A 55,271-nucleotide genomic window follows, 5' to 3' on the forward strand; every position below is an offset into this window, starting at 1 on the left:
CGACAGCGCCGGCACCGGCGAGCCTGCCTCGGAGGCCTTGGCCACGATGCGCCTGAGCGACGGATGCGCCTCCTTCATCATGGCGATGAAGGCCGGCGCCATCAGGAGGTTGGTCGAAGCGCCACCTGACCCGAAAGCCTCGGCCATCGTGTCCAGCATCTGCGAGCGGATGATGCAGCCGGCGCGCCAGATCTTGGCGATGGTCGGCATCGGCAGATCCCAGTTGAACTCCTTCGAGGCGCCGCTCATCACCGCAAAACCTTGCGCATAGGCGGCGATCTTGCCGGCGAAGAGCGCCAGTTCGAGATACTTCAGCAAGGTCGCCTTGTCGCCGGCGATCTTTTCGACGCCTATACTGCCATAGGCCTTTTCCGCCGCCTGCCGTTCGTCCTTGATCGAGGACAGCACGCGCGCCGCCACCGCCGCCTCGATTGCCGTCGCCGGAATGCCGAGCTGTTGCGCCTCGATGACCGACCACTTGCCGGTACCCTTCTGGCCGGCGCGGTCGAGGATTATGTCGACCACCGGCTTGCCGGTCTTGGGATCGTCGGCGGCAAGAACCTTGGCGGTGATTTCGATCAGGTATGAGTTGAGCCGGCCCTTGTTCCAGTCTTCGAAGACCTTGCCGATCTCCTTCGGCCCCATGCCGAGACCGTCGCGCAGGATGCCGTAGATCTCGGCGATCATCTGCATGTCGGCATATTCGATGCCGTTATGGATCGTCTTGACGAAATGGCCGGCGCCGTCGGTGCCGAGCCAGGCGGCGCAGGGTTCGTCCTTGAACTTGGCGGAGATCGCCGTCAGCACCTTCTCGACAAGCTGCCAGGACTCCTCCGTGCCGCCGACCATGATCGACGGCCCGTGACGCGCGCCCTCCTCGCCGCCCGACACGCCCATGCCGATGAAGGTCAGGCCGGAGCCCGAAAGGTCTGAGAAGCGCCGCATCGTGTCGCGGAAATTGGCGTTGCCGGCATCGATGACGATGTCGTTGTCGGAGAGCACCCCGCGCAGTGCCGCGATCTGTTCGTCGACCGGCTTGCCGGCCAGAACCATGATGATGATCGGCCTGGGCGGCCGGATCGCCGCGGCAAGTTCTTCCAGGCTGTAGCAGGGGACGATCCTGTCCTTCAGCACCCCTGCGCCCTCGACAAAGGCATCGGTGCGCGATGGGGTGCGGTTGAAGACGGCGATGCGGTGTCCGTGCTCGGCGATGTTGAGCGCCAGATTGGAGCCCATCGTGCCAAGGCCGATCAGGCCGATTTCGGCTTTTTCCATCGTTTCTTCCCTGCTTTCGGATCGTTTGTTGAAGGCCGCGTTTTGCAAAGGATGATTGACGGGCCTTCGCGACGGCGTCAACCGCCTCGCCGAATTGTGTCGGTCGGGCCTAGTCGGACCGGATGTCGACCGGTGCCTCGATCTTCACCAGCTCGAAGTCTGAAACGAGAATATCGAGCCTGGCGTTCCAGCGACCAGACAGTGGAATGACGAGATTGTCGACGCGCCAGGTACCGTCGCCGGGTTTCGTCGCCGGCCGCTTGATCGGCTCAATGCCGGAATCCGGCTTCGACAGCACCAGCGTCACCGCCTTGGCATCGAGCGGCCCGAAATCGCCGGTCATGATGACCATCGAGGCGGCCACCTGCCCCGCATGGCCGGGTGTGATACTGAGATCGGCCATCGCCTTCAGCGTATGGATGTGGACCGACACCGGCTGTGCGGCGGCGATCGCCAGCGCGCGCGGCGGTGGCGTGAAGCGCCAGCCGGCGGCGACGCCGAAGATGGCGAGCACGATCAGCGTCTCGATGCCGATCGAGCGCACCAGCCGCCGCTGCACCTCCGTGTCGCCCGCTTCGGCCGGCGCGGTCAGCGTCCAGCGGTTCACCGAGGCGAGCGTGAGGAGGAATAGCAGCAGGGCCAGTTTCAACAACAGCAAACGGCCATAGGGGGTGTTGACCAATGCGGCCGGTGCCTGCACCTGGATAATTGCAAGCACGATGCCGCTTGCGGCGAGCACGGCAACGACGGGCAGAATGGCGCGCGAAAACCGGCGCAGGAAAACCTTCGCCTCGGCCGGCTGGTAGCGCAACGCGAGGCCTAGCGGTGCCAGCGCGCCGGTCCAGAAGGCGATCGCAGCGCCGTGCAGGAACACCAGCGGCCGCGTCAGCCACTGCGGCTCGGCGGCACTTGCATGGCCGCTTGCCGCAAGCGCTGCACCGACACCGATGAGTCCGGCGAGCGCAAGCAGCTTGCGAGGAGCGCGCGGTCCGACGAGCGACAGCATTGCAAGCCCAAGCGCGATCAGGGCGACAAGCACCGTCCAGCAGAAGCTCGTATCGAGCGCTGTCCGCCAGACGATCGGTGCGGCGAATCGGTCAAGCGGCGCGCCGAGCGCGTCCAGCCCCAGCAAGCCGAGCGAAGCCGGCGCGGCGGCCAATCCGCAGAGCAGAGCGCCGATGACGAAGCGCCGGCCGCATCGCCGGTCCTCGGCGAGCCAGGCGAGCGAGAAGGCGCCGCCGACGCCGAGAAAGAGGCCGGCATAGAGAAGGAGCTTGGCCGTCCAGATCGCTCCCCGCAGCGACCAGTCGACGGCTTCGCCCGCCTCTGGCGCCGCACTCGGCGCCCCGATTGAAAACAGCGCCGAGCCGCCGACCGGATGGCCATCCTCCGAGATCACCCGCCAGCTCAGCACATGCGTGCCGGATTTGAGCGTCTTGGGATTGTCGATCTCGAGGGTCTGGCCGTTGAGGCGGAAGGAGGTCAGCGCGAGCCGTGTGCCGTCCGGCCGCACCAGGGTGAGGACCAGTGGCGAGACCGGCTCGCTGAAGGTCAGCGAGAACCGGGCGGGGCTCTGCATCAGCACCGTGCCGTCGGCCGGATCGGTCGCCACCAGCGCTGCGTGCGCGAAGGCGCGACATGGCAGCACCAGCAGCGCCATCAGCACGAAAGCCGCAACCAGGCCGCTGGTGACTGGCCTGATGCGGATGCCGCTCGGGCTGGCTGGGAAGGTTGCTGCGTTCATGCGGTCTTTCGAGAAGCGATGGCGCGCCCGAACCGGACGCGCCATCAAGAGATCATTTCTTCGGCAGCAATTTGATGCCGGGCGCCGGATTTTCCAGTGCGTCCGCATCCTGGCCTGCCGACGGAATTTCGATCCAACGATCGGCGGCGTCGCCGCATTCCTGAACGACCGGGAAATAGAGCATCTGACCGGCCGGCAGATCCGCTGCCAGGGAAGCGCGGAACACGAACTCGTCATAGAAGTCGTCGGGCAGGTTGCCGCCGCTCCAGTCGATTTCCTTGACGCCGGTGGTCAGCGTCTCGCCATAGAGCTGATACGATTTCTCGTACCGGCCTTTCTTGGTCTGCAGCGTCCAGCCGGGTTTCGGCATCGGCTTCACCGAAATGACGCCTTCCGGGATCTGCACCCGCACCGCGGTCGTCGCCTTGCCCTCGCAGCCGTGCGGCACGCGCAGGACGGCCTTGTAGGTCGAGCCGACGGCCGCCTCCTGGGTTTCGAGCGTAATGTGGGCGAGCGCGGCGTTGGTCCCGAGCGCGAGAAGCGCGCCCACCGCCAAAAGATATGTCTTCATGAAAGTCCCTCTGAATTCGAAATGGTCACTCGGCGTGATCGTCCGTGCCGCCCATTTCGCCCATGCCTTCGACAGCGAACTCGACGCTGACGCTGCCGGCCTTCTCGAAGGTCAATGTTGCGGGGAATTTCTCGCCCAGCTTGGGCTGCCGCTTCAGGCCGACGAACATCAGGTGATAGCCGCCGGGCTTCAGCTCGACCTTGCCGCCCGCGGGAATTTCCAGCCCGCCATTGACGGGCCGCATGGTCATGACGCCGTCCTTGACGCCCATGTCATGCACCCCGGCCGTGTCCGAAATGTCAGATGAAATCGACAGCAGCCTGTCCGGCGAACTGCCCTTGTTGGTCACGGTGAAATAGCCGCCGGCCACCTTGGCGCCGGGCGGTGTCGCGCGCGACCACGGGTGCCCGATCTCCAGGTCGCCGACCTTGAATTCATGCGCCAGGGCGCCGGGAACGCATGCAAACAGGAGAAGGAGGCCGAGTAAGGCGAGACTGAAGTATTGGAAGCCGCGCGGAAGCGGGCCGCGATGAGCGTGCGCGCGCGTTGCAGGAAGAAGATTGGACATGGTTGCTCCATGGGTATGAGATCGCACCGTCATCCGGTCGCGAGCAGTCTGATCTTGGATGAATGGGCCCGCGAAAGGTTTCGCGGGTTTTCGTCAGACCGTTGCCGGTGGCGCGCGCGGATTGGCGGGCGAACGGTCTCGGGCGAAATCGAGATGCCGGAAAGCCAGGGGCGGGTAAGCAACTGCTTCGAAGGCAGAGAGCCCCGCAAGCGCGCCGCTGTCCGGCGGCGGCAGATGGGCGGGCGAAACCATGCTGCAGCCAAGCGAGCAGCAGGCCGGCATGTGCTGCTGATGCGGATCGCCGCCGGGAAACTTAACCGCCCCGTCATGCGTGCAGATGACGTTGCCGAACGCGTCGAGCTGCGAAGGCGCGCCGAAGGCGAAGGCGCCGAGCGCCGACTGGAACAACAGCAGCAGCGCCGCAACGAACGCGGCCGGCATGCTCCATCGTCTCAGCCGGATATCCAAAGACTTACCTCTTTCCAGCAATTCAACTGACCCTAGCATGGGGCGGGCAGCCGGAAAATCGGCAAAGCCAGGCTGCGGCAACGCGGCGCGATGCGCCTCATTAGAGCAATTCCAGGAAAAGTGTGAAACGGTTTTCCGTCCGGAATTGCGCCAAAACAAAGAGATAGAGCGGTTCGCCGTTTCCGTGAAACGGTGAAACGCTCTAGGCGGGCTGGACCGATCGCCCTTCGGGAATGGAGCTCAGCAGCGTCTGGCGTGCCGACTTCAGATGCTTGCGGCAGGCGGCGTCCACCTTGCCCGGATCGCGCGATTTCAACGCCGCGATATAGGCCAGATGCTCCTGGACCGCGACCTCGTTGCGCTGGCGCTCCTGCGCCTTGTTCCACTGGTAGTGGTAGTGGAAGATCATCGCGATCACATCGTAGAAATCGACGATGAAGCGGTTGTGCGAGGCGCGGTGGATCAGCCGGTGGAAGCGCTCGTCGAGCTCGGAGAATTCGTTGAATCGCGTGGCGATCTCGCTGGCAAGCTGGCGGTGCTCGACCTCGAGCCGGTCGAGATCGGCCCAGACCGCGCTCTCCTCCGGCAGTGCGGCGAAGGCGGCGGCCGAGCGCAGCTCGAACATCTCACGGATCTCGGTCAGCTCCAGCGCGAAGGCCCGCGTGAAGCCTTTCAGCACCCAGTGGCTGTTACGCCGCTTCTCGATCAGGCCGAAGCGCGAGAAGCGGATCAGGAATTCGCGCACGCTGGTGGTGCCGACGCCGATCTCGCGCGCCAGCTCGAGCTCGTTGATCTGCATGCCCGCTTCGGCGCCCTCGGCAAGCAGCCGGCGCATGAAGGAGCGCTCGATGATCTCGGCCAGCGAGTCGGTCTCTTCCTCGGGGAAGAAGTCTTCCGGTTTCGGCGCCCGCAGCACCGTCTTGTTGCGCTTGTTCCAGGTGATCAGTCCGGTCTCTTCCATGCGCGAAAGGATGCTGCGCACCGTCGTGCGGCTGACGCCGAGCAGCGTTCCAAGCTCGGGCTCCGACGGCAGGCTCCTGGTTTCGTCGAGCAGCCGCAGTCCGCGGTTGAAGGCGTCCTTGTAGACGTTGTTGCTCTTCGACATGCCCCGTATCCCCCAACGCTTGCGGCCACCGGCCGGAAGCGCGATATGATCGGTGTTCCTAGCGCAAGCCGCCGAAATGCGGAACGAATTTCGCCGGCTTTGCCAAACGGGCAGCCGTCCACCCAAAGGGTGCGCGGCGTGCGCGATGAAAAAACAATTGACGCAAAAATGTTTTTTCACGATAAAAGACATTATCCTCAAATGGGCGCATGTCAATCCGCCCGCACTCCCAGGTTTACCCAGGACAGCCGCCCGTGAACGCCGCAAACACCATCCTTCTTTCCCCCGCCGACAATGTCGCGGTCGCCAATGGCCGCATCGAGATCGGCGCGGCGCTGCCCGGAGGCGCGGTCGCGGCTGTCGCGATCGACCCTGGGCACAAGGTGGCGATCAAGCCGATCGCGGCCGGCGAGGCGGTGGTGAAATACGCGCAGGCGATCGGCGGCGCCACTCAAGCCATCGCGCCGGGCGAACACGTCCATTCGCACAATCTGGTCTTCGAGAGCGGACGCCTGCCGGTCGTACCGCCGAGCGAGGCCGAGCATGCCAACGAGGCCGACCGCAAGCGCACCTTCATGGGTTACCGACGCGCCGACGGTCGCGCGGGAACGCGCAACTTCATCGGCATCATCGCCAGCGTCAACTGCTCGTCCACCGTCTGCCATGCGATCGCCGACGAGGCCAATCGCACGCTTTTGCCGAAATATCCCGGCATCGACGGCTTCGTGCCGATCGTCCACGGCCAGGGCTGCGGCATGAGCGCCACCGGCGACGGCATGATGGTTCTGCACCGCACGCTCGCCGGCTATGCGCGCCACCCAAATTTCGGCGGCGTGCTGATGGTGGGGCTCGGCTGCGAGGTCAACCAGCTTACCCTCTACGGTCAGAAAGGCGTGGCCGCCGGAAAACGCCACTTCAACATCCAGGAGGCCGGCGGCTCGCGTAAATCGGTCAAGAAGGCGATGGGCGTGCTGGCCGAGATCGCTGAGGAAGTAGGCCGTCTGAAGCGCGAACCGATCCCGGTCAGCGAGATCGTCGTCGGCTTGCAATGCGGCGGCTCCGACGGCATGTCCGGCATCACCGCCAACCCGGCGCTTGGCGCGGCGGTCGATATTCTCGCCGGCTGCGGCGGCATCGGCATCCTGTCGGAGACCACCGAGATCTACGGCGCCGAGCACCTGCTTGCCTACCGCGCCGCCTCGCCCGAGATCGCCGCCAAGCTCGACAGCTACGTGAAATGGTGGGAGGACCATACCGCCAAGCACGGCGCCTCGATCGACAACAATCCCTCGCCCGGCAATAAGCGCGGCGGCCTGACCACCATCCTGGAAAAGTCGCTGGGTGCCGTCGCCAAGGGCGGCCAGACGCCGCTCAACGGCGTCTTCGGCTATGCCGAGAAGGTGAGCGGCAGCGGCCTGGTGTTCATGGACACGCCCGGCTACGACCCGGTCTCGGCCACCGGCCAGGTCGCCGGCGGCGCCAATGTCATCGTCTTCACCACCGGCCGCGGCTCCTGCTTCGGCTGCCGGCCGACGCCGTCGATCAAGGTCGCCACCAACTCGACCATGTATCACCAGATGGAAGAGGACATGGACGTCAATTGCGGCGTGATCGCTTCCGGCGAGAAGACGATCGCCGGCATGGGCCGCGAGATCTTCGAGCTGATCATCGAGACGGCGTCCGGCCGCAAGACCAAGAGCGAGGCGTTCGGCTACGGCGACAACGAGTTCGTGCCCTGGCACCTCGGCGCGACGCTCTGACTATTTCAAGACGACCGCCGGTCGGACGGCAAAGGGGAGGCTTTGATGAACAAACGCCGGATCGGCACGACTGCGCTCGAAGTGACCGAAATCAGCTTCGGCGGCGCCGCCATCGGCGGCCTTTATCGCGCCTGTCCGCGCGAGCCCGCAATGGAGACGCTGCAGACCGCCTGGGACAGCGGGCTGCGCTACTTCGACACCGCGCCCTTCTATGGCTTCGGCCTGTCGGAGCGGCGCACAGGCGACTTCCTGCGTGAGAAGCCGCGCTCGTCCTACGTGCTCTCGACCAAGGTCGGCCGCCTGTTCCGGCCGGTGCCGGAGGATCAGGTTCCCGATCACTCCTATGTCGATCCGCTGCCTTTCGCGCTCGACTACGACTATTCCTATGACGGCATCATGCGCTCGGTGGATTTTTCCTACGCGCGGCTCGGCCTCAACAAGATCGACATCCTGTTCGTCCACGACATCGGCGTCTACACGCATGGCGTCGAGAAGACGAAGCTGCATTTCCGCCAGCTGATGGATGGCGGGCTGAAGGCGCTGGAGGAGCTGAAATCGTCCGGCACGATCTCGGCCTACGGCCTCGGCGTCAATGAGGTCCAGATCTGCCTCGACGTGCTCCGCCGCGCGCCGCTCGACTGCATCCTGCTCGCCAGCCGTTATACGTTGTTCGACCGCAGCGCCGAGCCCGAACTGCTGCCGCTCTGCCGCGAAAGGCAGACATCGCTGATTATCGGTGGCGTCTTCAACTCCGGCATATTGGCGACGGGCCCGGTGCACGGCGCGCATTTCGATTATCTGCCGGCGAGCAAGGACATTCTCGACCGGGTCGGCGCGATGGAAAAGATTGCGGCGGAAGGCGGCTACCCGCTGGCCGCGGCGGCATTCCAGTTTCCGCTGCATGAACCGGTCGTCGCCTCGGTGCTGACCGGCACGGCCAAGCCGGCCAATCTGACACGCAACCTCGAACTGCTCGACATCGAGGTGCCAGCGACCGAATTCGCCAGATACGATCCTTACACCATCGTCCAGCAGCTCGGCTGAGAAGCCAGCGAGTTGGCCTGCAGCTATGGGGGCAGGATCGCGCAAGGGAATGAATATTCCATATTGACTCTTGTATGGAACTTATGTTCCATATCGGAAGAGGAGGAACGGAAGCATCCAATGCTGCCGGACAGGCAACCGGCGGAACCGACCATGCCTTACCCGGCATCACGCAAACGGCACCAAACACCGCTTGCATCGGCCCGGACGATGCACTATCAAAAAGCGGCAAATGTTTTTTATTGATAAAGTTCTGTTTGGCCCGCGCCTATCCAGATGGAGCTTCCGAACCTTCACCGGGCGACTTAGGGAGGAACCTAATGAAATTCGTGACCAGCCTTCTCAACCGCCGCGCTTTCGTGGCTCTCGCCGCCGCCTCGATGCTTGCCGGCGCGATGCATTCTGCACCCGCCTCGGCGGCCGACGTGACCATCCCGATCATCGTCAAGGATACCACCTCCTTCTATTGGCAGATCGTTCTGGCCGGCGCCCGCAAGGCCGGCAAGGACCTCGGCGTTAACGTGCCGGAGCTCGGCGCCCAGGCCGAAACCGACGTCAACGGCCAGATCTCGATCCTCGAAAACGCCGTTGCCGGCAATCCGGCCGCGGTCGTGATCGCGCCTACCGAGGCCAAGGCGCTCGGCAAGCCGATCGACGAGGCGGCGACCAAGGTCAAGGTCATCGGCATCGACTCCAGCGCCGAATCCAAGGCCTTCACCTCCTTCCTGACCACCGACAACGTCCAGGGTGGCCGCGTCGCGGCTGACGGTCTCGCCGCAGCGATCGCCGCCGCCAATGGCGGCAAGGTCGAAGGCAAGGTCGCGCTGATCACCGCGCTCCCCGGCGCCGGCTCGCTCGAGCAGCGCGCGCAAGGGTTCAAGGAACAGCTCAAGGCCAAATATCCCGGCCTCGAGCTCGTCGCCGACAAATATGCCGACGGCCAGGCCACGACCGGCCTCAACATCGCGACCGACCTGATCACCGCCAATCCCGACCTCAAGGGCATCTTCGCCTCGAACCTGATCATGGCGCAGGGCGTCGGCCAGGCGATCGCCGAGAATAACCTTGCCGGCAAGGTTGGGCTGATCGGCTTCGACAGCGACGAGAAGCTGATCAAGTTCTTGAACGACGGCGTCATCTCCGGCCTCGTCGTCCAGGATCCGTACCGGATGGGTTACGACGGCATCAAGACCGCTTTAGCCGCCTCGAAGGGCGAGAAGGTCGAGGCCAATGTCGACACCGGCGCCAATCTCGTCACCAAGGACAACATGAAGGATCCGAAGATCGACGCGCTGCTCAACCCGAAGCTGAACTGAGCGGCATCGCGCCAATCGTTTCCGGGGCCTCGACGCCCCGGAAACATTGCCGCGGACGGTTTGGAAATCCGCCGGCATGCCACGGAGCAATTCCAGGAAAAGTGCGAAGCGGTTTTCTGTCCGGAATTGCGTGAACAAACTCCTAAAGCGGGTCGGCATTTCATTAGAAGCTGAACCGCTTTAGGGTTCGTCTCCTAGGTGCGCGAAAGACGCATCGCTGCGTACCCAACGGTTGAGATCAATCTGGGAGGATTGTCATGACGTCGACAGCGCAGGAACTGCACCCCGCACCCACGCTGGAGCCCGGCAGGACGATCCTCGAACTCAACGGCCTCGAAAAGCGCTATCCCGGTACGTATGCGCTGAAGCCGGTCAACCTCGCCTTCAAGGCAGCCGAGATCCACGCCATCGTCGGCGAGAACGGCGCCGGCAAGTCGACGCTCATCAAGTTGCTCACCGGCGTCATGCCGCGCACCTCCGGCGAGGTCATCTGGGAAGGCAAGGCGGAAGCGCTCGCCACCCCGCATGAGGCGATGGCGCTCGGCATCAATGCCGTCCACCAGGAGGTGGTGCTATGCCGCCACCTCACCGTCGCCGCCAACATGTTCCTCGGCGAGGAGAATTCGCGCTTCGGCCTGTTGCAACAGCGCGCGATGGTCAAGGAAGCGCAGAAGATCATCGACGGCCTCGGCTTCGACCTGCCGGCGCATGTCATGCTCGGCGACCTCACCATCGGCCAGCAGCAGCTGATCGCCGCTGCGCGTGCCACCGTGCGCGGCACGAAATTCCTGATCTTCGACGAACCGACCGCCTATCTCACCCGCAAGGAAGCCGACCAGCTGTTCAAGCTGATCCGAAGGCTGAAGGGCGAGGGCGTCACCATCATCTATATCAGCCATCGAATGGAGGAAGTGTTCGAGCTCGCCGACCGCGTCTCGGTGCTGCGTGACGGCACGCTCGTCGGCACCCGCACCATCGCCGAGACAAACGAGCCCGAGTTGGTCAAGTTGATGATCAACCGCTCGATCGAGCAGATCTACCACAAGGAGCATTTCACGCCGGGAGCGACGATTGTCGAGACACGGAACCTCTCCGGCAAGGGATTCGAGAACGTCTCGGTGACCGTCCGCGCGGGCGAGATCGTCGGCCTCTACGGCCTGATCGGCGCCGGCCGCAGCGAGTTCGTGACCACGCTTTATGGCCGTCACAGGAAGTCGGCCGGACAGATCCTGTGGCAAGGCAAGGAGGTGCAAGTCCACTCCGAGCATGACGCGATCCGGCTCGGCATGGCATTGGCGCCGGAAAGCCGCCGCGACCAGGGGCTTTGCCTCAACCTGCCGGTCGGGCTTAACCTCAACCTGCCGATCTACAAGCGCATCTCGAGCAATATGCTGATCTCAGGCGCAAAGGAGAAGGCCGAGGCTGATCGCCAGATCGCCGACCTCAGGATCAAGACGCCGACTCGTAGCGCACTCGCCTCCAGCCTGTCGGGCGGCAACCAGCAGAAGATCGTCATCGGCAAGTGGCTGGCGCATGGCGCCAAGCTGTTCATCTTCGACGAACCGACGGTCGGCGTCGATGTCGGCACCAAGGCCGAGATCTACCGCCTGTTCTCGACGCTTCTGTCCAAGGGCGCCGGCATCATCCTGATCTCGTCCTATCTGCCTGAGGTCTATGAGCTCGCCGACACGTTGCATGTGTTCCGGCGCGGCAAGCTGGTGGCCACGCATGGCTTCCGGACCGCCGATCACGAGGACATTCTCTCTCAGGCGCTCGCCGAGAAACAAGACAAGCAGGGAGGACAGACATGAGCACCGAGGCCATTGCCGTCGAGAAACCGAAACGCAACTACAATGCCCTGTTCGGGCTGACGCTGCTGGCCCTGCTGGTTCTGTTGTGGGTCATCCTGTCGGTGGCGACGTCGAGCTTCGCCTCGGCCAACAACATCTCGAACCTGCTGCGTCAGGGCTCGATGATCGCCATCCTCGCGGTCGGCCAGACCTTCGTGATCATCACCGGCGGCATCGATCTCTCGGTCGGCGCTGTGGTCGGCTTCTCCACAGTTACCACGGCGATGCTGATCAATGCTGGAGTGCCCGTCTTTGCCGCCATCCTCATCACCTTGCTGGTTGGCGTCGCCATCGGCCTGTTCCATGGTTTTGGCATCGTCAAAATGGGCCTACCACCCTTCATCATCACGTTGGCGACGCTGACCTCGTTGCGCGGCATCGGCCTGTTGATGACCAACGGCAATTCGATCTCGATCAACAATGACGCCTTCCAGGAATTCTCGCGCAACTCCTTCGTCGGTGTCCCCAATCTGTTCTGGATGGTGATCCTGGTCGGCATTCCCGCCTATATCTTCCTGCATCACAGCCGCTGGGGCCGCTATCTGTTCTCGGTCGGCTCCAATGCTGAGGCCTCGCGCCTGTCCGGCGTCAACGTCCAGCGCACCATCTACATGGCCTATACGCTGTCCGGCCTCTGCGCGGCCTTCGTCGGCGTGCTGCTGGCCTCGCGCATCGGCATCGGCAATCCGACGCAGGCCGAAGGCTGGGAACTCCAGGCGATCGCCTCCTCGGTGATCGGCGGCACCTCGCTGTTCGGCGCCGTCGGCTCGGTGCATGGGCCGCTGCTTGGCGCCTTCATTCTGGCCACCATCAACAACGGCGCCAACCTGCTCAACGTCAACGCCTTCTGGCAGCGCATCATCACCGGCGTGCTGATCATCGTCATCGTCTATTTCGACGGCCTGCGCCGTCGCGGCAAATAATCGTCCCTGAAATGATGCGCCGGCCTGATCGACCGATGGGCCGGCGCTCCTTTGAATACTGGATCAGCACATGAAAGCCGTCGTCTGCCGCTCGCCCGGCGACCTTGTCCTCGAAGAACGCGCCGAGCCCGGCGCGCCGCCGCCCGGCTGGGCGCGGGTCGCCGTCAGCCATGTCGGTATCTGCGGCACCGACTACCACATCTTCGAGGGCAAGCACCCGTTCCTCGCCTACCCACGCATCATGGGGCATGAGGTGTCGGGCACGGTCGACGAGAAGGGTGAAGGCGTTGGACTCGCGATCGGTGAGGCAGTGATCATCAATCCTTATCTTGCCTGCGGCAAATGCATCGCCTGCCGGCACGGCAAGCCGAATTGCTGCGTCAGCATCGAAGTGCTGGGCGTGCATCGCGACGGCGCCATGTGCGACGAGATCCTGGTGCCGGCGCAAAACCTTTATCCGGCAAACGGCCTTTCGCTGGCCGATGCGGCCGCGGTCGAATTCCTGGCGATCGGCGCGCACGCCGTGCGGCGCTCGCTTGCCGCGCCCGGCCAGCGCACGCTGGTCATCGGCGCCGGCCCGATCGGCCTCGGCACGGCGCTGTTCGCCCGCATCGCCGGGCTCGACGTCAGCCTGCTCGACATGAGCACCGAACGGCTCGACTTCGCCGAGAGCGAGCTCGGATTTGCCGCGCTCGACGGCTCGAAAACGCCGGCGGCCGACCTGGTGCGGCAGGCGACCGGCGGCGAAGGCTTCGACATCGTGTTCGACGCCACCGGCAACACGAAGTCGGTGCAATCGGCCTTCGCCCATGTCGCGCATGGCGGCACGCTGGTTTTGGTCAGCGTCGTCAAGGACGACATCACTTTCTCCGACCCCGAGTTCCACAAGCGCGAGATGACGCTTGTCGGCAGCCGCAATGCGCTCCGTGCCGATTTCGACCACGTCGCCGCCTCGATCCGCAACGGCGCCGTGCCGCTGGCCAAGCTCGTCACCCATCGCACCTCGCTTGCCGGCACGCCGCGCGATCTGGCCAGATGGGCGCATGAGAAATCCGGCCTGATCAAGGCGGTTATCGAGGTCGGATGAACGCCGTCAGTCGTTTGCCGAGAGCCTGAGTTCCACCCGTTCCGCGGGAAAGCGCGACTCGGCGAATTGGATCGGCTGGCCGTCGAGCGTGACGTTGACGGCGACCGTGACCAGCACGATGGCGCCCGGCTGCAATTCGAGATCGGCGAGATCGTCGGCGTCGGCGTGGCGCGCGGACAGCACTGTCGATTGCCTCAGATAATCGTTGATGCCGAAGCGCTTGAGCGAGGCGGTGATCGATCCCGTCTCCGCCATCGCGACCTCGATACCGGCGAAACGTTTTGCATCGAACCATGTCGTCGCCCGCGACACCGGATGCCCGTCGGCCTCGCCGCGCGTTTCCAGACAGATCACGGCCGATCCCCTGGCAATGCCGAGCGCCTCGGCGATGCGGCGGTTGGCTGGCTCCGTCGATGACGACAGCAGCGCGATGTGGCGCTCGGTCGTCTGCCCTTGCAGCCCGGTCGAAAACCGCGTGCGCGCGCCGATCGGATAGGAGAGACGCTTGCGCGACAGCACGAAGGTGCCGCGCCCCTGCTCGGCCTTGAGTACGCCTTCCTGCACCAGGGCGGCAATGGCGCTGCGCACCGTATGGCGGTTGACGCCGTAGCGTTCCGCTAGCGCCATTTCCGGCGGCAGCGCCGCATTCTCGGCGAAATCGCCGCTCGCGATCCCCTGCAGGATCCTGTCGGCGATCTGCCGCCACAGCGACACGCCATTGCGTCTTTCGATGCTGCCCGCCAGTCCCGTCATTTCCCCGCCCCCAACGTCTTCCTCCTAGCTTTTGCGCCTCTTGTCATCCGCCCGTCATGGACTCCCGTTAGGTGATGAGTATAATTTGTATAGTTGTCTATATCAATAGACAAATTTCCAAGGAGCGATGCGATGCGAGGACAGGAAGCGCGCGAGCAAGCCGGGCGAAAGGCCTTGATGGCAACGCTGGCGCACGCGGCGCCCGAAGAGATCGCGCGTCTGTGGGACGGCTCCGGCCTGCCTTCCGAGGCGGAGCTTTTGCGCGGTCCGGAAACCGGATTGGTGACCGTGCGCGGGCGGATCGGCGGTGGCGGCGCGCCCTTCAATGTCGGCGAGGCGACCGTCACTCGCGCCACGGTGCGGCTGCCCTCCGGACAGGTCGGCCATTCCTATGCGCTCGGTCGCGACAAGAACAAGGCCAGACTCGCGGCAATCGCCGACGCGCTTTGGCAGGACCCGGCCCACCGCGAGGCGGTCGAGACCAAGCTCGTCGCGCCGTTGCGGACAGCGCTCGAAGAGGCGCGCGAGAAGCGGCGCGTCGAGACGGCGGCCACGAAAGTGGATTTCTTCACCATGGTGCGCGGAGAGGACTGATGGATATCGCCACGCAATCGATCGAAGGCGGCTTCGCCGAACCGGTTTTCAATGCGCAAACCGTGTTCCGCGCCATCATGGACGCCATGGCGCGTCCCGGCAGCGTCCAGGCCCTGCCGTCGCTCGCCCATCCGCCGGCGCCGCTGTCGGCGACCGCCGGCGCCGTGGCGCTGGCGCTCTGCGACAACGACACGCCGATCTGGCTCGACCCGCGGCTGCAGGCCGAAGCGCCCGTAAAGGCCTGGCTCGGTTTTCACACCGGCGCGCCCTTGGCCAACACGCCCGCCGACGCGCATTTCGCGATCGTCGCCAATCCAGCGGAGATGGCGGCGCTCGACGGTTTTGCGCAAGGCACGCAGGAATATCCCGACCGCTCGACGACGCTGATCCTTTTGGTCGACGATCTCGCCTCCGGTCCGTCGCTCCTGCTCGAAGGCCCTGGCATCGAGAAGACCGCGACGATCGCGCCGAGAGCCATGCCGCGCCATTTCGTCGAACAGTGGAAGCAGAACAACCATCGTTTCCCGCGCGGCGTCGACATCATCCTGGCGGCGTCCGGCAGCCTCGCCTGCCTGCCGCGCACCACCCGCATCAAGACGATGGAGGCATGACATGTATGTCGCGGTGAAAGGCGGCGAAGCCGCAATTGCCAACGCCCATCGCCTGCTTGCCGATCGCCGGCGCGGCGACCGCTCGGTACCGGTGCTGCGCCTCGACCAGATCGTCGAGCAGCTGGCGCTCGGCGTCGACCGCGTGATGAGCGAAGGCTCGCTCTACGACCGCGAGCTGGCCGCGCTTGCCGTCGTCCAGGCGCGCGGCGACATGATCGAGGCGATCTTCCTTGTGCGCGCCTACCGCACCACGCTGCCGCGCTTCGGCTATACCAATCCGGTCGACACCGGCGCCATGCAGGTCGAGCGGCGCGTGTCGGCCACCTACAAGGACCTGCCCGGCGGCCAGGTGCTAGGGCCGACTTTCGACTACACCCACCGGCTGCTCGATCCGGAGCTCGCCGCCGGCGCCGAGGTCGAAGCACCCGCTCAGCGTCCTGCCGAAGCCGAGGCCATGCCGCGCGTTTCTTCGATCCTTGCCCATGAAGGCCTGATCGAAGCCGACAGCGACATGCCGCTTGACCATATCCCCGGCGACATCACCCGCGAGCCGCTGCAGTTTCCGATGGCGCGCGACATCCGCCTGCAGGCGCTGTCGCGCGGCGACGAAGGGTTTCTGCTGGCGCTCGGCTATTCGACGCAGCGCGGCTATGCCCGCAACCATCCCTTCGTCGGCGAGGTCCGCATCGGCGAGGTCGAGCTGGAGTTCGACGTGCCGGAGCTGCCCTTCGCCGCGCCGCTCGGCTCCATCCGCGTCACCGAGTGCCAGATGGTCAACCAGTTCAAGGGCTCGGCCAAGGCACCGCCGCAATTCACCCGCGGCTATGGTCTGGTCTTCGGCCAGAGCGAGCGCAAGGCGATGGCCATGGCGCTGTGCGACCGGGCGCTGCGCGCTACCGAGCTTGGCGAGGATGTGATTGCCGTGGCGCAGGACGAGGAGTTCGTCATCTCGCATTCCGACAATGTGCAGGCCACCGGCTTCGTCGAGCACCTGAAGCTGCCGCACTATGTCGACTTTCAGGCCGAGATCGACCTGGTCCGCCGCATGCGCGCCGAATTCGAAGCACGCGAAAACGAAGACAAGGCCGAAGAAAAGAGGGAGGCCGCGGAATGAGCTTAGAAGCCACCCACATGACCACCGCCATCGGCGGAATGGCCACTACCCTCACCGCCACCCCACGTCATGCCGCCGCCCAAGGATTCGATAGACCCCTCCCTCGGTTTGGGCAGGACCATGCGGCGAAAAACAAAAACTGCTGCGCCCGCGAAGGCCAACAGCAGAATTCCAAGATGCACCCATCCGGTGGAGGTCATTTGGCCCTACTCCAGCGTCCTGGACGTCAAATCGATAGCACAAAGCGGATGTGATCGCCATGACCGACATCGCCACCTACAACTTCGCCTATCTCGATGAGCAGACAAAGCGGATGATCCGCGGCGCCATTCTGAAGGGCATCGCCATTCCCGGCTACCAGGTGCCCTTCGCCTCGCGCGAGATGCCGATGCCCTATGGCTGGGGCACCGGCGGCGTGCAGGTCACCGCTTCGATCATCGGTCCCGATGATGTGCTGAAAGTCATCGACCAGGGCGCCGACGACACCACCAACGCCGTCTCGATCCGCGCCTTCTTCAAAAAGGTCGCCAAGGTCGCCGTCACCACCGAGACGGCGGCGGCAACGATCATCCAGACCCGCCACCGTATCCCGGAGCATCCGCTCGACGCGGGACAGGTGTTGGTCTTCCAGGTGCCGATCCCCGATCCGCTGCGCTTCCTCGAGCCGCGCGAGACGGAAACGCGAAAAATGCATGCGCTGGAGGAATACGGCCTCATGCATGTGAAGCTCTACGAGGACATCGCCAGGCACGGCCGCATCGCCACCACCTACGCCTATCCGGTCAAGGTCGAGGGCCGCTATGTGATGGACCCCTCGCCGACGCCGAAATTCGACAATCCGAAGATGCATCGTTCGCCGGCATTGCAGCTTTTCGGCGCCGGCCGCGAGAAGCGCATCTATGCGGTCCCGCCCTTCACCGATGTCGTCAGCCTCGATTTCGAGGACCATCCGTTCGAGGTGCAGACCTTCGACCAGCCATGCGCGCTCTGCGCCGCCGAGAATGTCTATCTCGACGAGGTCATCCTCGACGACCATGGTGGCCACATGTTCGTCTGCTCCGACACCGACCATTGCGAGAAGCGGCGCGCGGATGGCCATCGCGGCCATCTTGCGCCTGAAACCCATCTTGCCCTGGAAAGAACGGAGCCGGCGCAATGACCGACCAACCGCTGCTGCGCGTCTCGGCGCTTTCCAAATTCTACGGCTCGCGCGTCGGCTGCGAGAATGTCACGTTCGACCTGTGGCCAGGCGAGGTGCTGGCGGTCGTCGGCGAATCCGGCTCCGGCAAGACGACGCTGCTGAACTGCCTGTCGACCAGGCTTCTGCCGTCCTCCGGCACCGCAAGCTACCGCATGCGCGACAGCCAGTGGCGCGAGCTCTACCGCATGAGCGAGGCCGAGCGCCGCTTCCTGATGCGCACCGACTGGGGCTTTGTCCACCAAAACCCGGCGGATGGCCTGCGCATGACGGTGTCGGCCGGCGCCAATGTCGGCGAGCGACTGATGGCGGTGGGCGACCGCCACTACGGCAAGATCCGCGCCACGGCGGTCGACTGGCTGTCGCGCGTCGAGATCGACGATGACCGCATCGACGACGAGCCGCGCGCCTTCTCCGGCGGCATGCGCCAGCGCCTGCAGATCGCCCGCAACCTGGTGACCGGGCCGCGGCTGGTGTTCATGGACGAGCCGACCGGCGGCCTCGACGTTTCGGTGCAGGCGCGCCTGCTGGACCTGTTGCGCGGCCTGGTCACCGATCTCGGCCTCGCCGCAATCGTCGTCACTCACGACCTCGCCGTGGCGCGGCTTTTGTCACAGCGCATGATGGTGATGAAGGACGGCCGCGTCGTCGAAAGCGGCCTCACCGACCGCGTGCTCGACGACCCGCGCGCGCCTTACACGCAACTTCTTGTGTCCTCCATCTTGCAGGTGTGAACATGGCTACGCCGCTTGTCGTTTCCGATGTCGCGAAAAGCTTCACCATGCATCTGCGCGACGGCGTCACGCTGCCGGTAGTGGCGGGCGTCTCCTTCTCGATCCGCGCCGGCGAATGCGCGGTGCTCGGCGGCCCGTCGGGCGCGGGAAAAAGCTCGATCCTGAAAATGCTCTACGGCAACTATGCCGTCGACCAAGGCCAGATCATCGTCCAGCATGGTGGCGGGCTGATCGACCTCGCTTCCGCCAGCCCGCGCACCGTGCTCTCCGTGCGCCGCCACACCATCGGCTATGTCAGCCAGTTCCTGCGCACTGTGCCGCGGGTTTCCGCGCTTGACGTCGTCGCAGAACCGCTGGTCGAGCGCGGCGAGGACAGAGAGGCCGCGCGGGAGAACGCACGCACCTTGCTTGCGCAGCTCAACCTGCCGGAAAAGCTCTGGGCCTTGCCGCCTGCAACCTTCTCCGGCGGCGAGCAGCAGCGCGTCAACATCGCGCGCGGCTTCATCACCGAGCATCCGATCCTTTTGCTCGACGAGCCGACCGCTTCGCTCGACGCCAGGAACCGCGACGTCGTGGTCGAGCTCATCGCCGCCAAGAAAGCAGCAGGCGTTGCTCTCCTCGGTATCTTCCACGACCAGGATGTACGCGACGCGGTGGCCGACCGCGTCATCGACGTCACCGCCTTCGCCGCAGGCAGGATCGCCGCATGACGAGGAAGCTTTCTGAGGCGCCGCTGGTTCATCCGACTGCACAGGTCGAGAATTCGACGCTCGGCCGCTGGACCGAGATCGCCGAACGCAGCCGCGTCTCGGAAAGCGAGCTCGGCGACTATTCCTACATGATGCAGGACTGCGCCGTCTGGTGCGCGACCATTCGCAAGTTCTCCAACATCGCGGCAAGCGTGCGCATCAACGCTACCAACCACCCGACCTGGCGGCCGACGCTGCACCACTTCACATATCGCGCCTCGGACTATTGGGACGATGCAGAGCATGAGAGCGAGTTCTTCGCCCAGCGCCGCGCCAGGCGCGTCACCATCGGCCACGATACCTGGCTCGGCCACGGCTCGACCATCCTGCCCGGCGTGACCGTCGGCGACGGCGCGGCGGTCGGCGCCGGTGCCGTGGTCTCCAAGGATGTCGCGCCCTATACGATCGTCGCGGGCGTCCCTGCGAAACCGATCCGCGAGCGCTTCGACCGCCGCACCGCCGAGCGCTACCAGGCGCTCGCCTGGTGGGACTGGGACCATGCAAGGCTGCGCGCCGCGCTCGACGATTTTCGCGAGCTCTCGGCCGAAGCTTTCCTGGAGAAATATGGCGGCTAGAGCAATTCCAGGAAAAGTGCGTAGCGGTTTTCCGTCCGGAATTGCGTGAAAACAAAGAGATAGAGCGGTTCGGCGTTTCCGTGAAACGGTGAACCGCTCTAGTCGGCCGGCGTGTTTTCGCATGTGTCAGGAACATGCGCATGTGCTAAAGTAAGAACATGGTTGAGGGGTTCATGCAGCCCTTGCGAAAAGACGTACCGGCCCCGCCGACAGCCGCCGTGGAGCCGGGAATTGTGACTGCTTTTGCAATTCTGGTCTTTCTCAGCAGTATCCTTGCCGCTATCCGGTTCTGATCCGCTTCAATCTCGCTCGAGAGCCCCGACCGTGCCGACCATTCGTCCAGCCACTCCGGCCGATGCAGATGCGATCTGGTCCATCCTTGAACCTGTCCTGCGCGCCGGCGAAACCTATGCGCTGCCCCGCGACTGGAACCGCGACCAGGCGCTGGGCTACTGGTTTTCCGTTGGGCACGACGTGTTCGTGGCGGAGGAGGCCGGCGATGTGATTGGGTGCTACTATCTCCACGCCAACCAGCGCGGCGGCGGCGCGCATGTCGCCAATTGCGGCTACGTCACGTCGGCGGCTTCGAGCGGTCGAGGAATCGCCACCGCGATGTGCGAGCATTCCTTGCAACGGGCCGCCGATCTTGGCTTTCGAGCCATGCAGTTCAACTTCGTCATCAGCAGCAACGAGCGGGCGGTGAAGCTGTGGCGTCGGCTGGGCTTCGACATCGTCGGCACCATTCCACAAGCATTCGACCATCCGCGGCTGGGCTATGTCGACGCTTTCGTGATGCACCGCATGCTGTAGAGGTGTGCAGGTTCATACCCTTGACACAGGACTCGGACAGGACGCGATCTCCGCCCGAAGCAATTCCAGGAAAAGTGCGTCATGGTTTTCCGTCCGGAATTGCGAACCAACAATTTGAGATCGCCCATGCTCGCCACAGTCAGACCCTCGCTCGCCTCCTTCTTCGAAGGCACCAATCCGGCGCCGCCGGTGCATCTCGGCACGCGCTACGAGACATCGGGCAACTTCCTCCTCGAGCCCGGCAACACGGTGGTCAGCCACCTCGTCCAGGGCTCGCCTTCCGAAGCCGCCGTCATCGAGGTGCGCGAGCGCATTCGCGCCATGCCCGATGCTGATCGCCTCGCTTTCACGCCGATCTCCAGCCTGCACATGACCCTGTTCCAGGGCATCATCGAATATCGCCGCAGGCTCCCCTACTGGCCGGCCGATGTACCGCTCGACACCAGCATCGACGACATGACCCGCCTCTATCTCGAGCGCCTGCAGAGCTTCGAAGGCAACGGCGCCTTCAGGATCAGGACCATCGGCATCACGCCGAACGGCCTGACAGTTGCCGGCGCCACGGACGAGGACCGGCTTGTCCTCAAAGCCTGGCGCGATGCGCTGTCGGTGCCGTTCGGCTACCGCCATCCTGACCACGACATGTATGTCTTCCATATCACTTTCGCCTACCAGATCCGCCGCCTCGCCGACGATCGCGCAGCCGCCTGGCAGGACCTGTTCGACGATTGCCTGTCGTTCCTTGATCGCGAGGCTCCGGTGATCGAATTGCGCCCGCCGGCCTTCTGCAGCTTCAAGGACATGAAGCATTTCGAGGAATTGCTTGTGCTGGGGTGACCCTATGCACGTCGCCCAAAAGCTTGCCGTCGGGCCTGACCTGCGGGTGCGCGCGGTTTTGGGACAACGACATGCATAAATAGGGACGGCCTGTGGGACGTAACAAAACTGACATCAATCCGACACCCCAGCTTCATGGGGCTGCGCTAGCGAAGGTTAACGGACCTTCGAAACCGCGACGTACCGGAGTCTTGCCATGTCAGCATCATCGGCCACGCTGGAAATCCGCGGCGTAACCCGACGATTTGGCAAGAACACCGCTGTCAGCGACATCAACATCTCGATTCCGCAGGGTCAGATGGTCGGCATCATCGGCCGCTCCGGCGCCGGCAAGTCGACGTTGCTGCGTATGATCAACCGTCTCATCGATCCCAGCCAGGGGTCGATTTTTTTTGACGGCGCCGAGGTTTCCCGCCTGCAGGGCTCGCCGCTGCGCCGCTGGCAGCGCGACTGCGCCATGATCTTCCAGCAGTTCAACCTGGTGCCGCGCCTCGACGTGCTGACCAACGTGCTGCTCGGCCGCCTCAACCACCGCTCCACGCTTTCCAACCTGCTCGGTATGTTCTCGCGCACCGAATGTGCCGAGGCGGTCGCCGCGCTCGAGCGCCTCGACATCGCCCGCACCGCGCTGCAGCCGGCCGGCACGCTGTCCGGCGGCCAGCAGCAGCGCGTGGCGATCGCGCGCGCCATGATGCAGCAGCCGAAAGTGCTTTTGGCCGACGAGCCGATCGCCTCGCTCGACCCGCTCAACGCCAAGGTGGTGATGGATTCGCTGCGCGACATCAATCTGCGCGAAGGCATCACCGTCGTCACCAACCTGCACACGCTGGACACCGCCCGCGCCTATTGCAACCGCATCATCGGCATGGCCGCCGGCAAGGTCGTCTTCGACGGCGCGCCCGAGGATCTCGACCGCGACGCCGTGCGCACCGTCTATGGCGCCGACGCCAACGGCGTCGAGATCTCCGAGGCCATCACGTCGACCAGCGTCAGCATCAAGCCGAAGCTCACCGCATCCGCCGGACCGCTCGAACCGGCCTTCCCTGGCTACTGAGTCCACCGCCCGGGCTGAAGCTGCTCCGGGCAAATCGTGGATTTCAGCAAAGAGCAACCCGGATCGCCCGCCCGCGTCAAAGGCAAGACTTAAAAATTCGAACGCCACCGGCGCGTAGCCGGAGCAACAGGAGAGAGATCAATGTTCAGGAAAATGGTTTTTGGCGCCGTATCGCTGCTCGCCATGGCGGCAAGTGCTGCTCACGCTGCCGACATCAAGGAATTCCGCGTCGGCATCCTCGGCGGCGAGAATGAAACCGACCGCCTGCGCAACTATCAGTGCCTTGCCGACCACCTGAAGGCCGAATTCGGCTTCGAGAAGGTGTCGCTGTTCCCGGCCGCCGACTATGACGGCGTCATCCAGGGCCTGCTCGGCGGCACGCTCGACTTCGCCGAGCTCGGCGCGTCCGGTTACGCCAGCGTCTATCTCAAGGACCCGAACGCCGTCACCCCGATCCTCACCACCAAGCAGACCGACGGCTCGACCGGCTACTATTCGATCGGCCTGGCGCTGAAGACTTCCGGCATCACCGACATCAAGTCGGCCAAGGGCAAGAAGCTCGGCTATGCCGACCCGGATTCGACCTCGGGCTATCTGATCCCGCTGACCCAGATTCCGAAGGACACCGGCGCCTCCAACGAGACCTACTTCGCCTCGACCCAGTTCAACGGCGGCCATGAGAACAACATCCTCGCCGTCCGCGATGGCAAGGTCGACGTGGCGGTGGACGATTCCTCCGGCATCGGCGATTTCAAGAACGGCTACACCTCCGGCACCTTCCACAAGGAAGTCGCCAAGGGCGCCGTCGACCCGAACGACTTCGTCGAAGTCTGGCGCTCCGGCCTGATCCCGAACGGCCCGCTGGTCGTCCGCACCGCGCTCGGCTCCGAGATGACCGCCAAGCTCACCGACTTCTTCACGGCGTTGCCGACCAAGGACAAGCCCTGCTTCGAAGGCGTCGAAGGCGGCGACTTCACCGGCTACGTCCCGGTGAAGCCGGACTTCTACAACGTCATCGTCGAAGCCCGCAAAGCCGCGATCGGCGGCTGACGGCATCAGGAAAAGAGGGCGGCGCTGCAAAACGCCGCCCTTTTTGCATTCACCGATCATGACCCTTTCGACGACGATCCATTCCGAAGCGACAAGGCAGCAGGCCGACGCCTGGCGGCGCCAGACCTCGCTTCGCCGCTTCTATACCGCGCTCGGGGTCGGCCTGCTGCTGGTCGCCATGGTCGCGACCATGTGGTTTGCCGACGAAGCCAATGCCGGCCATTTCTTCGAGCGGCTGCCGCATATCCTCGACTTCCTGAGCTGGCTTATCCCGAAGGACTGGAACGACGTCTGGCGGGCGCTGTTCGATATCGCCTCGCCGCATGACAAGGGCACGCAGGAATTCAACTTCCCGCTTGGCCGCGTTTACATCTGGGGCGGCTTCTACATCCCCGAATATTTCGAGCTGATGCTGACCACCGTCAACGTTGCGCTGGTCTCGACCTTCATCGGCTTCGTCTTTGCCGTTCCTTTCTCCTTCATCGCCGCGCGCAACCTGACGCCGAGCCCGATCCTGCGGCTCATCGTCAAGCGCTTCATGGAATTGCTGCGCGCCTTCCCCGAGATCGTGATTGCCGGCCTGTTTGCGGCAATCGTCTCGATCGGCCCGGTCGCGGCCATCATTGCGATTGGCCTGCATTCGATCGGCGCGCTGGGCAAGCTGTTCTACGAGATCAATGAGAACATCGATATGCGCCCCGAGGAAGGCCTGCGGGCGGTTGGCGCCAACTGGATCGAGCGCGTGCGCTTCGCCGACCTGCCGCAGGTGCTGCCCAACTTCATGTCCTATACGCTGCTCAGAATCGAGATCAACGTGCGCATCTCGACCATCATGGGCGCGGTCGGCGGCGGCGGCATCGGCGAGGAGCTGAAGCTGGCCATCTCACGCGGCTTCGGTGCCAAGACGCTGGCGCTGGTGCTGCTGCTCTTCGTCACCATCTTCCTCGTCGACCAGTTCTCCGCCTGGCTGCGCCGCAAGCTCGTCGGCGAGCAGGCCTTTCTGATGAGCGCTTAGACCATGATCCCGAAAAGTGGACGCCGGTTTTTGGAGAAGATCATGGTCCAAGGAAAAGAAAAGCCATGGCTATGACCGTCGACGAAATCAGCGCGATCGAGGACCGCCACCCGCAGATATTCAAGCGGCCGGCCTTCAAGCGCTTCTGGCCGCTGCTCCTGATCGCCGGCACGGCGCTCTATCTCGCCTACGCCCTGTGGTTCTTCAGCCTGCCGCAGGTGCTCAAGGAATCGCACTGGGAGCGCCTGCCGCTCTTCCTGTCGCAATGGATCAGCTACGACCTGCAGCCGGAATTCCGCCTCGACCAGCCTCAGATCACGCCGAAATATCCGCGCTTCTCAGCGCTCGGCGAAAACCCAAATCCGGACTGGGTGATCAGGAATCCCGACGGCACTTTCACCGTGCAGATCGACGGCGGGGCCAAATCCGTCACCTTCGACAAGACAAAGGCGACGATCTCAGCCAACGGCCAGATCGTGCCGGTCTCTCTGACCGGCGGCAAGCCCGAGGTGACGGGACCGGTGCCGGACTGGGTGACGGTGCATGACGACGAGGTCGTCGCCAAGATGGGCTTCGCCGGCGAAGTGCGGGTCACCGTCGATCGCGTCAAGGTGCGCAAGCGCTTCCTGGGCTGGGCGAATTTCGTCTTCGACACGCGCTCGCCGTTCTTCGGCAAGTCGGCAGGCGCGGTGTTCTCGCTGATCGTCTCCGGACCGGAGCTCAAGCCGGGCACGTCGAACCTTGCCTTGGCCGCCGACAACATCTGGAACAATGCCCAATGGCAGCATGGCGACGTCTGGACGAAACTGCTGCAGACCATCGTCATGGCGTTCCTCGGCACGCTGCTTGGCGGCATCGTCGCCTTCCCCCTCGCCTTCTTCGCCGCCCGCAACATCACGCCAAGCGGGCTGCTCAGCCAGGTGCTGAAGCGCTTCTTCGACTTCATGCGCTCGGTCGACATGCTGATCTGGGCGCTGTTTTTCACCCGCGCCTTCGGCCCCGGCCCGCTCGCCGGCAGCGCCGCGATTTTCTTCACCGAGATCGGCACGCTCGGCAAAACCTATTCCGAGGCGCTGGAGAACATCGACGACAAGCCGCGCGAAGGCGTGCTCTCGACCGGCGCCAACGGCCTGCTGGTGCAGCGCTACGGCGTGCTGCCGGAAGTGGTGCCGATCTTCATCAGCCAGACACTCTACCAGTGGGAATCGAACACCCGCGGCGCCACCATCATCGGCGCGGTCGGCGCCGGCGGCATCGGCCTGAAACTATGGGAAGCCATGCGCACCAACTCGAACTGGGCCAACGTCTTCTACATGGTGCTGCTGACGCTTTTCGTCGTCTTCGTCTTCGACAACATCTCGAACTTCCTGCGCCGCCGGCTCAGCCGCACGCTGCATGATTACAACCGGCTCCAGGCTGCGCAGGGTTAGGCCCTCATTGCAGAATCTCGGGAGAGGTCGGCGGGACAGCGCCCCCCTCTGCCCTGCCGGGCATCTCCCCCACTTGGGGGGAGATCAGCCATCACCAGGGCTTTCGCCAATCTCCTACGTTGCAGAATTGAGCGGAGCGCCGAAGCCGCCAATCTCCCCCCTCGTGGGGGAGATGTCCGGCAGGACAGAGGGGGGCGCGAAGGAACGCCGACGTAGATCTTTTCTGCATGAAGTTGTTGGCTAGCAATCGAACGCGCGATCGGTGACCTAAGCCACCTTCCTCCACCCATCCCTGATATGCCTATACCCCTCCCGATACACCGCCTCCGGGCTCTCGGCAAAGTCGCGCCACACCTTGGTCGCCGCCGCCAGATCCTTCAGCGAGCGGCCGAAGGACTCGATGGTCAGCCAGTCGTCGTAGCCGCTCTTGCGGATGGCGACAAAAGTCTCCTTCCACGGAATGTTGCCGCGCCCCGGCACGCCGCGGTCGTTCTCCGAAATGTGGATGTGGACGACATTTTTGCGGTTGCGCGTATAGGCGCCGATCGGGTCGGCCTCCTCGATATTGGCGTGGAAGGTGTCGTACATCGCTTTGATATGCTGCCGGTCGATCGCGTCGATATGCTCCGACAGGTCATCCATCGTGTTGACCAGATAGCATTCGAAGCGATTGAGCGCCTCGAGCCCGATGGTCACGCCCTTCCTGCCGGCATGGTCGCCGATGGCGCGCTGCGAGGCGACCGAGCGCTTCTTCTCGGCCGCCGTCGGCCCGCTGCCGGAGAAGGCGCCGAGCGTGGAATGCAGCGGCCCGCTCAGCCTGGTCGCACCGAGGGCCGCGCTGCAATCGATCGCCCATTTCATGTAGTCGATGCCGGCCTTGCGCGTCGCGGCATCGGGCGAGATCAGGTTCATCGCCGGATCGCCCATGGCCGAGACCGCGGTGCGTTCCAGCCCGATGCGGTCGAGCATTTCGCCGAGCTTTTTATAGTCGTCCGGCTCGCCCGCGAAGACCGGTATCTCCACGCCGTCGAAGCCGGTCGCCTTGATGTCCCCGAGCAGCGCCTCATGCTTCTTCGAGACGCTGGTCGTCCACAAGAACATGCACATGCCGATTTTCATCGACACCCCTCCCCCGCTCGACGGCCGGCCTATTGCTCCCTGCCGGCTCCGCCGGCTCCCCCCTCATCCGGCCGCTTCGCGGCCACCTTCTCCCCGAGGCGAGAAGAGGTTGGCGCCGGCGATCTCCTCTCCCCTCGGGGAGAGGTCGGATTGCCCCGAATTGCCCTTTGCAATTCGGCTGGCAATCCGGGTGAGGGGCGCCTCTAGCCGAGCACCCTAAAGCTTCGTCCACGCCCCATTCTTCTTCGACGACTTCACGCAGGCCTCGATGAAGGCCATGCCTTCGACGCCGTCCGCGATCGTCGGGAAAATCACATCCTTAGCCGGCTTGCCGCCCTTCTTGCGCGCCGCCCGGATCGCCCGCGCTGCCTCCTGGTAGATGTTGGCAAAGCCTTCGAGATAGCCTTCCGGATGGCCCGACGGCACGCGCGTCACACGCGCCGCGACCGCCATGGCGCCGGCGCCAGCGCGGGTGAGCAACTGCTTCGGCTGACCGAACGGTGTGTACCAAAGATAGTTCGGGTCGGCCTGCACCCATTCCAGCCCGCCCTTCGAGCCGTAGATGCGCAGCTTCAGCCCGTTCTCGTGGCCGGGCGCCACCTGGCTCGCCCAGATCATTCCCTTGGCCGGATGCTTGTTGCCGACCGGCTTGAAGCGCAGCATGACGTTGACATTGTCGTCGAGCTGGCGGCCCGGCACGAAGGCGTCGAGGTCGGCCGAAAGCGCATCGAGCTCCAGCCCCGAGACGAAGCGGGCGAGGTTGTAGGCATGCGTGCCGATGTCGCCCAGCGCGCCGCCGGCGCCGGCCTGCTTGGGGTCGGAGCGCCAGGAAGCCTGCTTCTGGCCGGTGGCGGCAAGGTCCTCGGTCAGCCAGTCCTGCGGATATTCCGACTGCACGATGCGGATGTCGCCGAGCTGGCCCTTGGCCACCATCTCGCGCGCCTGGCGGATCATCGGATAGGCGGTGTAGTTATGCGTCAGCACGAACACCTTGCCGGTCTTCTCGACCAGTGCGGCAAGCTTCTTCGCCTCGGCCAGCGAAGTCGCCAGCGGCTTGTCGCAGATGACGTGGATGCCCGCCTCCAGGAAGGCTTTTGCCGCAGGCACATGCACGTTGTTAGGGGTCACGATCGCCACCGCTTCGATGCCGTCCGGGCGCTTGGCTTCGGCCTTGGCCATCTCGGCATAGGAGCCGTAGCTGCGCGACGGATCGAGCCCGAGTTCTTCGGCCGAAGCCTTTGCCCGTTCTGGATTTGACGACAGCGCGCCGGCCACCAGAACGAAATCATTGTCCATGCGCGCCGCGATCCGGTGCACCGCGCCGATGAAGGCGCCCTGGCCGCCGCCGACCATGCCGTAGCGGATCGGGCCGCCTCCCGTTTCCGACTTCGATGCGCCGACCATGCTTTCGTTCTCCCTCGTGTTGGTTACCTCCCCTTTGAAGGGGGGTCGATCCGCGCAGCGGATCGGGTGGGGTCGCCGGGCGTGGAACCCGGCAGAACCGACCCCTTCGGCCCCCTCCCTCAAGGGAGAGGGAAAGTGCTAAATCCCCATCATCGCCCGCAGCAGCTTCTTGTCGCTGGTGCCGCCGGCGAAATCGTCGAAAGCCCTCTCCGTCACCCGGATGATGTGATGCTGGATAAAAGGCGCGCCTTCGGCGGCGCCGTCCTCTGGATGCTTGAGGCAGCATTCCCATTCCAGCACCGCCCAGGAATCGTAATTATACTGGGTCAGCTTGGAGAAGATGCCGCTGAAATCCACCTGACCGTCGCCGAGCGAGCGGAAGCGCCCGGCCCGGTTCACCCAGCCCTGATAGCCCGAATAGACGCCCTGCCGCCCCGTCGGGTTGAACTCCGCGTCCTTGACGTGAAACGCCTTGATCCGCTCGTGGTAGATGTCGATGAACTCGAGATAGTCGAGCTGCTGCAAGAGGAAGTGCGACGGGTCGTAGTTGATGTTGCAGCGCTTGTGGCCGCCGACCGCGTCGAGGAACATCTCGAAGGTCGCGCCGTCGAACACATCCTCGCCGGGATGGATCTCGTAGCCGACATCGACGCCGTTCTCGTCATAGACGTCGAGGATCGGCTTCCAGCGCTTGCCGAGCTCGGCGAAGGCCTCCTCGATCAGCCCCGGCGGCCGCTGCGGCCACGGATAGAGGTATGGGAAAGCGAGCGCGCCACTGAAGCTCACCGACGCCTTGAGCCCTAGATTCTTCGACGCCTTGGCACCGAACTCCATCTGCTCGACGGCCCATTTCTGCCTGGCTTTCGGATTGTTGTGCACCTCGGCTGGCGCGAAGCCGTCGAACTGCGCGTCATAGGCCGGATGCACTGCGACCAGCTGGCCTTGCAGATGCGTCGACAGCTCGGTGATCTCGACGCCCGCGTCGGCGCAGATGCCCTTCACCTCGTCGCAATAGGCCTTCGACGACGCCGCCTTTTTGAGGTCGAACAGGCGGCCGTCCCAGGTCGGGATCTGGACGCCTTTGTAGCCGAGGCCGGCCGCCCATTTGGTGATCGAGGCCAGCGAATTGAATGGCGCGGCGTCGCCCGCGAACTGCGCCAGAAACAGGCCGGGACCCTTCATCGTCGTCGGCATCGGCATCCTCCCTCTCTGATTTCCGCGACCAAGCATAGCGCCGATTGAAGTGAGGGCCAGCCCGTTCGGTCATTTGATATCGACGCCGGAGCGTGGCGCCATTCTGGTATTACCAAATGCAGCCGTTTGGTCAAGCGCAACGATGCGGAGCGAGCGCATTTAATTTCAGCGATAAAGTGTATGTTTATGCAGCTAAATCAAACAAATAGGTGATTGACGGCGTCCACCGCCGGCGCTCCTTGCCGTTCTGTTGAATTTGCTGTAGAGGTCGTATCAGACCCAATTGGTCGAACCAGTTTCGAGAAAAACCGCTGGAACGCCGTAGGGAGGAGATCATGCGACGGGGCTCACTGGAGAACGCCGCGAGCAAACGTGACAGGCGAATTCTGGGAAGGATAGACCATGCATCTTTCGACGCACAACTGGATGCGGGCGGAACCGCTGGAGGTGACGCTCAAGCGCATCAAGAAACTCGGCTATGAGTCGATCGAGATTTCCGGCGAGCCCGAGCAGTACAAGACCAAGGAAACGCGCGCGCTCTTGAAGGAGCACGGCATTCGCTGCTGGGGTTCGGTGACGCTGATGCTGGGCGAACGCAACCTTGCCGCCAAGAACCAGGGCCAGCGCGAACGCTCGGTGCAATACGTCAAGGACGTGCTGACCATGGTGAGCGAGCTTGACGGCGAGATCATCACGCTGGTTCCCGCCACCGTCGGCAAGGTGGTGCCCGACGGCACCGAAGCGGAAGAGTGGGGCTGGGTGGTCGACGCCACGCGCGAATGCTTCGCCCATGCCAAGAAGGTCGGCGTCAAGATCGCCGTCGAACCGCTCAACCGCTTCGAGACTTACCTGTTCAACCGTGGCGCCCAGGCGCTCGCGCTTGCGGACGCGGTAAGCCCGGAATGCGGCGTCTGCCTCGACGCCTATCACATCCACATGGAGGAATTTAACGTCTACGACGCCATCCGCCAGGTGGGGAAACGCCTTTACGATTTCCATGTCGCCGACAACAACCGCTTCGCCGCCGGCCTCGGCCAGATCGATTGGCCGAAGATTGTCGGCACGCTGAAGGAGATCGGCTATGACGGTGCGCTGACCAACGAGTTCGTCGCGCCCGTCGACCGCACGCCGGCAGCGCCCTATCCGGAGATGGTGGAGCGCAACCCGGTCGACATCTCGCCCGAGCAGCTCAAATTCATCCAGGACCACGGCTCCAGCCTGCTCACCGAGAAGTTCTACACCGACCAGATGCGCATCACCGCTGAAACGCTGCTGCCTCTGATCAAGTAGTTCGATCGAAGCTTAGCCCTTCCGCCCTCGCCGGGCGGCGGGGCCGGGGATGAAGATGCGTATTAAAAGCGTCCAGGCCTGGTGGGTCCGCATACCGATCGAAGTCGCGAAGCAGCATCGCAGCGACTTCGGTCAGGTGACGACGTTCGACGCCGCCATTCTGCGCATCGAAACAGACGACGGCCTGGTCGGCTGGGGCGAGGGCAAGAATGCCGCCGGCAGCGCCGGCAGTTACGGCGCGCTGGTCCACATGCTGAACCACGAGATCGCGCCGCAGCTCATCGGCCGCGATCCGGCCGATATCGGCATCATCTGGGAGATGCTCTACAACGGCGTGCGCCACCACACGGCAGCCCATGCCGGCCATGCCATGCCGCAGCTGGCGCGGCGCGGCATGAGCGTGGCGGCGATCAGCGCCGTCGACATCGCGCTCTGGGACATTCTCGGCAAGTCGCTGGGGCAGCCGGTCTGGCGGCTGCTCGGCGGGCGCAAGGTCGAGCGCATGCAGGCCTATGCCTCGGGCGGCTGGGCCGCGGCCGATACCATCGGCGAACAGCTCAAGTCCTACATCGCCAGGGGCGGCTTCAAGGCGCTGAAGATGCGCGTCGGCGCCATGGACGGCGCGCCGCATATCTCGGCCGCGCGCGTGCGCGTCGCGAGAGAAGCGATCGGCCCCGACGTCGATCTGATGGTCGACGCGCACGGCACCTACACCGTGGCAGAGGCAAAGCGCTTCATCAGCCTCACCGCCGATCTCGATCTCGCCTGGTTCGAGGAACCGGTGATCGCCGACGACAAGCCCGGCATGGCCGAGGTGCGCGCTTCGGGCTCCACACCAATCGCCACCGGCGAGAGCGAGGCGACGCGCTATGCCTTCCGCGATCTCGCGGTATTGAAATCAGCCGACATCTTCCAGCCCGATCCCGCCTTCTGCGGCGGCATCAGCGAGGCGGTGAGGATCGGCACCATCGCCAGCGCCTTCAACCTGCGCTTCGCGCCGCATCTGTGGGCCGGCGCGCCCTGCTTCTTCGCCGGCTTGCATGTCTGCGCGGCCTCGCCCTCGAGCTTCATCGTCGAATATTCGCTGGGCGCCAATCCGATGATCCACGATCTCGTCGAGGAGACTGTCGAAGCAAAGGACGGTATGATAGCGATCCCTGAAAAGCCCGGATTGGGATTCACCGTTTCGGAGCGATTCCTGGAGGCGCACGCGCTACGCATTTGACGATGAAAGAAAAGAACCTTCTCGCGGAACTCGCCGCCTATCTGTTCTCCAACTCGGACAAGGAGTCGGGCCGCACGCCGTCGGAGCGCGAGCTGGCGGAGCATTTCGGCGTCAGCCGCGGCCAGATCCGCGAGGCGCTGGCGATCCTGGAAGCCATGCGCATCGTCGAGCGCCGCGCCAAATCCGGCATCTACATCGACACCAAGCAGGCGAGCGTAGAAGCGCTGGCGCTTTTCGCCCGCGCGGGCCTGCCGCTCGATCCGGTGCAGATCTATGAGACGGTCGAGCTGCGCAAGATCCACGAGATCAAGGCGGCCGAGCTTGCCTGCTCGCGCGCAACGGAAGAGAATTTCGAGCGGCTGCGCGAGATCCTGAAGGCCTCCGAGGAGCGCATTGCCGCCGGTGAAGGCCTCGCCAAGGAAGACCGCGAGTTCCACCTCGAGATCGTGCGGGCGACCAAGAACGGCGTCTTCCATAACATCTGCAGCGTCTACTACCTGATGGGCGAGCAGCGCCTGCCGATCTATTTCAACGATCTGGAGCGCAGCAAGCGTTCGCACGCCGAACACATCCAGATCTACGAGGCGCTGCTGCGCCGCGACGGCAATCTCGCCCAGGCGCTGATGAGCGCCCACCTGCAAGGTGCCGAAAGCTACTGGAAGGGCCTGATCGAAGGCCGGGGGACGGAGCCGGAGAGCGCGGCGCTCGAAAAGGCCTGAGCTTTATGCGCAAGATCCTGTCGACGCACCCGCTGCACCCACGCGCCACGGCCATGCTGGCGGGCGCCGGGAGGCTCGCAATCGCGCCCGCCCTCGATGCCAGGACGCTGATCACTGAGGCCAGGGATGCCGACATCGTCATCGTCCGAGCGCCCCTGCCGCCTGAACTTTTCGATGGCGCCAACAATTTGCGCGCTGCGATCCGCCATGGCGCAGGATTGGACATGATCCCGGTCGAGGCGGCCACCGCCGCCGGCGTGCTGGTGGCGAACGTGCCGGCGGTCAATGCCCGCTCGGTCGCCGAGCATGTGATGTTCGTGGCGCTGGCGCTTTTGCGGCGCTTTCGTGTGATGGATCGTGACCTGCGCGCCAAAGGCTGGCTTGCCGGGCGCGAGCACGCCAATTCCACCAGCGAGCTTGCCGGCAAGACGATCGGCATTGTCGGTCTCGGCGCAGTCGGCCAGGCCGTCGGCCATATCGCTGCGCACGGTTTCGACCTCAATGTCGTGGCGACCACGCGCAGCTTGCGCCCGGCACCCGAGCGCGTCGGCTTCCTGTCGATCGACGCGCTGGTCGAGCAGAGCGACATCATCGTGCTCTGCTGCCCGCTGACCGAGGAGACGCGCGGCCTGATCAGCCGCGAGCGCATCGCCTGCATGAAACCCAATGCGCTTTTGATCAACGTCTCGCGCGGGCCGGTGGTCGACGACGAGGCGCTGATCGAAGCCCTGCGGAAGGGCCGCATCGGCGGCGCGGCGCTCGACGTCTTCGCGACCCAGCCGCTGCCGCCGAACCACCCCTATTTCGGCTTCGACAACGTCATCGTCACCCCACATATGGCCGGCATCACCGAGGAATCCATGATGCGCATGGGTGTGGGCGCCGCCGGCGAGGCCTTGCTGGTGCTTGCCGACAAGCTGCCGGTCAATTTGCGCAACCCTGAAGTGATCGAGCGCTACCGCCGGCGTTTTCCGGCGGACTGACGCTCGCCGCCCGCCTCAATTTTCCCGGATTTGACGACGACCTTCCTGCGATGACCAAAAGCGTCGCGCAAGCCCTTCTGATCGCGGGCTTCTGCCTGGCTGGGGCTGTGGCCCGCGCCGGCGGACAGGGCAGCTACGTGCCCTGCGACAACGGCCTGCGCTGCGTGATGGCCCCCTGCCCTTCGAACAGCGCGCTTGACCTCGCCTCCGGCAAAATCATCAAGGGCGTCTCGGTCGACATCGATGGCCTGCCGCAGCAGGACAAGGCGCTCGATCTCGCGGACAAGCTCTATGCCGGCAAGATCGTCGTAACCGGCACGATCGAGAACCGGCCGCATACATTCAACGGCAAGCAATACAGCCTGCCGACACTGGTCGCGACGAGCATCGAGAGGGCAGCAAAGGACAGCGAGCGAGGCCACTGCTCGGCGCGCTAAGCCCTCAACCTTTCAGCAAAGCCTCCACCGCTGCGGCAATCCCGAAAAGACGCCGGTCGTAGCCGTTGCGCGCCACCAGCATCAACCCGGTCGGCAGCCTCGTGCCGGGCATCGGCAGCGAGATCGCGCAGAGATCGAACTGGTTGGCGACTTGCGTGTTGCGTAAGAGCAGGCCCTCCGTTCGATCCCGAAGCGCTTCATCGCCGGCCACGGCGGCAATCGATGGCGCGACCATCGGTACGGTCGGCACCGCAAGCACGTCGACCGCTTGCAGTCGTTCCTCCATGGCCGCGACCAGTTCGGTCCGGCGGCGGATGGTTCTGATGTAGGCGGAAGCGGTGACGGCGAGCGCGCGCGACAACGGCCTGCTGACATGCGGATCGACCGGCACCGACGCGCCGGTCGCCAGCCAGTCGGCATGCACCTCCGCTCCTTCCATCGACGCGATCGAGGCGCGCCTGGTCGCCGCGCGCATCTCGGTAATCAGGTCGTCGATCGATAAATCGACGACGCCCGCGCCTGCCCGCTCCATTCCCCGAATACTTCGGTCGAAAGCATCGGACACCTCAGGCTGCGTCTCACCGAAGAGCACGCCGCGCGGAATGCCGATGCGCAGCCCGGCGAGCGAGATCGGCTGGAGAGCAACCGGCTCCTCGCCGGCCATGATCGCGTCGGTCACCGCGCAGTCGGCAACGCTGCGGGCGAGCGGCCCGATCGAATCCAGCGTCGCCGATAAGGGAAAGGCACCGGCCAAAGGCACGCGCCACGCCGTCGGCTTGAAGCCGACGACGCCGTTGAGCGATGCCGGAATGCGCACCGAGCCGCCGGTGTCCGAGCCGATCGAGATCTCGCTTGTGCCCTCTCCCACCGCGACGCCGGCACCGGACGACGAGCCGCCCGGGATCAGGCTTGCATCGGCGGCATTGCCCGGCGTGCCGTAATGCAGATTGTCGCCGATCGCGGTAAAGGCGAATTCGGTCATGTTGGTCTTGCCGAGGATGACGGCGCCTGCCTGGCGCAGCCGGCGCACGATCGCCGCGTCCTGCGCGGCAGGCTGAGCACCGGCGAGCATCAGCGAGCCCGCTTTGGTCGGCTCGCCGGCGACATCGAACAGATCCTTGACCGAGACGATCGTGCCGTCGAGAGGCCCAAGGCTCACGCCGGTCTTCCGGCGGGCGTCGGCCACATCCGCCGCCGCGCGTGCCGCTTCCTGATAGAGCTTGGTGAAGACCTTCTCGTCGGCGGCGCGACTGGCAAGACGTAACAGGATGATTTCGAGACGGTCGCGGACGGATTGCATGTCGATGTCGGACTCCGCAAGCTTGCAACGTCTTTAAAGCAATTCCAGGAAAAGTGCGTAGCGGTTTTCCGTCCGGAATTGCGCAGGACAAAGGCATCGGCCGATTGGGCCTGCGAAAGGGATAACCCGGCAAGCGTACCTTTGCAGCCTGCCAGCGATAGGAAGAGACTAATGCTGTATAAAGGCGGCTGCCACTGCGGCAAGGTGGCCTTCGAGGTCGAAGGCGAGCTCGGCGGCGCGGTGCGCTGCAATTGCTCGATCTGCGCGCGCAAGGGCGCGCTGCTGTGGGCCGTGCCGCATGGCAGTATGCGGCTGGTCGCCTGGGGCGACGACCTCGGCAAATACACCTTCGGCAAGGGCTCGATCGCGCATCGCTTCTGCCGGACCTGCGGCATCCATCCCTTCGCCGAGGACGTCAGCCAGGGCGGCGAGCGCAGCGCCTATATCAACATCAATTGCCTGGAAGACGTCGACCTCGCCGCCGTCCAGGTCTTCGAGTTCGACGGTCGCTCGGCCTAGACCAGAACCGCATCCCTTTCGCCAACAAGCCGGCCACATCGGCCGGCTTGTTGATATCCAAGGTTATTCAGGCTGCTTCGGTCCCATCGCGAAGGTCACCAGCGCGGCGAGCAGTGTTGCCGCGGCGCCGTAGGCGAAGGCGCTCGCCACGCCGGCATGGTCGACCAGCAGGCCGCCGAAGACCGCGCCCAGCGCGATCGCCACCTGGAAGGTCGCGACCATCAGGCCGCCGGCGCTCTCGGCCTGGTCGGGCGCGGCGCGCACCAGCCAGGTCTGCAGCCCGACCGGCACCGCGCCGAAGGCAAAGCCCCAGGCCGCGACCGCGATGGCCGCAATCACCGGCGAGGCGCCGAGCGTGAGCATAGCGAGCGCCGACAAGGCGATCAGCAGCGGCGCCAGTCCCACCGCAAGCTTCAGGTTGCGCTCGGCGAGGAAGGCGCCGGCGAAATTGCCGAAGAAGCCGCCGATGCCGTAGGCGAGCAGCACCAGCGAAATGGTCTCGATCGGCATCACCGGCACCGTCTCCAGGAACGGCCGCACATAGGTGAAGCCGGCGAACTGCCCCGAGGCGACGAGCAGCACGACCAGCAGGGCGATGCGGATCGTTCGCCGCTTCAGCACCTCGATCAAAGTGCGGAAGCTCGCCACGGCCGTCGGCGGCAGGCTGGGAATGGTGGCAAGCTGCACAAGCAGTGTCAGCGCGCCGACGACCGCCGCGATCATGAAGGCCGTGCGCCAGCCCCAGATGTCGCCGACATAGGCGCCGACAGGAGCTGCCGTCACGGTCGCCACCGAGACGCCGGTCAAGATGATCGACATGGCGCGCGGCATCAATCGCATCGGCACCAGACGCATCGCCATGGCGGCCGACATCGACCAGAAGCCGCCGAGGGCGACGCCCAGAACCACGCGGGCCAGAAGCAGCATCGTGAGCGAGGAGGCAAAGGCGGCGAGCAGGTTGGAGACGATCAGAAGCACAGTGAGCAGCCACATGACCAGCCTGCGGTCCAACCGCTTGGTGACGATGGCCATGGTGGGTGCGGCGATCGCGCCGACAACGGCCGTCGCCGTCACCGCCTGGCCGGCGGCGCCTTCGCTGACCCCGAGGTCCTGCGCCAGCCGCGTCAGCAGGCTGGCGGGCAGGAATTCGGCCGTCACCAGGCCGAAAACGCCGAGTGCCAGCGAGACCACCGCGCCCCACACGGGCTCGGTTCGTTCCTCGGGTTCGATCCGGTCAAGAACGGCGTCGTCGATGACGCCCGTGGCGGGTTCGGTCATGGGAAATCTCCGGAAAGGTTGCGCCGCAACATTTGGCTGCAGTGCAACATAGGGAGTGACGGCCTGGAGTTTCCATGCTAAAAACGCCGAAATGAATTACAATTCGTCCAAAACCACATTGCCCGCGTCCGGCGACCCGCTGACCGATATGCTGCGTGGACTGCGGCTCGACGGCGTGGACTACGGCCGCTGCGTGCTGGGCGAGCCCTGGGCCGTTTCCTTTCCCGCGCAGAAGGCGGCGCGCTTCCATTTCATCGGCCAGCAAGGCTGCTGGCTATTCTCGCCGGCCAAGGAATGGATCGAGCTCTCGGTCGGCGACGCGCTCTTGATCCCGCACGGCGACGAGCATGTGCTGGCGAGCGCGCCGGGCGTGCCTCCGGTGCCGATCGGCCGCTACACCATCGAGCCGGTCTGCGAGAATATCTACGACGTCTCGAACGGCTGCGACGGCTGCAAGACCCTGCTGTTTTGCGGCAGCATGCATTTCAACCTCGACGGCTCGCATCCACTGCTCGACATGATGCCCGACCTGATGCAGGCGCATAAGCTGATGGCGAACGCGCCGGGCATCCAACACCTGCTCGACGCCATGGCCGGCGAGGTGACGATGGACCGGGTCGGCTCCGGCGGGATTCTGGCCCGCCTTGCCGACGTGCTCGCCGCCACGATCATCCGCTCCTGGGTGGAGAATGGCTGCGGCGACGCCACCGGATGGATTGCCGCGGTCCGCAACCCGGACGTCGGCAAGGTGCTCGCCGCCATTCACCTGCAGCCCGATCGCGACTGGACGGTGGAGGCGCTCGCGAAGATGATGGGAGCGTCGCGCTCCGCCTTCGCGCAGCGCTTCGCCACAGTAGTCGGCGAGACGCCGGCCAAATATGTGCTGCGCGTGCGCATGCATCAGGCGCGGCAGTGGCTCGCCCGCGACGGCATGCGGGTATCGGTGGCGGCGTCGAAACTGGGCTACGATTCGGAAGCTTCGTTCAGCCGCGCCTTCAAGCGGGTGATGGGCATCGCGCCGAGCCATCTGCGCAACAACGGCGACGATCATCCCTGACATCGCGGCCACGCCGCCACCAGGCTGGAGGAATTGCCAAGTCTTTTGGACGAAGGGCCATTCCTCGCCCACCGAGACGGCATAAGCTCTTGGCGGAGGAAACCGCCATGGCCAATCATTTTGCGCCGCTTGCGTTCGCCGCGCTGGCCGTCCTTCCGGGACGGGCATTCGCGCTCGAAGACAGCTACCTGCCGGCCGACAAGATCCCTTATGTCGTCGAGGCGCCGGACCAGCCGCAGCGCCTCGGCCCGCTATGGGGCTCGAGGGCCAAGGGTCCGGCCGGCACGTTGCTGAAAGTTCCCGGCAATTGGCGCGCGCCGGTCCATGCCCACACCGCCGACTATCGCGCCGTCGTCATCAAGGGGCTCTGGGCGCATTGGCAGATGCAAGGCGGCGAAGCGACCAAGGTCGAACTGCCTCCGGGCTCCTATTGGACCCAGAAAGCTGACGAGATGCATGACGATGCCTGCCTGTCCGACACCGAATGCGTGATCCTGTTGATCAACGATACGCCCTATGAGACCTATCTGCCGAAGTAGCCGAGCGGCGGGCAGGCGGGATCTCCGCGGGCGAAAGGCAGGCTCGTCAGCCAAAGGAACGCCGGGCTGCTCTGATCATCGGCGCTTCATCACCTCCCGCGAGGTGCGCATGCTTGCCACGCCCCGCCGGCGGCAACCGAAGATCAGGCGCCACGACCGACAGCGATCGACGGCCATCCGCCATCCCTGCACACCTCACTTGCCAGACGCCGCCGATCCATGGTCTTTACCTTCAGCCTGATGATGCCCCCCACCTTCGGAGGCTTCGGTGATCTTCTCGTATTCGGATAGCGACATCTGCGGCAGACGGCGAACAAAGGCCACCATCGCCCATAGCTCTTCCTGGTTATGCGTTGGACCAAACGCAGGCATCCCGGTCATCTTTATGCCGTTTTGGAGGACCCAATACAGCTCGGCATCATTTAAGGTGGTTGCTGCTCTTTTAAGATCCGGCGGCTGGGGTTGCATGTTCATGGCGAACTCCGCCCGGGAAATTCCCGGGCCACCGTGACAGGCGACACAGCCTTCCTCCTTGTAGTGATGGCCACCTGTGCGGATCATTTCCGGATCGTCAAGCAATCGACCCGGGCTGACATTGTGGCCAGCATGGCGTTCAATGGAATTGTTCCGGATTGTCTCCAGCAACCAACGGATGACGTTCACGTCCTGCTCGCTGGCAGCAACATTGTAGAATCCGGCATAGGTGTAGCCTGCCAATCCGACGATGATTGCTAGCAGGACAACAGCGGTCGCAGCCAAGGTTCGCACGGTTAGCCCCGTGGTGGCAGGCGTCATCGCATATGCCCGCCGTCTACCATTCCGAACGCCTGGAGCCGCCAAATTATTCCACGGCTTGTCATCACGACATCGCGAGCCGTACCAACGCAGTGGTAGTCCGGCTGGTGTGTTAATCAGCATCAAATCGGCTTATGTCGAGTTCATCATAAGTCAAAAACCGTTCTGATTTTCGGGGCCATGCCCTATCCGGAGTGCCGCAGGCTCACCCCGCTGCCTTTGTCGAACATCACCACCTTGTCCGGATTCCAGGCGAAGCGCACAGCCTGCTCGATCTCGACGGCGGTCCTGGCGGGCACGGTGGCCCTCAGCATCGCGTCGCCGACCCTCAGCGTCACGATCTTCTCCACGCCGTGGTTCTCGACGTCGTGGACCTGCGCCTCGACCGGCGCGCCGCTCTCCAGGTAGACGTCCTCCGGACGGATGCCGAAGACGAGCGGGCGACCGTCGGTCGCGCCGCCCGTCTTGGCTCCCCCAGTAACCGGCAATTCGAAATTCATCGGCGCCATCACCGCGCGGTTTTCGACCAGCCTGCCGTCGATAAGGTTCATCGGCGGCGAGCCGACGAAGCTCGCGACATAGGTGTCGCGCGGATTGTTGTAGATCTCCTGCGGCGTGCCGGTCTGGACGATTCGGCCGTGGTTGAGCACGCCGACCTTGTCGCCCATCGACATCGCCTCGATCTGGTCGTGGGTGACGAACAGGAAGGTGGCGCCGAGCTGCATCTGCAGGTTCTTCAACTCCGTGCGCAGCGCCTCGCGTAGCTTCGCGTCGAGCGCCGACAGCGGCTCGTCCATCAGGAACACGCGCGGCTTGCGCACGATCGCCCGGCCGATCGAGACGCGCTGCATCTCGCCGCCCGAAAGCCGGTCGGTCTTGCGGTCGAGCAGGTGCTCGATCCTGAGTGTGCGGGCGGCGCGCGCGACGCGATCCTTGATCTCGGCATCGGGCAGGCGCCGGATCTTCGGCTTCAGAGGAAACTCGAGGTTCTGCCGCACGGTGTAACGCGGGTAGAGCGAATACTGCTGCAGCACCAGCGCCACGTCGCGCTCGGCCGCACCCCATCCGGCGACATCGACGCCGTCGATGAAGACCTGGCCCTCGGTCGGCTTGTCGAGACCGGCGATCAGCCGCAGCGTCGTCGTCTTACCGGCGCCGGTCTCGCCCAACAGCACGAAGAATTCGCCATCGGCGATGTCCAGGTTCAGGCCCGTCAGCGCGGTGTGGCCGCCGAACTTCTTGGTGATGTTCTTGAGCTCGATATGGGCCATGTCTACTGTCTCATTTCTATTTCGAGGGCGGTCAGCCCTCCGCTATGGCTCCGGGCGTTCGATTGTTCGAAAGGCCAAATCGTTGGCCTTTCGTGTCCTTCGGCCATCACAATCTCACCCCAAGCGACTTGCCGCTTGCCGTGTCGAAGAAATGCGCCTGCTCAGGATCGATACGGGCATGGACCTTCTCGCCAGGACCAGAGACGTAGCCGGCCTTGGTGCGGGCCCGCAGCATCTTGGAGCCGACCTTGAGGTCGACTATATCGAAGGAACCGAGCGGCTCGATGATCTGCGCCTCCACCGGCATGTAACCGAGCGCGGCATCGTGCCGGACCAGCACGCCCTCCGGACGGATGCCGAGCGTCAAGCCGCCGTTGGAATGCCCGTTGAGCTTGGACAGCAGCTCGCGCGGGAACTCGAAACCCGCCTGCGCCTGCCCAATCGTGACGCGCGCGGCGCCGGCCTCCTCGGAGACGCCGGCCTCCGCGACGTTCATCACCGGACTGCCCACGAACTGGGCAACGAAAAGGTTGGCCGGATGCGAATAGACGTCGTCCGGCGTGCCGACCTGCTGGATGAAGCCTTCATGCATGATGACGATGCGGTCGGCCAAACTCATCGCCTCGATCTGGTCGTGGGTGACGTAGATCGTGGTCGAGCCCTGCTTGATGTGCAGCCGCTTGATCTCTGCCCGCATCTCCTCGCGCAGCTTGGCGTCCAGCGCCCCGATCGGTTCGTCCATCAGCATCGCCTTGGGGCGACGCACCAGCGCGCGGCCGATCGCCACGCGCTGCATGTCACCGCCGGAGAGCGCCGACGGCTTCTTGTCGAGCAGATCGGTGATGCGCAGGATCCGGGCGATCTCGCGTACCGCCTTGTCGACCTCACCGCTGCTCATGCGCGTTGCGCGCAACGGAAAGGCGATGTTCTCGAACACCGTCATGTGCGGGTAGAGCGAGAAGGACTGGAACACCATCGCGATATCGCGGTCGGCGGCCTTGAGGTGCTGCACAGCCTTGCCATCGATCAGGATGTCGCCCTGGTCGATCGTCTCGAGCCCGGCTATGGCGCGCAGCGTCGTCGTCTTGCCGCAGCCCGACTGGCCAAGCAGCACGATGAACTCGTTGTCGGCGATGGCGAGGTTGAGATTGTGAATGACCTGGACGGCACCGAAGAATTTTTCGATGCCGCGAAGTTCGATCTGCGTCACTGCCCAGTCCCCCCATGCGTCGCGGCGCCGGTTTCCTCGCTGCGCTCCGGCGCAATCTTGGAGGTGATGTTGAAGCCGATCAGTCCGATCAGGATGATCGTCACGCCATAGGAATGCAGGCTGAGGCTCCATGGCTGGCAGAGCGCGACGATGCCCAGCACCATGAGGATCTGCGAGGCCGGCAAAAGGTACTTCTCGTTGACGGCTCGGAAACTCATTTGCGGATCGCTCCGAAGGTCACGCCGCGAAGCAGGTGATTGCGCAGCAGGAAGGTGAAGATCGCGACCGGCAGCAGGAACAGGAAGGTGCCTGCCGCGATCGTGGTCCAGTCCGGCAGGCCGGAACCGATCTGGCTGGGAATGAAGGGCGGCGCCGTCTGCGCGCGGCGGTTCGTCATGATCAGCGCGAAGGCGTACTCGTTCCAGGCGGTGATGAAGCAGAACACCGCGGTGGCTGCGATGCCGGTCGCCGCTTCCGGCAGCACGATCTTGAAGAAGGCCTGCATGCGCGTGTAGCCGTCGACCAGCGCCGCCTCCTCATATTCCTTCGGTATCTCGTCCATGAAGCCCTTCATCAGCCAGACCGAGAAGGACAGGTTGAAGGCGACGTAGAGGATGATCAGCCCAATATGCGAGTCGTTGAGGCCGACCGCCCGGTACATCAGGAACATCGGGATAGCCACCACCACCGGCGGCAGCATGCGCGTCGACAGGATGAAGAAGAGAAGGTCCGCCTCGCCCGCGATCTTGAAGCGCGAGAAGCCGTAGGCTGTGAAGGTCCCCATGCCCACCGCAAGCACCGTGCTGATGACCGCTACGATAAGGCTGTTCATGAACCGGTCGGGATACTGCGAAAGCTGCACGTCCTTGCCGACCTTCAGGACCCGCTCGCCCCCGTCATAGATGCGCTTTTCCCACCAGGGCGCGGCCTCATAAACTTGCGGGTCGACGGTTTTTTGCATCTGCACGCGTTTGGTGAACAGACGGACGAACGGCGTGACCTCCGGCTGGAACAGCACAGTGGGCGGCACGCTGACCGCCAATTCCTTCGGCTTGAACGCGGTGGACGCGATCCAGTAGATCGGCGCCAGGAAGACGAGTGTCGCGATCAGCACCGCGACGATGGCGGCGCGGTTGAGGGCGATCTCGGAAGAAGTGCGGACGGCGGCCATCTGTCAGCGCTCCTTCACCTTGTTGAGATATTTCACGTAGAGGTTGGTTATGGCCAGCACCATGATCAGCACGATGTAAGCCAGCGCGCACGACTTGCCGGTGTCCCACTGCTGGAACGCTTGCTTGTACAGGCGGATCGCAATCAGTTCGGCGGTCGGCTGTGTCGTCATCGTGTAGGCGATGTCGAAGGTCTTGAAGGCTTCCATGGTGCGGAAGATCAGCGCGATCAGAAGGATCGGCGAGACCAGCGGCAGGGTGATGCGGGTAAATGTGTACCACCAGCTGGCGCGGTCGATTGCGGCAGCCTCGTAAAGATGCTGCGGCACCGCCGACAGGCCGGCGAGCGAAAGCAGCATGACGAAGGGCGACCACATCCAGATGTCGGTGATCGCGACGGCGTAAAGCGCGCTGTCGGGATTGGAAAGCCAGGCGAAATCGCCCAGGCCGAAGACGTAGTTGATCGGGCCCCAGGACGGGCTGTAGAGCAGCTGCCAGAACAGGCCGACGACAGCCGCCGACATCATCATCGGCAACAGCAAAAGCGTGGTGATCAGCCCCTTCATCGGAAAACTGCGGTTGAGCAGGAGCGCGAGGCCGAAGCCCACGATCATCTGACCGGCGACGGATACGATGACGTATTTCGCCGTGATGACGAAATTCGACCAGATGTGGTCGTCGCTGAGTAGCTCACGATAGTTCTGCAAGCCGACGAACTGCCAGGGTTCGCTCCGGTTCGCCGCGAAATTCGTGAAGGAATAGCCAAGCGAATAAATCAGCGGGAAGATGTTGAAGACGATCAGGAAAACCAGCGTCGGGATGATGAACATGTTGCGGATGGTCAGATCCGACCAGCCGCGCGCGGCGGCTCTGGAGGCAGGATCAAGATTGGTAAGGGCTACCGAAGCCAAAGATCGTCTCCCTGAAAACAGGAATGCCGGAGGGGAAACCCTCCTCCGGCATTCTGACTGTGATGCTTACTTGTAGCGATTGTACTTGGTGAACGTCGCCTTCCAGTCGGCGGCGGTCTTGTCGAGCGCTTCCTGGGCGGTGCCCTTCCCGCCGACCACGAACGGATAGATGTTCTGGTTCAGCTGATCGAGCACCTCGGCGTATTCAGGCGTTGCCCAGAAGTCCTTGACCATGAACATCGTGTCGTAGAACGCTTTGTTGTAGGGCGTGGCGTTCTGGAAGGCTTCCGACTTCAGCACGGCCTGGCTGCAGGTGTAGCCACCGAGCTCGGCCCACTTCTTCTGAGTCTCGTCCTTGATGAACCATTCCAGGAACTTCATCGCCTCGTCCTTGTTCTTTGAGTACGAGACGACGGAGATGCCCTGGCCGCCGAGAGCGGCGAAGCGCTTGCCGTCCGGACCGGCCGGATTGGCGAAGAAGCCGGTGACGTCGGCATAAGGGTTGGTGGCCTTGTTCACCAGCGGCGGGAAGAAGGCGAAGAAGTTCATGCTCATCGCCGAGAGGCCGCCGGTGATCGCCTGGTTGTCCTCCACGAAGAAGGTCTTGCCCCAGCCGGGAGGCGTAAACTTGTAGAGCGCCTTGTACATGTCGAGGCCGGCGGCGGCTTCCTTGGAATTGGTGATGCCGTCGACCTTGTAGGTTGCGTAGTCGCCGAGATCGCCGCCGTAGCTGAAGATGGCGCTTTCGACGCCCATCGCCATCGCGTCATAGGAATTGTCGGTGTAGATGGCGACGCCGTAGCGCTTCTGGTCCGGACGGTGGAAGAACTCGGCTATATCGCGCAGCTGCGCATAGGTCTTTGGCACGTCGAGGTCGTAGTTGTACTTCGCCTTGAAGGCTTCCTTCTCCTTCGGGTCCTCGAACCAGTCCTTGCGGTACGACCATCCGATCGCATCGCCTTCCAGCGGGATCGCCCAGTATTTGCCGGAACCGCCGGGGTATTCGGCGTAATACTTGATGGTGGCCGGAGCCATCACATCGCCCAGCTTGTGCTGATTGAAGAAGTCGGTGAGGTCGACATAGTGGCCCTGCGTCGAACCGGCGCCGAGCCATTGCGAGTCACCGACGACCATGTCGTAGGCGTCGCCATGCGCGTTGAATTCAGTGAAGGCCTTGGTCTGGAAGTCGGGCCACGGCGTGGTCTGCACCGTGACCTTCACGCCGGTCTCGGCCGTGTAGTCGTTGACGAGTTCCTGCAGGTAGTTGGCGGGATCCCATTCCGCCCAGAAGATGGTGAGCTCCTTGTCCTGCGCGTGGACGGACGTCCCGCAGGCAAGCGCCAGGCCGACACCAGCAAGCACGCTGGTCACTATCTTGCGCATAGTTTTCCTCCCTTGTGCGCATTCTACCGTGTCATTGAGAGCCGGCAGCTTGGTCGGCCCTGGTAGTTCCTCCCGTGACGGCACTTTCCGGTTTCGAGCCTCCTCGCCCTGCCGGAAAAATGGATCGCAGCCCTCACTTTCGATCCGCTTTATGCTTCCTGATCTGGTATTACCAATTCAAGAGGGACGTCAAGCTCTTTCTTGTACAGTCAAAAGCCGTTCGGCAAGCCGATCATAGCGATATCCCTCTGTTTTCCCTTATTTTTCCTACTCCTTGATATGCGGAGGCCTTGTCTCCGGCGATGCATCACGATTATTACTGGTGGCTGGCTCCTCAATCTGGTCGAACCAGATTTACGGCATCCTCATCTTGGGCGATGCTGAAACGCCACGCGCTTTCGCCTCTGATTCCGCTATCGCCGCGCGCACCAGCGCGCCCGCCGCCCAGTCGGCGACCGCCATCATGTCACGGCTGTCCAGCCCCCATATGTCCTTCAGCACGATCAGCACCTCGACACCGAATATCAACGACAGAGCCTGGGCAAGACGCTTGAACTGACGCGGCTTGAGCTGACCCTTGAGCGGCGCGATCGCGTCTTTCAAAAGATCGACGCGATGGCCGCGCGTGAAGGCCGGCTCGGTGCCCAGCGTGCCCGCCTGCCGCCGCGCCCATTGGTCGAGCGAAAGCTTGAGCGCCGCCTTGAATGTCGCCTCGAAAGCCTCGATGCGCGGCATGGAAGACGCGAACAGCTCAGCCACCCGCCGCTCCGGATCGTTCGAAGCAGATTTCCACGTCAGGATCGGGCCAAGCCCCTCGTCGACGACCGCCTGCACCAGCGCCGCCTGGCTTGGGAAGTAGCGATAGGCGGTCGCGCGGGAGACTTCCGCCGCCTCTGCGACCTCGCTGACCGAAGGCGTCACGCCCGACTGCATCAGCCGCGTCGCCGTCTCCAGCATCAGGCGTCTGGTCCGCGCGCGCGGCCCCTTTTCGGCTGGCGGCGCCTGCTCGGCGTCGTCCTTGGAGGCAGCTTGTTGACGTGAGACATTCATATCAATACGATACGCGCGTCTCAAAAAATTGCAATGGCCCGAACCTCGACAAGGCCAGGCAAGAAGCGATAACGGCAATGCCGGGCGCGCAAGACAACGATAGAGACGACGGGGAAACTCGGATGAAGCGCATCTACGTGGTCGGCACCGCCGACACCAAGGGTGAGGAGCTCGCCTTCCTGGCCGATGCCGTGGCCGCTGCCGGTGGCGTGGTCGCCCGTGTCGATATCGGCACGCGCGGCGCGACCGTCCCGGTCGATGTCGCGGCAAGCGAGATCGCCGCGCACCATCCTGACGGAGCCGGCGTGGTGCTCGGCACGAATGATCGCGGCACAGCCGTCGCCGCCATGGGCATCGCGTTCACCCGCTTCATCCAGTCGCGCGACGACGTCGCCGGCGTGATCGGCATCGGCGGCGGCGGCGGCACCTCGATCGTTACCGCCGGCATGCGCGCCCTGCCGCTCGGCCTGCCGAAGATCATGGTCTCCACGCTCGCCTCCGGCGACACCGCGCCCTACGTCGACGTCTCCGACATCATCATGATGCCGTCGGTGACCGACATGGCCGGCCTCAACCGGTTGTCGCGCGTCGTGCTGCACAACGCCGCCCAGGCGATATCAGGCATGGCAGCAAGGCCGGCGCCCTCCGCTGTCGGCGAGGCGGCGCTGGGCTTGACCATGTTCGGCGTCACCACGCCATGTGTCACGACCATCGTCGACCGGCTGCGCACCGACTATGACTGCATGGTCTTCCACGCCACCGGCACCGGCGGCCGCTCGATGGAGAAGCTCGTCGACTCAGGCCTGCTCGCCGGCGTCATCGATATCACCACGACCGAGGTCTGCGATCTTTTGTTCGGCGGTGTGCTGCCGGCGACGGAGGATCGCTTCCGCGCCATTGCCCGCACTAAGCTGCCCTATGTGGGCTCGGTCGGCGCGCTCGACATGGTGAACTTCTGGGCGCCGCCGACCATCCCCGAGCGCTATCGCGGCCGCCTCTTCTACGAGCACAATCCAAACGTCACGCTGATGCGCACCACTGCCGATGAATGCCGCAGAATAGGCGAATGGATCGGCGGCCGCCTCGCCGCTTGCGAAGGCCCGATCCGCTTTCTGATTCCGGAAAAGGGCGCCTCCGCCCTCGATATCGAAGGCGGCGCCTTCTTCGACGCGGAAGCCGACGCGGCGCTGTTCGAGGCCATCGAGCGCGCGATCAAGCCGACGAAGAACCGCACCGTGACGCGCCTGCCGCTGCACATCAACGATCCCGCATTCGCCAAGGCCGCGGCCGAGGCTTTCCTCGACATCGCCAAGACGTGAGACCCGACAAGCATGGCCGCCATTCCGCGCAAACAGATCCTTGAAAAATTCCGCAAGATGATCGCCGAGGGTGTACCGATCGTCGGCGGCGGCGCCGGCACCGGTCTGTCGGCCAACGCCGAGGAAGCCGGCGGCATCGACCTCATCATCATCTACAATTCCGGACGCTACCGCATGGCCGGGCGCGGTTCGGCCGCCGGCCTGCTCGCCTATGGCAACGCCAATGAGATCGTCAAGGAAATGGCCTATGAGGTGCTGCCGGTGGTGAAGAAGACGCCGGTGCTGGCCGGCGTCAACGGCACCGATCCGTTCGTCATCATGCCGCTGCTGCTCGCCGAGCTGAAGACGATGGGCTTTTCCGGCGTGCAGAACTTTCCGACCGTCGGCCTGTTCGACGGCACCATGCGGCAAAGCTTCGAAGAGACCGGCATGGGCTTTGGCCTCGAGGTCGACATGATCGCCGAGGCGAACAAGCTGGATCTCTTGACCACGCCTTACGTCTTCAACCCCGACGAAGCGCGCGCCATGACATGGGCCGGCGCCGACATCGTCGTCGCTCACATGGGCGTCACCACAGGCGGCTCGATCGGCGCCACCTCGGCGAAGTCGCTCGATGCCTGCGTGACGGAGATCGACGCCATTGCCGACGCCGCGCGCTCAGTGCGCAAGGATGTCATCCTGCTTTGCCATGGCGGGCCGATCTCGATGCCCGACGACGCCCGCTACATTCTCGAGCGCTGCGAGGGGCTGCACGGATTCTACGGCGCAAGCTCTATGGAGCGGCTGCCGGCGGAAGCGGCGATCGCCAGGCAGACGGCGGATTTCAAGGCGGTCGCGATCACGAACAAGAAGGGATGAGGCAATGGCCGACAGGAGCAAGGTGTTCGTCTACCCGAAGGATGTCAGCGCCTTCGGCTTCGACTGGGGCAGACTGGCCCTCACCGTCGCCCCGGAAGTGAATGGCGCCGAGCGCTTTTCCGGTGGCGTCGTCGACCTGCCGCCCGGCCAGGGGCACACCCGCCACAATCACCCGGGCGCCGAGGAGATCATCTTCGTCATCTCCGGCAATGGCGAGCAGATGGTCGAGGACGAGAAGGGCAATCCGGTGGTCGCGAAAGTCGGACCCGGCTGCACCATCTATGTGCCGGAGAGCCGTTTCCACTCGACGCTCAACACTGGCGATCAGCCGATGCAGCTCTTCGTCGTCTATTCGCCGGCCGGACCGGAACTGGCGCTGCGCGGCCTGCCGGATTTCAGGCTGCTGCCGGCGGGCGGGAAATGATCTTTGCCGGCGTTGCGGCCCCTCATCCGGCCGCTTCGCGGCCACCTTCTCCCCGGCGGGGAGAAGAGATGGGCGCCAGCGCTGGCGCCCTCGTCTCCCCTCGGGGAGAGGTCGGATTGCCCCGAATTGCCCTTGCAATTCGGCTGGCAATCCGGGTGAGGGGAGCGTCGTCGAGGCTAAGCTGTCGCCCCGCCCCGGTTCCACCCCCGCCCGCGATCCCCGAACATCACATAGCCTGTGTCGGTCACTGCGACCGTATCCTCCAGTTTGATGAAGCCGCGCGTCGGATGAAGCATGGTCGTCTCGACCGATAGCACCATGTTCTTTTCCAGCGGCTTGGCCGCACAGGTGCCTTCATAGGTGACCGGATGGTTGGTCATCAGGAACGGCGCCTCATGCGTGATCAGCCCCATGCCGTGGGCGAAGAAATCTGTATAGGCGGCAACCTTGGAAGCCCTCAGCACGCTCTCGGCGTGCGCAATCATGTCGCCGCCGAGCGTGCCTGCCTTGACCTTGGAGAAGGCCGCCTGCTGCACAGCTTCGACTTCGGCCAAAAGATCCTCCAGCTCGGCATCCGGATCGCCGAGCACACCCATGCGGCAGAGGTCGCCGATATAGCCGTGATAATTCCCGCCGGAATCGATCGACAGCACCTCGCCCTTCTTCCACGCCTGGCTTGACGCGGCACGGTTGTGGCTGGAGCCCAGCGTCAGCAGGCAATATTCGAAATGCGCGCCGCGATTGGTCTCCTCGCGCCGGAGCTGCTCGATGATGTCGGTCTTGGTCGTACCCTCGTGCGCCCAGGCAATAGTCGCCATCATGGAATCGGTGATCAGCTCGGAAGCAATGCGCAGTTTCTCGAGCTCGGCCGCGGTCTTGATGGCGCGCATGTTCTCCAGCATGCCGGTCGCGTCGATCAGCTTCGCGTCGGGCAGCGCCTTGCGGATCAGCGTGTAGGCATCCGACGGCAGGAAGCCCGGCTCGACGCCGATGCGGGCGGCTCCCTTGCCAATCTTTTGCAAATGTTCGACGGCAAGATTGGCGGCGTCGAGCGTGCCCCAGCAGGCGGCATGCAATGTCGGCGTCCAGAACGGATGGTTCTGATGCTCGCCGCCTTCCATGCGGTTGCCGATATAGGCGGCGTGCTCCGGCCCGCCCTTCTCGTAGAGGACGATAGGCAGGTAGCGGCTGTGGCCGATCGCATCCATGGCGGCGAAGAAGATGAACTTGTAGCCGCCGAGCAGATATTGCGTGTTGTGCTTGGAAGTGGCGAGGAGCACGTCGATACCGGCCTCCTCCATCAGCCGGTCCACCCGCGCCTGGTCGAACGGAATGCTGCTGACCTCGGCCTTGCCCGGAGCGATGTTCATCTGTCTCTCCCTGATTTCCTCGGCTGCTCAAGCGGCCAGTCTTCTTGAACTTTTGGCTGTCGGCCAATCTGCATCAGTTTGACCACTCTGGTCCAGCCAGAATCGATGGCTTCGGTCCGCCATAGCTTCCTAAGCGGCGTCGAATAGCGCGTACACCTCATATCTGGTCTTACCAGATAGTGGCAATTGCAGCCCGAATAAAACTGGTCCAGCGGACGAAAATTTCAAAGCCAAGCCAGCATGCGCCAAATCCGTCTCTGGCGAAACCTTTGCCGAAGGCCATAATCCCGTTCATTTCGAGACTGCTCGCGCCTGTCGCGGGTGAAGAGGGGAGTTTGAGCGATGTCCGAATTCGCAATCTCGCGCCGCGGCCTGCTTGCCGGCTCGGCACTGCTTCTGGCCTCGACCGCGCTGCCGACCATCGGCTTGGCGCAGACGCCGAAGAAGGGCGGGCGGCTGATCGTTGCGGCCGACTCCGAGCCCCGCAACCTCAACCCGGCGATCGTCGCCTCCAACGGCGTCTTCTTCATCTCCAGCAAGATCGTCGAGACCCTGGCCGAGGCCTCCTTCGACGGCAATGACGGGCTTGAGCCACGCCTCGCGCTCTCCTGGGAAGGTGCCGCCGACGGATTGTCGGTGACCTTCAAGCTGCGCGACGGCGTCAAATGGCATGACGGCAAGCCCTTCACCTCCGCCGATGTCGCCTTCTCGGCGCTGCAGATCTGGAAGCCGCTGCAGAATCTCGGCCGCACGGTGTTCAAGGACCTTGCCGCGGTCGACACGCCGGACGATCTCACCGCCGTCTTCAAATTCGCCAAGCCGACGCCGTTCCAGCTGATCCGCAATGCGCTCCCCGCACTGTCGAGCGTCGTGCCGAAGCATGTCTATGAGGTGGGCAAGATCGAGGACAACCCGGCCAACAACGCGCCGGTCGGCACCGGTCCGTTCAAGTTCGCCGAATACAAGGCCGGCCAGTACTATCGGCTGGCGAGAAACGACGACTATTGGGGCAAGGACGAGCCCTATCTCGATGAGATCGTCTATCAGGTTCTGCCCGACCGCACCTCGGCCGCTGCCGCGCTCGAGGCGGAAGAGATCCAGCTCGCCGCCTTCTCCGCCGTGCCGCTCGCCGACCTCGACCGCATCTCCAAGGTGCCGGGCATGAAGGTGATCACCAAGGGCTATGAGGGGCTGACCTACCAGCTCGTCGTCGAGATCAACCATCGCCGCAAGGAACTGGCCGATTTGAAAGTGCGCCAGGCGATCGCGCATGCCATCGACAAGGACTTCGTCGTCAAGACGATCTTCCTCGGCTACGCCGCGACCGCGACCGGCCCGGTGCCGAAGAACGATCCGCAATTCTACACCGCCGATGTCCCGACCTATCCGTTCGACGTCGCCAAGGCCAACGACCTGCTGGACGAGGCCGGCTACAAGCGGGCCGACGACGGCAAGCGCTTCGCGCTGAAACTCCTGCCGGCCCCTTACTTCAGCGAAACAAAACAATTCGGCGACTATCTGCGCCAGGCGCTGGCCGTGATCGGCATCGACGCCGAGATCGTCAACAACGACTCGGCCGCGCATATCAAAGCGGTCTACACCGACCATGCCTTCGACCTCGCCGTCGGCCCGCCGGTGTTCCGCGGCGATCCGGCGATCTCGACCACCATTCTGGTGCAGAGCGGCATTCCGGACGGCGTGCCCTTCTCCAACCAGGGCGGCTACAAGAACGCCGACCTCGACGCGCTGATCGCCAAGGCATCGGAGACGCTCGACACCACCGCCCGCACCGAGCTGTACAAGGAGTTCCAGAAAAAGGTCGCCGCCGACCTGCCGCTGATCAACGTCGCCGAATGGAGCTTCATCAGCGTCGCGCGCGACACGGTTGGCAACATCGCCAACAATCCGCGCTGGGCGGTGTCGAACTGGGCGGACACTTATTTGGCGGGTTGATCTCGCGCTTGCCGATCGACTGTTGGGGTGCTCAGCTTTGAGAATGAGAGTTCCTTCGCGCCCCCCTCTGTCCTGCCGGACATCTCCCCCACAAGGGGGGAGATTGGCAGTTTCCGCGCTCCGCACTTTCCTACCACGTCGGAGATTGGCGAAAGCCGCTATGGCAGCTGATCTCCCCCCAAGTGGGGGAGATGGCCGGCAGGCCAGAGGGGGGCGCCGTAGAGCGCGACGTCCAAGGCTTGGCCTCAGCACCGCTTCGCCATGACCCGCGCCCTCACCCTGCTGCGCCGCCGTCTCGTCGGCAGCGTCTTCGTTCTCCTGATCGTCGTCATCGGCAGCTTCCTCCTGCTCGAAGCCGCCCCCGGTGACGCGGTCGATGCCTATATCGTCTCGACCGGCGGCGATGCCGGTATGATCGAGCTGCTGCGCCACCGCTGGGGTCTCGATCAGTCGGAGCTTACTCGCCTCGCCAACTACCTCTGGGCGCTCTGTCATCTCGACCTCGGCCGGTCGGTCACCTTCTCGCGGCCGATCCGCGACGTCATCCTCGAACGCCTGCCGACCACGCTGATCCTGATGGGCAGCGCCACCGCGCTCTCCTTCAGCCTCGGCTCGGCCCTCGGCATCTATGCCGGCGCGCGACCCGGCAGTTTTCGCGATCGCTTGCTGTCGATCGGCTCGCTGGCGCTCTATGCCGTGCCCGGCTTCTGGCTCGGCCTGGTGCTCATCGTCGTCTTTGCCGTCGACCTGCGCTGGCTGCCGATCGGCGGCATCGAGACCATCGCTTCCGGCAAGACAGGGCTGGCGCGGGCCGGCGACATCGCCACTCATCTCGTGCTGCCGGTCTCGGCGCTCGGCTTCATCTATCTGGCACTTTACCTGCGCATGATGCGCGCCGGCATGGCCGAGGCCTGGCGGCAGGATTTTATCCTCGCCGCCCGCGCCAGGGGCCTGGCGCGCCGGCGCGTCGTGCTCGCCCACGTCGCCCGCAACGCGCTGCTGCCTCTGGTCACCTTGCTTGGCCTGCAATCGGCGCAGATGCTCGGCGGCAGCGTCGTCATCGAAAGCGTCTTTGCCGTCCCCGGCCTCGGCCGCCTGGCGCAGGAAGCGGTCACCGGGCGCGACACGCCGCTGCTGCTCGGCATCATTCTGGTCAGCGCGGTTCTCGTCGTCGTCATCAACCTTCTGGTCGACGTCGCCTATGCCTTTCTCGACCCGCGCGTCGGCGCCAGCGAGGCTGGCGTATGAACCGGCTGCGCGGGTTTTTCCACACGTCGGAGGCAATTGCCGGCGTGCTCATCCTGGCTTTGCTGGTGGCAATGGCGCTGGCGGCACCGTTGCTTTTTCCCGGCGATCCGCAAGCGATCGCCGGCCCGGCGTTGCTGCCGCCGTTCCAGGACTGGTCGCTGCCGCTCGGCACCGACCGGCTCGGCCGCGGCGTGCTTGCCGAACTGTTCCATGGCGCCCGCACCTCGCTGGCGGTCGGTCTGGCGGCGGCGGGCGCGGCACTCGTCATCGGCGCGGTTGTCGGCACGCTGGCCGGCTTCGCAGGGGGCCTGATCGACGAGGTGCTGATGCGCATCACCGACGCCTTCCAGACCGTGCCGAGCTTTCTTCTGGCGCTGGCCTTCGTCAGCATCGTCGGGCCATCGCTCGGCGTCGTCGTCGGGGCAATAGCGCTCGGCGCCTGGACAGGCCCAGCGCGCGTTGCACGGGCGGAAGTGCTGTCGATCCGCGAGCGCGGGTATGTCGCCGGCGCCCTCGTCATCGGCATGCATCCGCTGGAAATTGCCTTCCGCGAGGTGCTGCCCAATGCCCTGCCGCCGGTGCTGGCGCTGTCCTCGGTGATCGTCGCGGCGGCCATCCTTACCGAGGCCGCGCTTTGCTTCCTCGGTCTCGGCGACCCCAACCGCGTCACCTGGGGCGGCATGATTGCCGAGGGCCGTGCCGTTTTGCGCACCGCGCCGTATCTGTCGATCGTTCCCGGCATCGCGCTGGTGCTGACCGTGCTCGGCGTCTATCTCGCCGGCGAAGGCGTGGTGGAAAGTACCGCGGTGCGCAGGAGCCTGTCGTGACCGCGCTGCTCTCGATCCGCGATCTTTCCGTGCGGTATCGCCGTGACGGCGTTGAGGTGGCGGCGCTGAAGGGTGTCAGCCTGGAGATTACCGCCGGCGAGCGGCTGGCGATCATCGGCGAAAGCGGCTCGGGGAAAAGCACGCTGGCGCTGGCGGTGGCGGGGTTGTTGGTGGGCTCGGCTAA

At 64.3% G+C, this 55,271-nt stretch carries 56 protein-coding genes (2 of these 56 cut by a window edge); 34 read left to right on the plus strand and 22 right to left on the minus strand.

Annotated elements, in window-relative coordinates; genetic code table 11:
• The 6 genes from gnd to RFN30_RS09025 all read right to left on the minus strand — a co-directional run.
• Positions 1-1,275 carry the 5' portion of an NADP-dependent phosphogluconate dehydrogenase gene (gene gnd, locus RFN30_RS09000; RefSeq protein WP_320261740.1) on the minus strand. The gene continues 153 nt to the left of window position 1, outside the view, so only the first 1,275 of its 1,428 coding nucleotides appear in the window; the start codon lies at positions 1,273-1,275; its stop codon lies beyond the left edge, outside the window.
• A 109-nt stretch (positions 1,276-1,384) separates the two neighbouring features.
• A complete protein-coding gene (locus RFN30_RS09005; RefSeq protein ID WP_320261741.1) occupies positions 1,385-3,019 on the minus strand; it encodes a copper resistance CopC/CopD family protein in 1,635 nt (544 codons plus the stop codon).
• 52 nt (positions 3,020-3,071) lie between these two features.
• The gene (locus tag RFN30_RS09010; protein WP_320261742.1) at positions 3,072-3,590 is read right to left on the minus strand and encodes a YcnI family copper-binding membrane protein; all 519 of its coding nucleotides are present in this window, start codon (positions 3,588-3,590) and stop codon (positions 3,072-3,074) included.
• A 25-nt stretch (positions 3,591-3,615) separates the two neighbouring features.
• Positions 3,616-4,158, minus strand: a complete 543-nt coding sequence (locus RFN30_RS09015; protein ID WP_320261743.1) for a copper chaperone PCu(A)C — start codon at positions 4,156-4,158, stop codon at positions 3,616-3,618.
• Between the two features lie 93 nt (positions 4,159-4,251).
• A complete protein-coding gene (locus RFN30_RS09020; protein WP_320261744.1) occupies positions 4,252-4,599 on the minus strand; it encodes a DUF2946 family protein in 348 nt (115 codons plus the stop codon).
• A gap of 229 nt (positions 4,600-4,828) precedes the next feature.
• The gene (locus RFN30_RS09025) at positions 4,829-5,731 is read right to left on the minus strand and encodes a GntR family transcriptional regulator (RefSeq protein WP_320261745.1); all 903 of its coding nucleotides are present in this window, start codon (positions 5,729-5,731) and stop codon (positions 4,829-4,831) included.
• Between the two features lie 254 nt (positions 5,732-5,985).
• Here RFN30_RS09025 and RFN30_RS09030 point away from each other — a divergent pair, with 254 nt between their 5' ends.
• From RFN30_RS09030 to RFN30_RS09055, 6 genes are all read left to right on the plus strand, one after another.
• The gene (locus RFN30_RS09030) at positions 5,986-7,491 is read left to right on the plus strand and encodes a UxaA family hydrolase (RefSeq protein WP_320261746.1); all 1,506 of its coding nucleotides are present in this window, start codon (positions 5,986-5,988) and stop codon (positions 7,489-7,491) included.
• A 45-nt stretch (positions 7,492-7,536) separates the two neighbouring features.
• Positions 7,537-8,535, plus strand: a complete 999-nt coding sequence (locus RFN30_RS09035) for an aldo/keto reductase (RefSeq protein WP_320261747.1) — start codon at positions 7,537-7,539, stop codon at positions 8,533-8,535.
• A 320-nt stretch (positions 8,536-8,855) separates the two neighbouring features.
• The gene (locus RFN30_RS09040; RefSeq protein ID WP_320261748.1) at positions 8,856-9,851 is read left to right on the plus strand and encodes an ABC transporter substrate-binding protein; all 996 of its coding nucleotides are present in this window, start codon (positions 8,856-8,858) and stop codon (positions 9,849-9,851) included.
• A 257-nt stretch (positions 9,852-10,108) separates the two neighbouring features.
• Entirely contained in the window at positions 10,109-11,662 is a 1,554-nt protein-coding gene (locus tag RFN30_RS09045) for a sugar ABC transporter ATP-binding protein (protein WP_320261749.1), read from the plus strand.
• Complete coding sequence (locus tag RFN30_RS09050; protein WP_320261750.1) at positions 11,659-12,624, plus strand: ABC transporter permease; 966 nt, start codon at positions 11,659-11,661, stop codon at positions 12,622-12,624. Before RFN30_RS09045 ends, RFN30_RS09050 begins: the two co-directional genes overlap by 4 nt.
• A gap of 70 nt (positions 12,625-12,694) precedes the next feature.
• Positions 12,695-13,711, plus strand: a complete 1,017-nt coding sequence (locus RFN30_RS09055) for a zinc-binding alcohol dehydrogenase family protein (RefSeq protein ID WP_320261751.1) — start codon at positions 12,695-12,697, stop codon at positions 13,709-13,711.
• Positions 13,712-13,717: 6 nt separating this feature from the next.
• On the opposite strand, the gene phnF is transcribed toward RFN30_RS09055, so the two are convergent.
• Complete coding sequence (gene phnF / locus RFN30_RS09060; protein WP_320261752.1) at positions 13,718-14,464, minus strand: phosphonate metabolism transcriptional regulator PhnF; 747 nt, start codon at positions 14,462-14,464, stop codon at positions 13,718-13,720.
• A 132-nt stretch (positions 14,465-14,596) separates the two neighbouring features.
• Between phnF and phnG the strand changes: the two genes are divergently transcribed.
• Genes phnG through RFN30_RS09075 form a run of 3 tightly spaced genes read left to right on the plus strand, consistent with a single transcriptional unit; the run spans position 14,597 to position 16,783 of the window.
• Positions 14,597-15,058 carry a phosphonate C-P lyase system protein PhnG gene (gene phnG / locus RFN30_RS09065; RefSeq protein WP_320261753.1) on the plus strand — a complete coding sequence of 154 codons (462 nt, stop codon included), beginning with the start codon at positions 14,597-14,599 and terminating at the stop codon, positions 15,056-15,058.
• Entirely contained in the window at positions 15,058-15,669 is a 612-nt protein-coding gene (gene phnH / locus RFN30_RS09070; protein WP_320261754.1) for a phosphonate C-P lyase system protein PhnH, read from the plus strand. Before phnG ends, phnH begins: the two co-directional genes overlap by 1 nt.
• A 1-nt stretch (position 15,670) precedes the next feature.
• Positions 15,671-16,783, plus strand: coding sequence for a carbon-phosphorus lyase complex subunit (locus RFN30_RS09075; protein WP_320261755.1), 1,113 nt, complete (start codon positions 15,671-15,673; stop codon positions 16,781-16,783).
• A gap of 2 nt (positions 16,784-16,785) precedes the next feature.
• Here RFN30_RS09075 and RFN30_RS09080 read toward each other — a convergent pair whose 3' ends face one another.
• Positions 16,786-16,983 carry a hypothetical protein gene (locus tag RFN30_RS09080; protein WP_320261756.1) on the minus strand — a complete coding sequence of 66 codons (198 nt, stop codon included), beginning with the start codon at positions 16,981-16,983 and terminating at the stop codon, positions 16,786-16,788.
• Positions 16,984-17,042: 59 nt separating this feature from the next.
• Between RFN30_RS09080 and RFN30_RS09085 the strand changes: the two genes are divergently transcribed.
• The 10 genes from RFN30_RS09085 (at position 17,043) to phnE (RFN30_RS09130) (ending at position 26,235) form a co-directional block, all read left to right on the plus strand.
• The gene (locus tag RFN30_RS09085) at positions 17,043-17,942 is read left to right on the plus strand and encodes an alpha-D-ribose 1-methylphosphonate 5-phosphate C-P-lyase PhnJ (protein ID WP_320261757.1); all 900 of its coding nucleotides are present in this window, start codon (positions 17,043-17,045) and stop codon (positions 17,940-17,942) included.
• Positions 17,939-18,715 (plus strand): phosphonate C-P lyase system protein PhnK, encoded by a 777-nt coding sequence (gene phnK / locus RFN30_RS09090; RefSeq protein ID WP_320261758.1) that lies wholly within the window; start codon positions 17,939-17,941, stop codon positions 18,713-18,715. Before RFN30_RS09085 ends, phnK begins: the two co-directional genes overlap by 4 nt.
• A 2-nt stretch (positions 18,716-18,717) precedes the next feature.
• Entirely contained in the window at positions 18,718-19,425 is a 708-nt protein-coding gene (gene phnL, locus RFN30_RS09095) for a phosphonate C-P lyase system protein PhnL (RefSeq protein WP_320261759.1), read from the plus strand.
• The gene (locus RFN30_RS09100) at positions 19,422-20,039 is read left to right on the plus strand and encodes a DapH/DapD/GlmU-related protein (RefSeq protein ID WP_320261760.1); all 618 of its coding nucleotides are present in this window, start codon (positions 19,422-19,424) and stop codon (positions 20,037-20,039) included. Before phnL ends, RFN30_RS09100 begins: the two co-directional genes overlap by 4 nt.
• A 324-nt stretch (positions 20,040-20,363) precedes the next feature.
• Positions 20,364-20,849 carry a GNAT family N-acetyltransferase gene (locus tag RFN30_RS09105; RefSeq protein WP_320261761.1) on the plus strand — a complete coding sequence of 162 codons (486 nt, stop codon included), beginning with the start codon at positions 20,364-20,366 and terminating at the stop codon, positions 20,847-20,849.
• Between the two features lie 126 nt (positions 20,850-20,975).
• The gene (locus tag RFN30_RS09110) at positions 20,976-21,686 is read left to right on the plus strand and encodes a DUF1868 domain-containing protein (protein WP_320261762.1); all 711 of its coding nucleotides are present in this window, start codon (positions 20,976-20,978) and stop codon (positions 21,684-21,686) included.
• Between the two features lie 196 nt (positions 21,687-21,882).
• Complete coding sequence (gene phnC / locus RFN30_RS09115; protein WP_320261763.1) at positions 21,883-22,740, plus strand: phosphonate ABC transporter ATP-binding protein; 858 nt, start codon at positions 21,883-21,885, stop codon at positions 22,738-22,740.
• Between the two features lie 141 nt (positions 22,741-22,881).
• Positions 22,882-23,790: a phosphonate ABC transporter substrate-binding protein gene (gene phnD, locus RFN30_RS09120; RefSeq protein ID WP_320261764.1), complete on the plus strand. Its 909-nt coding sequence runs from the start codon at positions 22,882-22,884 to the stop codon at positions 23,788-23,790.
• Positions 23,791-23,848: 58 nt separating this feature from the next.
• Positions 23,849-24,805, plus strand: a complete 957-nt coding sequence (gene phnE, locus RFN30_RS09125; protein WP_320261765.1) for a phosphonate ABC transporter, permease protein PhnE — start codon at positions 23,849-23,851, stop codon at positions 24,803-24,805.
• Positions 24,806-24,876: 71 nt separating this feature from the next.
• Positions 24,877-26,235 (plus strand): phosphonate ABC transporter, permease protein PhnE, encoded by a 1,359-nt coding sequence (phnE, locus tag RFN30_RS09130; RefSeq protein WP_320262073.1) that lies wholly within the window; start codon positions 24,877-24,879, stop codon positions 26,233-26,235.
• A gap of 267 nt (positions 26,236-26,502) precedes the next feature.
• On the opposite strand, the gene RFN30_RS09135 is transcribed toward phnE (RFN30_RS09130), so the two are convergent.
• The 3 genes from RFN30_RS09135 to RFN30_RS09145 form a co-directional block, all read right to left on the minus strand.
• Positions 26,503-27,354, minus strand: a complete 852-nt coding sequence (locus RFN30_RS09135) for a sugar phosphate isomerase/epimerase family protein (protein WP_320261766.1) — start codon at positions 27,352-27,354, stop codon at positions 26,503-26,505.
• Positions 27,355-27,570: 216 nt separating this feature from the next.
• Positions 27,571-28,758 carry a Gfo/Idh/MocA family protein gene (locus RFN30_RS09140; RefSeq protein WP_320261767.1) on the minus strand — a complete coding sequence of 396 codons (1,188 nt, stop codon included), beginning with the start codon at positions 28,756-28,758 and terminating at the stop codon, positions 27,571-27,573.
• 138 nt (positions 28,759-28,896) lie between these two features.
• On the minus strand, positions 28,897-29,952 hold the full coding sequence (locus RFN30_RS09145) for a sugar phosphate isomerase/epimerase family protein (RefSeq protein ID WP_320222888.1): 1,056 nt from the start codon (positions 29,950-29,952) through the stop codon (positions 28,897-28,899).
• 402 nt (positions 29,953-30,354) lie between these two features.
• Here RFN30_RS09145 and RFN30_RS09150 point away from each other — a divergent pair, with 402 nt between their 5' ends.
• From RFN30_RS09150 to RFN30_RS09170, 5 genes are read left to right on the plus strand one after another with little or no spacing between them, the layout of a single operon-like run.
• Positions 30,355-31,242 carry a sugar phosphate isomerase/epimerase family protein gene (locus tag RFN30_RS09150; protein WP_320261768.1) on the plus strand — a complete coding sequence of 296 codons (888 nt, stop codon included), beginning with the start codon at positions 30,355-30,357 and terminating at the stop codon, positions 31,240-31,242.
• A gap of 55 nt (positions 31,243-31,297) precedes the next feature.
• The gene (locus RFN30_RS09155) at positions 31,298-32,467 is read left to right on the plus strand and encodes a mandelate racemase/muconate lactonizing enzyme family protein (RefSeq protein ID WP_320262074.1); all 1,170 of its coding nucleotides are present in this window, start codon (positions 31,298-31,300) and stop codon (positions 32,465-32,467) included.
• A gap of 2 nt (positions 32,468-32,469) precedes the next feature.
• Positions 32,470-33,186 carry a FadR/GntR family transcriptional regulator gene (locus tag RFN30_RS09160; protein ID WP_320261769.1) on the plus strand — a complete coding sequence of 239 codons (717 nt, stop codon included), beginning with the start codon at positions 32,470-32,472 and terminating at the stop codon, positions 33,184-33,186.
• A 5-nt stretch (positions 33,187-33,191) separates the two neighbouring features.
• Positions 33,192-34,169 carry a hydroxyacid dehydrogenase gene (locus RFN30_RS09165; RefSeq protein ID WP_320261770.1) on the plus strand — a complete coding sequence of 326 codons (978 nt, stop codon included), beginning with the start codon at positions 33,192-33,194 and terminating at the stop codon, positions 34,167-34,169.
• Positions 34,170-34,219: 50 nt separating this feature from the next.
• Positions 34,220-34,606 (plus strand): hypothetical protein, encoded by a 387-nt coding sequence (locus RFN30_RS09170; RefSeq protein WP_320261771.1) that lies wholly within the window; start codon positions 34,220-34,222, stop codon positions 34,604-34,606.
• Between the two features lie 4 nt (positions 34,607-34,610).
• On the opposite strand, the gene RFN30_RS09175 is transcribed toward RFN30_RS09170, so the two are convergent.
• Complete coding sequence (locus RFN30_RS09175) at positions 34,611-35,906, minus strand: amidase (protein WP_320261772.1); 1,296 nt, start codon at positions 35,904-35,906, stop codon at positions 34,611-34,613.
• A 171-nt stretch (positions 35,907-36,077) separates the two neighbouring features.
• On the opposite strand from RFN30_RS09175, the gene RFN30_RS09180 reads away from it, so the two are divergent.
• On the plus strand, positions 36,078-36,425 hold the full coding sequence (locus RFN30_RS09180) for a GFA family protein (RefSeq protein ID WP_320261773.1): 348 nt from the start codon (positions 36,078-36,080) through the stop codon (positions 36,423-36,425).
• Positions 36,426-36,488: 63 nt separating this feature from the next.
• Here the strand turns inward: RFN30_RS09180 and RFN30_RS09185 are convergent, their stop codons facing one another.
• Positions 36,489-37,703 (minus strand): MFS transporter, encoded by a 1,215-nt coding sequence (locus tag RFN30_RS09185; RefSeq protein ID WP_320261774.1) that lies wholly within the window; start codon positions 37,701-37,703, stop codon positions 36,489-36,491.
• A gap of 91 nt (positions 37,704-37,794) precedes the next feature.
• Between RFN30_RS09185 and RFN30_RS09190 the strand changes: the two genes are divergently transcribed.
• Together RFN30_RS09190 and RFN30_RS09195 are read left to right on the plus strand one after the other, a co-directional pair.
• Positions 37,795-38,760, plus strand: a complete 966-nt coding sequence (locus RFN30_RS09190) for an AraC family transcriptional regulator (RefSeq protein ID WP_320261775.1) — start codon at positions 37,795-37,797, stop codon at positions 38,758-38,760.
• 107 nt (positions 38,761-38,867) lie between these two features.
• Positions 38,868-39,299 carry a DUF4437 domain-containing protein gene (locus RFN30_RS09195; protein ID WP_320261776.1) on the plus strand — a complete coding sequence of 144 codons (432 nt, stop codon included), beginning with the start codon at positions 38,868-38,870 and terminating at the stop codon, positions 39,297-39,299.
• 195 nt (positions 39,300-39,494) lie between these two features.
• On the opposite strand, the gene RFN30_RS09200 is transcribed toward RFN30_RS09195, so the two are convergent.
• The 8 genes from RFN30_RS09200 to RFN30_RS09235 form a co-directional block, all read right to left on the minus strand.
• A complete protein-coding gene (locus tag RFN30_RS09200) occupies positions 39,495-40,094 on the minus strand; it encodes a c-type cytochrome (RefSeq protein WP_320261777.1) in 600 nt (199 codons plus the stop codon).
• Between the two features lie 185 nt (positions 40,095-40,279).
• A complete protein-coding gene (locus RFN30_RS09205; RefSeq protein ID WP_320261778.1) occupies positions 40,280-41,365 on the minus strand; it encodes an ABC transporter ATP-binding protein in 1,086 nt (361 codons plus the stop codon).
• Between the two features lie 106 nt (positions 41,366-41,471).
• Positions 41,472-42,575: an ABC transporter ATP-binding protein gene (locus RFN30_RS09210; protein ID WP_320261779.1), complete on the minus strand. Its 1,104-nt coding sequence runs from the start codon at positions 42,573-42,575 to the stop codon at positions 41,472-41,474.
• Complete coding sequence (locus tag RFN30_RS09215) at positions 42,572-42,793, minus strand: hypothetical protein (protein WP_320261780.1); 222 nt, start codon at positions 42,791-42,793, stop codon at positions 42,572-42,574. Before RFN30_RS09215 ends, RFN30_RS09210 begins: the two co-directional genes overlap by 4 nt.
• Positions 42,790-43,746, minus strand: a complete 957-nt coding sequence (locus RFN30_RS09220) for a carbohydrate ABC transporter permease (protein ID WP_320261781.1) — start codon at positions 43,744-43,746, stop codon at positions 42,790-42,792. Before RFN30_RS09220 ends, RFN30_RS09215 begins: the two co-directional genes overlap by 4 nt.
• Positions 43,747-43,749: 3 nt before the next feature.
• Positions 43,750-44,655: a carbohydrate ABC transporter permease gene (locus tag RFN30_RS09225; protein WP_095780122.1), complete on the minus strand. Its 906-nt coding sequence runs from the start codon at positions 44,653-44,655 to the stop codon at positions 43,750-43,752.
• A gap of 66 nt (positions 44,656-44,721) precedes the next feature.
• Entirely contained in the window at positions 44,722-46,038 is a 1,317-nt protein-coding gene (locus RFN30_RS09230; protein ID WP_320261782.1) for an ABC transporter substrate-binding protein, read from the minus strand.
• A gap of 354 nt (positions 46,039-46,392) precedes the next feature.
• A complete protein-coding gene (locus tag RFN30_RS09235) occupies positions 46,393-47,088 on the minus strand; it encodes a TetR/AcrR family transcriptional regulator (protein ID WP_320261783.1) in 696 nt (231 codons plus the stop codon).
• Between the two features lie 122 nt (positions 47,089-47,210).
• On the opposite strand from RFN30_RS09235, the gene RFN30_RS09240 reads away from it, so the two are divergent.
• Genes RFN30_RS09240 through RFN30_RS09250 form a run of 3 tightly spaced genes read left to right on the plus strand, consistent with a single transcriptional unit; the run spans position 47,211 to position 49,689 of the window.
• Positions 47,211-48,407: a Tm-1-like ATP-binding domain-containing protein gene (locus RFN30_RS09240; protein WP_320261784.1), complete on the plus strand. Its 1,197-nt coding sequence runs from the start codon at positions 47,211-47,213 to the stop codon at positions 48,405-48,407.
• A gap of 12 nt (positions 48,408-48,419) precedes the next feature.
• The gene (locus tag RFN30_RS09245; protein WP_320261785.1) at positions 48,420-49,265 is read left to right on the plus strand and encodes a phosphoenolpyruvate hydrolase family protein; all 846 of its coding nucleotides are present in this window, start codon (positions 48,420-48,422) and stop codon (positions 49,263-49,265) included.
• Between the two features lie 4 nt (positions 49,266-49,269).
• Positions 49,270-49,689 carry a cupin domain-containing protein gene (locus tag RFN30_RS09250; protein ID WP_320261786.1) on the plus strand — a complete coding sequence of 140 codons (420 nt, stop codon included), beginning with the start codon at positions 49,270-49,272 and terminating at the stop codon, positions 49,687-49,689.
• Between the two features lie 176 nt (positions 49,690-49,865).
• On the opposite strand, the gene RFN30_RS09255 is transcribed toward RFN30_RS09250, so the two are convergent.
• A complete protein-coding gene (locus tag RFN30_RS09255) occupies positions 49,866-51,059 on the minus strand; it encodes a M24 family metallopeptidase (RefSeq protein WP_320261787.1) in 1,194 nt (397 codons plus the stop codon).
• Positions 51,060-51,401: 342 nt separating this feature from the next.
• On the opposite strand from RFN30_RS09255, the gene RFN30_RS09260 reads away from it, so the two are divergent.
• The 4 genes from RFN30_RS09260 to RFN30_RS09275 all read left to right on the plus strand — a co-directional run.
• On the plus strand, positions 51,402-53,012 hold the full coding sequence (locus RFN30_RS09260) for an ABC transporter substrate-binding protein (RefSeq protein WP_320261788.1): 1,611 nt from the start codon (positions 51,402-51,404) through the stop codon (positions 53,010-53,012).
• 261 nt (positions 53,013-53,273) lie between these two features.
• Positions 53,274-54,260, plus strand: a complete 987-nt coding sequence (locus tag RFN30_RS09265) for an ABC transporter permease (protein WP_320261789.1) — start codon at positions 53,274-53,276, stop codon at positions 54,258-54,260.
• Complete coding sequence (locus RFN30_RS09270) at positions 54,257-55,087, plus strand: ABC transporter permease (RefSeq protein ID WP_320261790.1); 831 nt, start codon at positions 54,257-54,259, stop codon at positions 55,085-55,087. The genes RFN30_RS09265 and RFN30_RS09270 overlap by 4 nt, the downstream gene beginning before the upstream one ends.
• Positions 55,084-55,271, plus strand: the 5' portion of a protein-coding gene (locus RFN30_RS09275) for an ABC transporter ATP-binding protein (RefSeq protein WP_320261791.1). It continues 829 nt past the right edge of the window; only the first 188 of its 1,017 coding nucleotides appear in the window; its start codon is at positions 55,084-55,086; the stop codon falls past the right edge of the window. The genes RFN30_RS09270 and RFN30_RS09275 overlap by 4 nt, the downstream gene beginning before the upstream one ends.

This window comes from Mesorhizobium dulcispinae, from assembly GCF_033977345.1.
Classification (GTDB): domain Bacteria; phylum Pseudomonadota; class Alphaproteobacteria; order Rhizobiales; family Rhizobiaceae; genus Mesorhizobium; species Mesorhizobium dulcispinae.

What these genes read in the sequence shown, in the direction of transcription:
- RFN30_RS09015 (WP_320261743.1), bottom strand. Translation starts at nt 4,158, where the DNA reads ATGTCCAATCTTCTTCCTGCAACGCGCGCGCACGCTCATCGCGGCCCG.
- phnL (WP_320261759.1), top strand. Translation starts at nt 18,718, where the DNA reads ATGGCTACGCCGCTTGTCGTTTCCGATGTCGCGAAAAGCTTCACCATG.
- RFN30_RS09205 (WP_320261778.1), bottom strand. Translation starts at nt 41,365, where the DNA reads ATGGCCCATATCGAGCTCAAGAACATCACCAAGAAGTTCGGCGGCCAC.
- RFN30_RS09020 (WP_320261744.1), bottom strand. Translation starts at nt 4,599, where the DNA reads ATGCCGGCCGCGTTCGTTGCGGCGCTGCTGCTGTTGTTCCAGTCGGCG.
- RFN30_RS09145 (WP_320222888.1), bottom strand. Translation starts at nt 29,952, where the DNA reads ATGCCGACGACGATGAAGGGTCCCGGCCTGTTTCTGGCGCAGTTCGCG.
- phnF (WP_320261752.1), bottom strand. Translation starts at nt 14,464, where the DNA reads ATGACGGGACTGGCGGGCAGCATCGAAAGACGCAATGGCGTGTCGCTG.
- RFN30_RS09055 (WP_320261751.1), top strand. Translation starts at nt 12,695, where the DNA reads ATGAAAGCCGTCGTCTGCCGCTCGCCCGGCGACCTTGTCCTCGAAGAA.
- RFN30_RS09025 (WP_320261745.1), bottom strand. Translation starts at nt 5,731, where the DNA reads ATGTCGAAGAGCAACAACGTCTACAAGGACGCCTTCAACCGCGGACTG.
- RFN30_RS09190 (WP_320261775.1), top strand. Translation starts at nt 37,795, where the DNA reads ATGAATTACAATTCGTCCAAAACCACATTGCCCGCGTCCGGCGACCCG.
- RFN30_RS09250 (WP_320261786.1), top strand. Translation starts at nt 49,270, where the DNA reads ATGGCCGACAGGAGCAAGGTGTTCGTCTACCCGAAGGATGTCAGCGCC.
- RFN30_RS09160 (WP_320261769.1), top strand. Translation starts at nt 32,470, where the DNA reads ATGAAAGAAAAGAACCTTCTCGCGGAACTCGCCGCCTATCTGTTCTCC.
- RFN30_RS09005 (WP_320261741.1), bottom strand. Translation starts at nt 3,019, where the DNA reads ATGAACGCAGCAACCTTCCCAGCCAGCCCGAGCGGCATCCGCATCAGG.
- RFN30_RS09170 (WP_320261771.1), top strand. Translation starts at nt 34,220, where the DNA reads ATGACCAAAAGCGTCGCGCAAGCCCTTCTGATCGCGGGCTTCTGCCTG.
- phnH (WP_320261754.1), top strand. Translation starts at nt 15,058, where the DNA reads ATGGATATCGCCACGCAATCGATCGAAGGCGGCTTCGCCGAACCGGTT.
- RFN30_RS09260 (WP_320261788.1), top strand. Translation starts at nt 51,402, where the DNA reads ATGTCCGAATTCGCAATCTCGCGCCGCGGCCTGCTTGCCGGCTCGGCA.
- RFN30_RS09180 (WP_320261773.1), top strand. Translation starts at nt 36,078, where the DNA reads ATGCTGTATAAAGGCGGCTGCCACTGCGGCAAGGTGGCCTTCGAGGTC.
- RFN30_RS09100 (WP_320261760.1), top strand. Translation starts at nt 19,422, where the DNA reads ATGACGAGGAAGCTTTCTGAGGCGCCGCTGGTTCATCCGACTGCACAG.
- phnC (WP_320261763.1), top strand. Translation starts at nt 21,883, where the DNA reads ATGTCAGCATCATCGGCCACGCTGGAAATCCGCGGCGTAACCCGACGA.
- RFN30_RS09230 (WP_320261782.1), bottom strand. Translation starts at nt 46,038, where the DNA reads ATGCGCAAGATAGTGACCAGCGTGCTTGCTGGTGTCGGCCTGGCGCTT.
- RFN30_RS09270 (WP_320261790.1), top strand. Translation starts at nt 54,257, where the DNA reads ATGAACCGGCTGCGCGGGTTTTTCCACACGTCGGAGGCAATTGCCGGC.
- RFN30_RS09045 (WP_320261749.1), top strand. Translation starts at nt 10,109, where the DNA reads ATGACGTCGACAGCGCAGGAACTGCACCCCGCACCCACGCTGGAGCCC.
- RFN30_RS09220 (WP_320261781.1), bottom strand. Translation starts at nt 43,746, where the DNA reads ATGGCCGCCGTCCGCACTTCTTCCGAGATCGCCCTCAACCGCGCCGCC.
- RFN30_RS09155 (WP_320262074.1), top strand. Translation starts at nt 31,298, where the DNA reads ATGCGTATTAAAAGCGTCCAGGCCTGGTGGGTCCGCATACCGATCGAA.
- phnE (WP_320262073.1), top strand. Translation starts at nt 24,877, where the DNA reads ATGACCGTCGACGAAATCAGCGCGATCGAGGACCGCCACCCGCAGATA.
- RFN30_RS09150 (WP_320261768.1), top strand. Translation starts at nt 30,355, where the DNA reads ATGCATCTTTCGACGCACAACTGGATGCGGGCGGAACCGCTGGAGGTG.
- RFN30_RS09195 (WP_320261776.1), top strand. Translation starts at nt 38,868, where the DNA reads ATGGCCAATCATTTTGCGCCGCTTGCGTTCGCCGCGCTGGCCGTCCTT.
- RFN30_RS09165 (WP_320261770.1), top strand. Translation starts at nt 33,192, where the DNA reads ATGCGCAAGATCCTGTCGACGCACCCGCTGCACCCACGCGCCACGGCC.
- RFN30_RS09245 (WP_320261785.1), top strand. Translation starts at nt 48,420, where the DNA reads ATGGCCGCCATTCCGCGCAAACAGATCCTTGAAAAATTCCGCAAGATG.
- RFN30_RS09255 (WP_320261787.1), bottom strand. Translation starts at nt 51,059, where the DNA reads ATGAACATCGCTCCGGGCAAGGCCGAGGTCAGCAGCATTCCGTTCGAC.
- phnG (WP_320261753.1), top strand. Translation starts at nt 14,597, where the DNA reads ATGCGAGGACAGGAAGCGCGCGAGCAAGCCGGGCGAAAGGCCTTGATG.
- RFN30_RS09035 (WP_320261747.1), top strand. Translation starts at nt 7,537, where the DNA reads ATGAACAAACGCCGGATCGGCACGACTGCGCTCGAAGTGACCGAAATC.
- RFN30_RS09240 (WP_320261784.1), top strand. Translation starts at nt 47,211, where the DNA reads ATGAAGCGCATCTACGTGGTCGGCACCGCCGACACCAAGGGTGAGGAG.
- RFN30_RS09010 (WP_320261742.1), bottom strand. Translation starts at nt 3,590, where the DNA reads ATGAAGACATATCTTTTGGCGGTGGGCGCGCTTCTCGCGCTCGGGACC.
- phnD (WP_320261764.1), top strand. Translation starts at nt 22,882, where the DNA reads ATGTTCAGGAAAATGGTTTTTGGCGCCGTATCGCTGCTCGCCATGGCG.
- RFN30_RS09135 (WP_320261766.1), bottom strand. Translation starts at nt 27,354, where the DNA reads ATGAAAATCGGCATGTGCATGTTCTTGTGGACGACCAGCGTCTCGAAG.
- RFN30_RS09200 (WP_320261777.1), bottom strand. Translation starts at nt 40,094, where the DNA reads ATGACGCCTGCCACCACGGGGCTAACCGTGCGAACCTTGGCTGCGACC.
- RFN30_RS09110 (WP_320261762.1), top strand. Translation starts at nt 20,976, where the DNA reads ATGCTCGCCACAGTCAGACCCTCGCTCGCCTCCTTCTTCGAAGGCACC.
- RFN30_RS09140 (WP_320261767.1), bottom strand. Translation starts at nt 28,758, where the DNA reads ATGGTCGGCGCATCGAAGTCGGAAACGGGAGGCGGCCCGATCCGCTAC.
- RFN30_RS09040 (WP_320261748.1), top strand. Translation starts at nt 8,856, where the DNA reads ATGAAATTCGTGACCAGCCTTCTCAACCGCCGCGCTTTCGTGGCTCTC.
- RFN30_RS09080 (WP_320261756.1), bottom strand. Translation starts at nt 16,983, where the DNA reads ATGACCTCCACCGGATGGGTGCATCTTGGAATTCTGCTGTTGGCCTTC.
- RFN30_RS09085 (WP_320261757.1), top strand. Translation starts at nt 17,043, where the DNA reads ATGACCGACATCGCCACCTACAACTTCGCCTATCTCGATGAGCAGACA.
- RFN30_RS09215 (WP_320261780.1), bottom strand. Translation starts at nt 42,793, where the DNA reads ATGAGTTTCCGAGCCGTCAACGAGAAGTACCTTTTGCCGGCCTCGCAG.
- RFN30_RS09175 (WP_320261772.1), bottom strand. Translation starts at nt 35,906, where the DNA reads ATGCAATCCGTCCGCGACCGTCTCGAAATCATCCTGTTACGTCTTGCC.
- phnK (WP_320261758.1), top strand. Translation starts at nt 17,939, where the DNA reads ATGACCGACCAACCGCTGCTGCGCGTCTCGGCGCTTTCCAAATTCTAC.
- RFN30_RS09050 (WP_320261750.1), top strand. Translation starts at nt 11,659, where the DNA reads ATGAGCACCGAGGCCATTGCCGTCGAGAAACCGAAACGCAACTACAAT.
- phnE (WP_320261765.1), top strand. Translation starts at nt 23,849, where the DNA reads ATGACCCTTTCGACGACGATCCATTCCGAAGCGACAAGGCAGCAGGCC.
- RFN30_RS09075 (WP_320261755.1), top strand. Translation starts at nt 15,671, where the DNA reads ATGTATGTCGCGGTGAAAGGCGGCGAAGCCGCAATTGCCAACGCCCAT.
- RFN30_RS09265 (WP_320261789.1), top strand. Translation starts at nt 53,274, where the DNA reads ATGACCCGCGCCCTCACCCTGCTGCGCCGCCGTCTCGTCGGCAGCGTC.
- RFN30_RS09185 (WP_320261774.1), bottom strand. Translation starts at nt 37,703, where the DNA reads ATGACCGAACCCGCCACGGGCGTCATCGACGACGCCGTTCTTGACCGG.
- RFN30_RS09235 (WP_320261783.1), bottom strand. Translation starts at nt 47,088, where the DNA reads ATGAATGTCTCACGTCAACAAGCTGCCTCCAAGGACGACGCCGAGCAG.